Annotated in this window: 44 protein-coding genes, 1 pseudogene and 1 other annotated feature (1 of these 46 cut by a window edge); of the genes and pseudogenes, 16 read left to right on the plus strand and 29 right to left on the minus strand. The window is 47.9% G+C overall.

Annotated features, from left to right (window positions below):
* From AC3WTP_RS18145 to AC3WTP_RS18165, 5 genes are all read right to left on the minus strand, one after another.
* On the minus strand, positions 1-553 hold the beginning of the coding sequence (locus tag AC3WTP_RS18145) for a methyl-accepting chemotaxis protein (RefSeq protein WP_492396043.1). 635 nt of this gene lie to the left of the window's left edge; 553 of the gene's 1188 nt are visible here — the first part of the coding sequence; its start codon is at positions 551-553; its stop codon lies beyond the left edge, outside the window.
* Positions 554-714: 161 nt separating this feature from the next.
* The gene (locus AC3WTP_RS18150) at positions 715-1851 is read right to left on the minus strand and encodes a foldase protein PrsA (protein ID WP_492396044.1); all 1137 of its coding nucleotides are present in this window, start codon (positions 1849-1851) and stop codon (positions 715-717) included.
* A gap of 255 nt (positions 1852-2106) precedes the next feature.
* The gene (locus tag AC3WTP_RS18155; RefSeq protein ID WP_492396045.1) at positions 2107-2829 is read right to left on the minus strand and encodes a response regulator transcription factor; all 723 of its coding nucleotides are present in this window, start codon (positions 2827-2829) and stop codon (positions 2107-2109) included.
* A gap of 137 nt (positions 2830-2966) precedes the next feature.
* Entirely contained in the window at positions 2967-4784 is a 1818-nt protein-coding gene (gene pnpS, locus AC3WTP_RS18160; protein ID WP_492396046.1) for a two-component system histidine kinase PnpS, read from the minus strand.
* A 1169-nt stretch (positions 4785-5953) separates the two neighbouring features.
* Positions 5954-7504: a fumarate hydratase gene (locus AC3WTP_RS18165; RefSeq protein WP_492396047.1), complete on the minus strand. Its 1551-nt coding sequence runs from the start codon at positions 7502-7504 to the stop codon at positions 5954-5956.
* 227 nt (positions 7505-7731) lie between these two features.
* On the opposite strand from AC3WTP_RS18165, the gene yfbR reads away from it, so the two are divergent.
* On the plus strand, positions 7732-8322 hold the full coding sequence (yfbR, locus tag AC3WTP_RS18170; RefSeq protein WP_492396048.1) for a 5'-deoxynucleotidase: 591 nt from the start codon (positions 7732-7734) through the stop codon (positions 8320-8322).
* 85 nt (positions 8323-8407) lie between these two features.
* Here the strand turns inward: yfbR and AC3WTP_RS18175 are convergent, their stop codons facing one another.
* The 4 genes from AC3WTP_RS18175 to citZ all read right to left on the minus strand — a co-directional run bounded on the left by AC3WTP_RS18175 (position 8408) and on the right by citZ (position 12508).
* Positions 8408-8833: a hypothetical protein gene (locus AC3WTP_RS18175; RefSeq protein WP_492396049.1), complete on the minus strand. Its 426-nt coding sequence runs from the start codon at positions 8831-8833 to the stop codon at positions 8408-8410.
* 144 nt (positions 8834-8977) lie between these two features.
* Positions 8978-9928: a malate dehydrogenase gene (mdh, locus tag AC3WTP_RS18180; RefSeq protein ID WP_492396050.1), complete on the minus strand. Its 951-nt coding sequence runs from the start codon at positions 9926-9928 to the stop codon at positions 8978-8980.
* A gap of 15 nt (positions 9929-9943) precedes the next feature.
* Positions 9944-11242 carry an NADP-dependent isocitrate dehydrogenase gene (gene icd, locus AC3WTP_RS18185; RefSeq protein ID WP_492396051.1) on the minus strand — a complete coding sequence of 433 codons (1299 nt, stop codon included), beginning with the start codon at positions 11240-11242 and terminating at the stop codon, positions 9944-9946.
* Positions 11243-11395: 153 nt separating this feature from the next.
* Entirely contained in the window at positions 11396-12508 is a 1113-nt protein-coding gene (gene citZ / locus AC3WTP_RS18190) for a citrate synthase (RefSeq protein WP_492396052.1), read from the minus strand.
* 447 nt (positions 12509-12955) lie between these two features.
* Between citZ and ytvI the strand changes: the two genes are divergently transcribed.
* The gene (gene ytvI / locus AC3WTP_RS18195) at positions 12956-14071 is read left to right on the plus strand and encodes a sporulation integral membrane protein YtvI (RefSeq protein WP_492396053.1); all 1116 of its coding nucleotides are present in this window, start codon (positions 12956-12958) and stop codon (positions 14069-14071) included.
* A gap of 149 nt (positions 14072-14220) precedes the next feature.
* Here ytvI and AC3WTP_RS18200 read toward each other — a convergent pair whose 3' ends face one another.
* The 8 genes from AC3WTP_RS18200 to AC3WTP_RS18235 form a co-directional block, all read right to left on the minus strand.
* Positions 14221-14613 carry an FxsA family protein gene (locus AC3WTP_RS18200; RefSeq protein ID WP_492396054.1) on the minus strand — a complete coding sequence of 131 codons (393 nt, stop codon included), beginning with the start codon at positions 14611-14613 and terminating at the stop codon, positions 14221-14223.
* A 45-nt stretch (positions 14614-14658) separates the two neighbouring features.
* Entirely contained in the window at positions 14659-15177 is a 519-nt protein-coding gene (locus AC3WTP_RS18205; protein ID WP_492396055.1) for an acyl-CoA thioesterase, read from the minus strand.
* Between the two features lie 116 nt (positions 15178-15293).
* Entirely contained in the window at positions 15294-16721 is a 1428-nt protein-coding gene (gene pyk / locus AC3WTP_RS18210; RefSeq protein ID WP_492396056.1) for a pyruvate kinase, read from the minus strand.
* A 164-nt stretch (positions 16722-16885) separates the two neighbouring features.
* Positions 16886-17845: an acetyl-CoA carboxylase carboxyltransferase subunit alpha gene (locus tag AC3WTP_RS18215; protein ID WP_492396057.1), complete on the minus strand. Its 960-nt coding sequence runs from the start codon at positions 17843-17845 to the stop codon at positions 16886-16888.
* On the minus strand, positions 17835-18728 hold the full coding sequence (gene accD / locus AC3WTP_RS18220) for an acetyl-CoA carboxylase, carboxyltransferase subunit beta (protein WP_492396058.1): 894 nt from the start codon (positions 18726-18728) through the stop codon (positions 17835-17837). Before accD ends, AC3WTP_RS18215 begins: the two co-directional genes overlap by 11 nt.
* Before the next feature lie 142 nt (positions 18729-18870).
* A complete protein-coding gene (locus AC3WTP_RS18225) occupies positions 18871-19059 on the minus strand; it encodes a glutamate decarboxylase (protein WP_458566867.1) in 189 nt (62 codons plus the stop codon).
* Positions 19060-19210: 151 nt separating this feature from the next.
* Positions 19211-19714 carry a phosphatidylglycerophosphatase A family protein gene (locus tag AC3WTP_RS18230; protein ID WP_492396059.1) on the minus strand — a complete coding sequence of 168 codons (504 nt, stop codon included), beginning with the start codon at positions 19712-19714 and terminating at the stop codon, positions 19211-19213.
* 125 nt (positions 19715-19839) lie between these two features.
* Positions 19840-23451 carry a DNA polymerase III subunit alpha gene (locus tag AC3WTP_RS18235; protein ID WP_492396060.1) on the minus strand — a complete coding sequence of 1204 codons (3612 nt, stop codon included), beginning with the start codon at positions 23449-23451 and terminating at the stop codon, positions 19840-19842.
* A 144-nt stretch (positions 23452-23595) separates the two neighbouring features.
* On the opposite strand from AC3WTP_RS18235, the gene AC3WTP_RS18240 reads away from it, so the two are divergent.
* From AC3WTP_RS18240 to AC3WTP_RS18250, 3 genes are all read left to right on the plus strand, one after another.
* Positions 23596-23922 (plus strand): YtrH family sporulation protein, encoded by a 327-nt coding sequence (locus AC3WTP_RS18240; protein ID WP_492396061.1) that lies wholly within the window; start codon positions 23596-23598, stop codon positions 23920-23922.
* A 5-nt stretch (positions 23923-23927) separates the two neighbouring features.
* On the plus strand, positions 23928-24434 hold the full coding sequence (locus AC3WTP_RS18245) for a sporulation membrane protein YtrI (RefSeq protein WP_492396062.1): 507 nt from the start codon (positions 23928-23930) through the stop codon (positions 24432-24434).
* An 82-nt stretch (positions 24435-24516) separates the two neighbouring features.
* Complete coding sequence (locus AC3WTP_RS18250) at positions 24517-24810, plus strand: YtpI family protein (protein WP_492396063.1); 294 nt, start codon at positions 24517-24519, stop codon at positions 24808-24810.
* Between the two features lie 68 nt (positions 24811-24878).
* Here the strand turns inward: AC3WTP_RS18250 and AC3WTP_RS18255 are convergent, their stop codons facing one another.
* From AC3WTP_RS18255 to AC3WTP_RS18265, 3 genes are all read right to left on the minus strand, one after another.
* Positions 24879-26213 carry a DRTGG domain-containing protein gene (locus AC3WTP_RS18255; protein ID WP_492396064.1) on the minus strand — a complete coding sequence of 445 codons (1335 nt, stop codon included), beginning with the start codon at positions 26211-26213 and terminating at the stop codon, positions 24879-24881.
* Between the two features lie 307 nt (positions 26214-26520).
* Positions 26521-26823 (minus strand): hypothetical protein, encoded by a 303-nt coding sequence (locus AC3WTP_RS18260; protein ID WP_492396065.1) that lies wholly within the window; start codon positions 26821-26823, stop codon positions 26521-26523.
* 192 nt (positions 26824-27015) lie between these two features.
* Positions 27016-27354 (minus strand): YlbF family regulator, encoded by a 339-nt coding sequence (locus AC3WTP_RS18265; RefSeq protein ID WP_492396087.1) that lies wholly within the window; start codon positions 27352-27354, stop codon positions 27016-27018.
* 287 nt (positions 27355-27641) lie between these two features.
* On the opposite strand from AC3WTP_RS18265, the gene AC3WTP_RS18270 reads away from it, so the two are divergent.
* The 5 genes and pseudogenes from AC3WTP_RS18270 to AC3WTP_RS18290 form a co-directional block, all read left to right on the plus strand.
* Positions 27642-29006: a YheC/YheD family endospore coat-associated protein gene (locus tag AC3WTP_RS18270; protein WP_492396066.1), complete on the plus strand. Its 1365-nt coding sequence runs from the start codon at positions 27642-27644 to the stop codon at positions 29004-29006.
* A 16-nt stretch (positions 29007-29022) separates the two neighbouring features.
* Positions 29023-30180, plus strand: coding sequence for a YheC/YheD family endospore coat-associated protein (locus AC3WTP_RS18275; protein ID WP_492396067.1), 1158 nt, complete (start codon positions 29023-29025; stop codon positions 30178-30180).
* A complete protein-coding gene (locus tag AC3WTP_RS18280) occupies positions 30177-31553 on the plus strand; it encodes a YheC/YheD family endospore coat-associated protein (RefSeq protein ID WP_492396068.1) in 1377 nt (458 codons plus the stop codon). Before AC3WTP_RS18275 ends, AC3WTP_RS18280 begins: the two co-directional genes overlap by 4 nt.
* The gene (locus tag AC3WTP_RS18285; RefSeq protein WP_492396069.1) at positions 31550-32674 is read left to right on the plus strand and encodes a YheC/YheD family endospore coat-associated protein; all 1125 of its coding nucleotides are present in this window, start codon (positions 31550-31552) and stop codon (positions 32672-32674) included. The genes AC3WTP_RS18280 and AC3WTP_RS18285 overlap by 4 nt, the downstream gene beginning before the upstream one ends.
* Positions 32675-32694: 20 nt before the next feature.
* A pseudogene (locus AC3WTP_RS18290) lies at positions 32695-33819 on the plus strand (YheC/YheD family endospore coat-associated protein); the annotation flags it as partial.
* Between the two features lie 770 nt (positions 33820-34589).
* Here AC3WTP_RS18290 and argS read toward each other — a convergent pair.
* Complete coding sequence (gene argS / locus AC3WTP_RS18295) at positions 34590-36299, minus strand: arginine--tRNA ligase (protein WP_492396070.1); 1710 nt, start codon at positions 36297-36299, stop codon at positions 34590-34592.
* A gap of 60 nt (positions 36300-36359) precedes the next feature.
* Positions 36360-36635 (minus strand) — a binding site (T-box leader).
* 139 nt (positions 36636-36774) lie between these two features.
* On the opposite strand from argS, the gene AC3WTP_RS18300 reads away from it, so the two are divergent.
* A complete protein-coding gene (locus tag AC3WTP_RS18300) occupies positions 36775-37641 on the plus strand; it encodes a DegV family protein (RefSeq protein ID WP_492396071.1) in 867 nt (288 codons plus the stop codon).
* A gap of 486 nt (positions 37642-38127) precedes the next feature.
* Here AC3WTP_RS18300 and AC3WTP_RS18305 read toward each other — a convergent pair whose 3' ends face one another.
* On the minus strand, positions 38128-38799 hold the full coding sequence (locus AC3WTP_RS18305) for an HAD family hydrolase (RefSeq protein WP_492396072.1): 672 nt from the start codon (positions 38797-38799) through the stop codon (positions 38128-38130).
* Between the two features lie 240 nt (positions 38800-39039).
* On the opposite strand from AC3WTP_RS18305, the gene AC3WTP_RS18310 reads away from it, so the two are divergent.
* A complete protein-coding gene (locus AC3WTP_RS18310) occupies positions 39040-40026 on the plus strand; it encodes a YpdA family putative bacillithiol disulfide reductase (RefSeq protein ID WP_492396073.1) in 987 nt (328 codons plus the stop codon).
* Positions 40027-40121: 95 nt separating this feature from the next.
* Here the strand turns inward: AC3WTP_RS18310 and yfkAB are convergent, their stop codons facing one another.
* The 4 genes from yfkAB to AC3WTP_RS18330 form a co-directional block, all read right to left on the minus strand.
* Entirely contained in the window at positions 40122-41246 is a 1125-nt protein-coding gene (yfkAB, locus tag AC3WTP_RS18315; protein ID WP_492396088.1) for a radical SAM/CxCxxxxC motif protein YfkAB, read from the minus strand.
* 100 nt (positions 41247-41346) lie between these two features.
* Positions 41347-43593, minus strand: coding sequence for an MMPL family transporter (locus AC3WTP_RS18320; protein WP_492396074.1), 2247 nt, complete (start codon positions 43591-43593; stop codon positions 41347-41349).
* Positions 43586-44698: an HD-GYP domain-containing protein gene (locus AC3WTP_RS18325; protein ID WP_492396075.1), complete on the minus strand. Its 1113-nt coding sequence runs from the start codon at positions 44696-44698 to the stop codon at positions 43586-43588. The genes AC3WTP_RS18320 and AC3WTP_RS18325 overlap by 8 nt, the downstream gene beginning before the upstream one ends.
* A gap of 127 nt (positions 44699-44825) precedes the next feature.
* Positions 44826-45650, minus strand: coding sequence for an undecaprenyl-diphosphate phosphatase (locus AC3WTP_RS18330; RefSeq protein ID WP_492396076.1), 825 nt, complete (start codon positions 45648-45650; stop codon positions 44826-44828).
* 235 nt (positions 45651-45885) lie between these two features.
* Between AC3WTP_RS18330 and AC3WTP_RS18335 the strand changes: the two genes are divergently transcribed.
* A complete protein-coding gene (locus tag AC3WTP_RS18335) occupies positions 45886-46962 on the plus strand; it encodes an HD-GYP domain-containing protein (RefSeq protein WP_492396077.1) in 1077 nt (358 codons plus the stop codon).
* Positions 46963-47466: 504 nt separating this feature from the next.
* Here the strand turns inward: AC3WTP_RS18335 and AC3WTP_RS18340 are convergent.
* Positions 47467-47694 carry a LexA family protein gene (locus AC3WTP_RS18340; RefSeq protein ID WP_492396078.1) on the minus strand — a complete coding sequence of 76 codons (228 nt, stop codon included), beginning with the start codon at positions 47692-47694 and terminating at the stop codon, positions 47467-47469.
* A 117-nt stretch (positions 47695-47811) separates the two neighbouring features.
* Here AC3WTP_RS18340 and AC3WTP_RS18345 point away from each other — a divergent pair, with 117 nt between their 5' ends.
* Positions 47812-48213 (plus strand): YhjD family protein, encoded by a 402-nt coding sequence (locus AC3WTP_RS18345; RefSeq protein WP_492396079.1) that lies wholly within the window; start codon positions 47812-47814, stop codon positions 48211-48213.
* Between the two features lie 31 nt (positions 48214-48244).
* On the opposite strand, the gene AC3WTP_RS18350 is transcribed toward AC3WTP_RS18345, so the two are convergent.
* Positions 48245-48589, minus strand: coding sequence for a hypothetical protein (locus tag AC3WTP_RS18350; RefSeq protein WP_492396080.1), 345 nt, complete (start codon positions 48587-48589; stop codon positions 48245-48247).
* Between the two features lie 130 nt (positions 48590-48719).
* Between AC3WTP_RS18350 and AC3WTP_RS18355 the strand changes: the two genes are divergently transcribed.
* Complete coding sequence (locus AC3WTP_RS18355) at positions 48720-48929, plus strand: hypothetical protein (protein WP_492396081.1); 210 nt, start codon at positions 48720-48722, stop codon at positions 48927-48929.
* Positions 48930-48974: 45 nt separating this feature from the next.
* On the opposite strand, the gene AC3WTP_RS18360 is transcribed toward AC3WTP_RS18355, so the two are convergent.
* Complete coding sequence (locus AC3WTP_RS18360) at positions 48975-49442, minus strand: hypothetical protein (RefSeq protein ID WP_492396082.1); 468 nt, start codon at positions 49440-49442, stop codon at positions 48975-48977.
* Between the two features lie 168 nt (positions 49443-49610).
* On the opposite strand from AC3WTP_RS18360, the gene AC3WTP_RS18365 reads away from it, so the two are divergent.
* The gene (locus AC3WTP_RS18365; protein WP_492396083.1) at positions 49611-49811 is read left to right on the plus strand and encodes a hypothetical protein; all 201 of its coding nucleotides are present in this window, start codon (positions 49611-49613) and stop codon (positions 49809-49811) included.
* Positions 49812-49902: the final 91 nt, after the last annotated feature.

Raw genomic sequence — 49902 nt, forward strand, 5'->3', positions numbered from 1 at the left:
AAGTCGATTCAACGACGGCATATTCCTTCATCACATGCTTGTCCCGAACCATCTTAGAAAGGGCATTCAATGACTTAGCTCCGATTATGCCGTACAATCTTCCTTGTCTCGTGACGATAACACTGTCGTACATCCGTTCTTCCGAACGAAGCGCCGCGCGGTCGAGCAGCATTGAGGTATCAATCCCATACTCCACTTGCAGCATTTCCGTTTCCATTAGACGAGTGATTGGCTTCTCATGAAACAGAGCGGGTGAGAATCGTTTGCTCATTGTTTCATAATATCGCTCTCTCATCACGATTCCCTGCGGGTATTCTCGCTCATCTACAACTACGAGACAGCGCAGACTCGGATCCCGAACAAATATCATTTCTGCTTCCTTCACCGATTGCTTCAGCATCATTCGCTGTGCTTTCTGGATGTGATACTCGTACTCCAGCCCGGATTCCAGATCAGTTCCCCGTTCAGATCCCAGTGCGAGTTCCGATACGGGAGCCAGCACGAGTTCCGACTTATCGCCATCCGCAAATTTAGCTTCCAACAATACGGTCAACAGCACCACTCCATCTCTACATATTGCCTTTATTAACTTGCCTTCATTCCCAATTTATCATTCGAATGTTAAGAGATGATTCTGTTCATGTTAATGATTTGTAAATGCAATAAAGGCAGAGTCTCCGATTGCTCGAATACTCTGCCTCTTTATTTAAACGTTTATTTTACTGGTGCTTCCAGCTTGTTTTCGATCGTTGCAGCACCTTGGACTCCCTGCATCCAGGTCGAGAACTTCTCGCTTACCTGCTGATCCACCATACTCTTGCGAATATCCTCTTTCTTCTCTTCGTAAGTTGGTGTCTTCGCTTCTTTCTTATCCGTCACTTTAATGATATGGTAGCCGAACTCCGTTTTAACCACGTCGCTAATTTCGCCAACCTTCAAATTAAATGCTGCTTCTTCAAATTCAGGAACCATGTCCCCACGTCCAAAATATCCTAAATCTCCACCGCTATCCTTGGAAGGGTCTTTGCTCTTCTCTTTTGCTAAAGTTGCAAAATCAGCACCGCCCTTTAGCTCTTTCAGAATCGCATCTGCCTCTTCCTTCGTGTCTACCAGAATATGAGATGCCTTCACCTGCTCTGGCGTATAGAACTGTTCCTTATTCTCGTCGTAAACTTTCTTGATGTCTTCATCTTTAATCGTAATGCTTGGCTCTAGAATCTTGGTAATCTTCATTTTTTTACCGATCTGATCCTTAAAATCGTCAACACTCATTCCGGCTTTCGCCAAAGTCATCGCGAATTGATCTTTAGAAGGGAACTTCGCAATATAGGTTTCAAGCTCTTTCTCTACCTCTTCGTCTGTAACCTGAACCCCTGCTTTAGCTGCTTCTTGGTCAATCAATTTATCACTAATCATATTGTTAAGCACTTGTTTACCTACAAGTTTAGTCATTTGATCATTAAGCTCTTGCTGTGAAATAGGTTCACCATTAACCATCGCAACTTCTTCTTTGCTGCTGGAAGGATTCATGATCAGCACAACGATAAGTGCTACAACAGCTACTGCTGTAATCCCCCAAGGCAGCACCTTCATGAAGCCATTTGGAGCTTGTCCAGCAGGTTTTACCTGATCCTGATCCTGCTCTTGTTCCGTTGGAACTAAATCACCCGTCGATTCTGCATCTTCAGGAAGCTGTACTTCCTCCGAGGTTTCTTGAGCAGCCTCTTCTTCTGCTTGTTCTGGTTCGTTCACTGCATCTTTGTCTTGCAGTTCGACGTCTGTTGTTTCTTCATTCAGAACCTTTTCTTCTTCATTCTGATTTTTTTGTTTCATTTCGTCTTGATTCGACATTTCTAACAGTTCCTCCCCTGTCTTGTGTACAAGCTATATTTATTACATACCTCTTGAACTATAGCAGATGTCAGCAGACTTCACCTTAATGTAAGCTTAATTACACTCTATTTCTGATATGTAAAATATGACATTTGGGTAGATCCATTTATTTCTTATGCCCAAAAATCGACATAAACATACAAAGGCTCTCTTCAAAGCTGTAATTCAGCAATGAAGAGAGCCTCTTATCCCATATTGTAGCAGGTCACGCAATTAATTCACTTTTTTGCTTACAATTAGCTTATAGCCTACGCCGCGGATGGAGTCGATCTGTACCGACTGTTGGTTCATCTCCAGCTTCTTGCGCAGCGAGCTAACGTGAACGTCGACCGTACGCTGCCCACCGATATAGTCGAATCCCCAGACAGCATTCATCAGATCATCCCGCGTCACAACCGTACCTGGGCGCTGCACTAGATAGAGCAGTACCTCGAATTCCTTCGGACGAAGCGGAATCTGCTCATTCAGCAGCGTAACTTCATACTTCTCGGGATATATCCGTACGTCGCCAATCGCAATCACTTTCTCGTCCTGATCTTTAACATACGGCAGATCAAGCGCATCAGATGATGAGCGTCTCAGCACTGCTCCTACTCGAGCTAATAGCTCCGCTACGCCAAACGGTTTCGTAATATAGTCGTCCGCTCCGCACTTCAAGCCTTGGACAACCTCATCTTCTCCGTTGCGCGCTGTGAGTATAATGACAGGCGTTCGCACCCCAGCTTGACGCAGCTTCGTCAATATTTCAAATCCGTTCATACCAGGCAGCATAATGTCCAATATGATCAGATCAAATGGTTGATGAAGCGCAGTCTCCAGACCCTTCGTACCATGATCCACAACGGTTACGTGATAGCCTTCTATTGTCAAATTATAAGATAACAAGCGAGCCAGCGTCAGCTCGTCCTCGACAACCAATACTTTTAATTCCGACATTCTTGCCTCCAGATTGACCGACTTACTCCAATGGATAGGAAGATAGATATTATTGCATGGTTATCTTAACACATCGTAAACTTGTCGACCATGCCTTTTTATGAAATTGCTCCATTCTTGTCCGAGAACTGCTGAATCTAGGAGGAATGCTCATGTTCCTGTAGAACCGGAAGTTTAATAGAGAATTTCGTACCTGCGCCAACTTCACTCTCCACTCGAATGATGCCGTGATGGCTTTCGACCAGATGCTTCACGATCGACAGCCCCAAGCCCGTTCCGCCGGAACTGCGGGAACGCCCCTTGTCTACCCGGTAGAATCGCTCAAAGATGCGCGGCAAATCCTTCTTCGGTATGCCAATGCCTGTATCTACAATATCGATCATGACATAATCATACTCACCGCCGCCTGCGCTGGAACTATGAAGCGGCAGAGCAGAAAGCCTCACCTTTCCGCCTTCCGGTGTATAATTGATCGCGTTCGTCAATAGGTTCAAGATGATTTGCCGCAAGCGATCCTCGTCTGCCTCCACGTACAGATCCGCTTCCACTTGCAATCGAATATCAATATGCTTCAAGCTCGCTTGTTTGCTGATCATTTCCACCGTCTGCTCGATAAAGCTAGGCAGGTGCACCGGCGAAAAGTAGAGCGGCACTCGCTTCGACTCGATCTTCGACAGCTCCAATATGTCGCCGATCAACCGATTCAGCCGTTCACTTTCATCATGAATGATCTGCAAGAATGATTTGGCTACTTCCGGTTCATTCATCGCCCCATTCATCAGCGTTTCGGTAAAGCCCTTAACCGCGGCAATAGGTGTCTTCAATTCATGAGATACGTTAGCGACGAATTGGCTTCTCATTCGTTCGAGTCGGCGGATATCGGTTACATCTTGCAGCAGGAGCAGTATGCCAGGCTCATCTTCCTCTGAATAGGATACAGGCACGATATTTACATCCAGTATTCGTTCTTCAGGATAATACACCGTCAATTCTTCATGCTTGTAATCCAGATGCTCCAGCACTTCTCTCGTCATGGCAGACAGCTCCAGCGGCAGCTGCACATCCGTATACTGCTTGCCGAGCCAGTCAACACCCTTGATGCCTAGCATCTGTTCCGCCTTGCTGTTGAATAGAACAATCTCGCCTTGATGGCTGATCATCACAATGGCATTAATCATATGCTCCAACACGGAGCGGAGCCTGCTCTCCTTCTCACGAATTTGCGACATCTGAATCTGCAGGCTCTCCGCCATTCCATTAATGGCTGACCCTAATTGCCCGATCTCGTCTGTTCCCGTCGTCTGAGTTCGTGCGCGATAGTCCATATGCGCAATACGCAATGCCACTTTCGTCATATTCTCGATCGGAAGCGTCAGACTGCGCGCAATCCGATAGCTGATGAACACTGCTATCACAAACAAGCCCGCTAACGTTAAGCCTAGATACATCCACATGTGAACCACGCTGGCCTCAATCGACTCTAGGCTGATGGCTAGCCGGACATAGCCATTGAAATGTTCAATCCCTTCGATTGGAGCGGCAACGTATAGCATATTACGTTTCAACGTATCACTGTATCGAATAACAGAACCTATCTTACCTTCGGAAGCTTCCTTGATCTCCTCGCGATTCAAGTGATTGTCCATCTGATCGGCTGCCGTCTCCGAGTCGCCTACCACTTTACCATCATCACGAACAAATGTAATCCGCGCCCCGGCTGCTTCATGCAGCTCCTTAGCCCAATCCGAATAGTATTGAATTTCTTCTTGTTCATTGTCGAAGGACTGCCACGGAAATGTCTTCTCCATCATCATGACTTCCCGCTCCATGTACTGCTCCAGCTGATCAATATGCGTATTTTTATAGGAATAAGCCATATAGATGCCTGCTAATAGTATAGATAAACCTATCAGCACTACAAATACGGTCGTTAATCGAGTGCGCAACCGGGTCATTTCCTTCTCTCCCGTTCTTAAATAATCTGTATAAGATGTAACATTTACATAAAAGCCTTCTCTTATCGTAACGATGTCCCATCAATTTGACTAGTACGCAGTTTGTGAAGCTTTTGTAAAGAGTCATTCTGCTAGGATTGGATAATGCAAGAGGGGCTGTCCCAAGTATGGGAAAGCCCCTTGTTTTTCGGCTCGCCGATGCGGTTGTGGCGTCTGAGACGTCATTTTTAGCGCCTCATCCCTTACATGAGCTGATTTTGGAGCTGAGATGCAGGTCTTTGACGCCTCATCTGAGATAGACTTTTCGACGATGGCGAGCTCAAGGTTATCCATTCCTGGTTCTACAGCTATTCGATAAAATCGATAACTATCTACAAGGGCCGGGAGCGGACATACGAGCCGCTATTTGCAGCAAACACCACTAATTCGCCATACTAACGGACCGTAGAGCCGTTATTTGACCTGAATTAGCAGTTTAGTGCAAGTTTTGAAGCAAATAGCGTCATCTGAGTCCGCTAACCTCCCAAAAACACCTCGAAATCATGAAACAGCGGCTCCTGTGTCCGTTTAGTCGGGCTATGCGGTCTTTATGATCATGCTGCCACGCTATGGTGCCACCCAATGATGCAATCAGCTTATCGCCCACTGTTTCCTGCGCTAGAAAGTTCTCCATGCAGATAGCTGTCGAATAGCTGTATAGCTGTATAGCTGTAGAAACTACAGCCGATGGGGATTGATGCGTTGAGGAGGCAGGGAGCGGACACAGGAGCCGTTATTTGCAGCAAACACCACTAATTCGCCATACTAGCGGACCGTAGAGCCGTTATTTGACCTGAATTAGCAGTTTAGTGCTAGTTTTGAAGCAAATAGCGTCATCTGAGTCCGCTAACCTCCCAAAAACACCTCGAAATCATGAAATAGCGGCTCCTGTGTCCGTTTAGTCGGGCTATGCGGTCTTTATGATCATGCTGCCACGCTATGTTGCCACCCAATGATACAATCCGCTTATCGCCCACTGTTTTTTGGCACAAAGCGCACTAAAAAACCGCTGATCCAGTCTCATCGACTAGGTAAGCGGTTTCTTATTGGTGTAGAACAAAAAAGGGTCGACTCAAAAGACATGAGAAAAATGACTTTTAGGACAACCCCCGCAATTCAACCTAGAAGTCTTAAAATACCGGATCTTTAAACATAGCCAGCTTCTCAAGCGAGCTCTTGTCTACATCCGCATGCAAGCTGTTGCCATGAGCGTCCATCGTTACAATGGCAGCAAAGCCTTCGACTTGAAGGTGCCACATTGCTTCAGGAATACCGAACTCCATGAAGTCAACTCCGTTGACACTCTTCATGCATTCCGCATAATATTGAGCTGCGCCGCCGATCGCATTCATGTAGACACCGCCATGCTCTTGAAGCGCTTTTAGGGTCTTCGCTCCCATGCCGCCCTTGCCAACTACCGCGCGGATGCCGAACTTCTTCATGATCTCGCCTTGGTAAGGCTCCTCACGAATACTTGTAGTCGGTCCAGCTGCTTTCACATGCCATCCCGCTTCATCCTTCAGCATAACCGGTCCGCAATGATAGATAACCGATCCTTCCAGATCAACCGGGCTGTCATTGTCGATTAAGTATTTGTGGAGCGCATCACGACCTGTATGCATCTCTCCGTTAATAATAACGACATCGCCTACACGCAGTGCGCGCACTTGCTCCTCGGTGATCGGCGTCGTTAACACAACTTGACGGCTCTCGGAATTAGCAGCTGCTCCTGCTTGATCAGCAGCGGCTTCTTCAGCGACTGGGTTCATCGGTACCGCTGTACCCCGCTCATAAACCCATTCCTTCAGCTCGCCAGTCTGGCTGTCGAGAATCACGCCTTGTCGGCGGTATGCCCAGCAGTTATAGGCCACCGAGACGAAAAAGCTTGCAGGCAATCGGTTCATCACGCCTACTTTACAGCCAAGCAGCGTCACTTCGCCTCCGAAGCCCATCGTTCCGATACCTAGCAGATTAGCCTTCTCCATAATATATTGTTCAAGCTGGTGAAGCTCAGGTATCGAATTCTGATCATCCACTGTTCGGAAGAGCTGCTGCTTGGCGAGCTCATAGCCAGTAGTACGGTCGCCGCCGATGCCCACGCCGATAAATCCAGCGCTGCAGCCTTGACCTTGCGCTTGGTACACCGCATGCATGATGCATTTGCGAATGCCATCAAGATCGCGGCCCGCCTTGCCTAAGCCTTCAAGTTCAGTTGGCAGGCTGTACTGTATATTTTTGTTCTCACAGCCGCCGCCCTTCAAGATCAGCTTCACTTCAATATCGTCTCGCTCCCACTGTTCGAAGTGGATGACAGGTGTTCCTGGTCCGAGATTGTCACCGCTGTTCGAGCCCGTTAGCGAATCGACCGAATTCGTCCGCAGCTTACCGTCCTTCGTCGCTTGTTTAACCGCTTCTCGAATCTCTCGCTTCATCTCGATCTGATTCGCGCTGATTGGCGTATGCACGATGAATGTCGGCATACCTGTATCTTGACAGATCGGAGAAACCTTCGTTTCCGCCATGCCGATATTGTTAGCAATCGTAGTCAATGACAGTCCCGAGCGGGTTGCTGCATTCTCGCGCTGCTGTGCTCGCTGGATAGCGCGCCGCACATCACCTGGCAGGTTCGTAGACGTTTCCACAATCAGCTCATAGACACTCTTCCCAAAATGTTGCAGCATTCTTACCTTACTCCCCTTTCCCTACATTCCGTCCCTTTGAATATGAATCTCGAAATAAGTCAGCTATGGAATGGAACCGTTAGTCAACTCACTCTATTCAAGAAAGTTCCAATAGTACTATAATAACATAAGGATGCTCCTAGGCGGACTTCTTTTCCAATTATATCTATATTAAAATTGATTATCTCGCTTTAATCACACTTTAGTCCCGGAAGGATGGATTCATAATGAGCAGCAACCTATTCTATGCCTACATGTATCGGTTAAAATATATTGAACGTTGGAGTCTAATGCGCAATACTACGAAGGAGAATGTCGCCGAGCATTCCTTCCATGTCGCCATGACAACACATCTGCTATGCACGATTGCGAATGAAGTCTTCCATCGCAATATCGACACGGGAAGAGCTGTAACGATGGCTTTATTTCATGATGCTACTGAAATATTCACCGGTGATATACCTACTCCCGTTAAGCATCATAACCCTCGAATCCTTGCAAACTTTAGAGAGATCGAGCAGTTGGCTGCAGAGCGGATTGTTGATATGATTCCCAGTGATATTCGACACGTGTATGAGCCACTCATTCATCCACAGCAAGAGGATGAGCTCAAACGTTATGTGAAAGCGGCAGACTTGATCGATGCTTACTTAAAATGCACGTTTGAATTAGCTGCGGGTAACGGAGAATTCGCTATCGCGAAGCAGCAGGCTGAGCAGAAGCTGTCTCAGCTTGGAATGGAAGAGGTCGATTACTTTATGACCACACTTGCCCCGAGCTTCAATATGACTTTGGATGAAATGTCGAATCCGATATAAACACAAAACGGCGACCGCTTAGAGGAGTAATATCCCTTCACGAGTCGCCGTTTCCTTCATAATGCACTTAGAATTCGTTAATGAGTTAAATCTGGTTGTAAACCATCAGAACGATGATCACAATATAGGATACGAATGCAAGCGAGCTGAACAGCTTCACTTTATCAAGAGCGGCATCATCTGTACGATTGCCCTTAGCGGCAGTTAAGCCTTTCTGAATCGCGCTTCCCATCATACCGCTGAATGCTCCAACGAGCAGGAAGATGACAGTGATAAGCATCATCCACAACACACTATATTTATCGCCAACACTCATCAAGTATCCGCCAGTGAACAATTGAACGATAAGCATAATTTGCCCGATGCGGTTCGCTTGCGTCATCGTTGATAGAACGCCTTCCTGTACTGCTGGAGATGAAGTCTTCAGCTTTCCTGTCATAAACGGTGCTATTGCATAAAAGCCCATCATAACTGCTCCTAAGATATGTATGAGCAAAAACGCTTGCCACATATTCGATTCCCTCCATAGTCATGTAATTTTATTTGATAAGTCTATTATAGTAGATATTACCCCTAAAAAGAAAGAAAGACACCACAACTATTTGTGGCGTCTTTCCGAATATCGCAGTAACATTTGTCACACTTGTTAATTATTTTATACTCGTGCGCCTTGAACGATTGAAATCACATTGCGAACTGATTCCGCAGATTTATCGAGTGCAGCCTTCTCAGCAGCTGTCAGCTCGATGTTCATAATCTTCTCGATACCGCCTCCACCCAGCACAGCAAGAACACCCATAAACAGGTTGTTATAGCCATACTCTCCTTCAAGCAGAGCAATAACCGGCAAGATTCGTTTCTTGTCCTTCAGAATAGCTTCCGTCATCTGAACAAGTGAAGCTGCTGGCGCATAATACGCGCTGCCATTGCCGAGCAAGTTGACGATTTCCCCCCCGCCAACACGCGTACGCGCAACGATTGCTTCAATACGATCTTGTGGAATCAAATTCTCAATGGGTACTCCGCCAACATTCGTATATCGAACGAGCGGCACCATATCGTCGCCATGTCCCCCCAACACGACGCCGCGCACATCTTCAACAGATACATTCAACTCTTGCGCAATAAATGTGCAATAGCGAGCTGTATCCAATACACCTGATTGACCAATGACACGATGTTTCGGGAAGCCAAGCGTCTCGAAAGCAGCAAAGGTCATTGCATCTACTGGATTACTGAGGATGATCACATAGGAATCTGGGCAATAGGTTTTGATATTCTCACAAACCGATCGTACAATTCCCGCATTCGTATTAACCAAGTCATCACGGCTCATTCCCGGCTTTCGGGCGATCCCAGCTGTGATGATGACGATGTCGGAACCAGTAGCATCTTCATAGTTAGAAGTACCGACAATGTTGCTATCGAAACCTTGAACCGGGCTAGCTTCAAGCATATCAAGCGCTTTGCCTTTAGTTGGGTTCTCTAGTTGCGGAATGTCCAGCAATACAACATCTCCAAGTTCCTTCTGCGCCAACATCAATGCTGTTGTAGCGCCCGTAAATCCTGCGCCGACAACCGTAATCTTGTTTCTACGAATCCCCATTACGCCTCAGTCTCCTTAGACCATATGATGGATGATTTCGTTCGCGAATTCGGAGCATTTGACTTCTGTTGCGCCTTCCATCAGGCGAGCGAAATCATATGTTACCTTCTTGTTATTGATCGCGGTTTCCATGCCCTTATAGATGAGATCAGCGGCTTCCTGCCAGCCCAGGTGTTCAAGAAGCATAACACCAGACAAGATAACGGAGCCAGGGTTAACAACATCCAAGTCAGCGTACTTAGGAGCCGTGCCATGAGTTGCTTCGAAGATGGCATGTCCTGTTAAGTAGTTGATATTCGCGCCTGGAGCGATGCCAATACCGCCAACTTGAGCAGCCAGCGCATCGGACAAATAGTCGCCATTGAGGTTGAGGGTAGCAATCACGTCAAAGTCAGTAGGACGTGTCAGCACTTGTTGAAGCGCGATATCAGCAATGGCATCCTTAACCAGGATCTTGCCAGCTGCAAGCGCGTCTGCTTGCGCTTTGTTAGCTGCGTCAACGCCTTGCTCAGCCTTGATGCGATCGTATTGATCCCAAGTGAAGGTCTTGTCCGCGAACTCTTCTTCAGCAACTTCATATCCCCAGTTCTTAAAGGCGCCTTCTGTGAACTTCATGATGTTGCCCTTATGAACGAGTGTTACGCTCTTACGGTTATGCGCGATTGCATATTCAATCGCTGCGCGAACTAGACGCTTCGAGCCTTCCGATGATACTGGCTTGATGCCGATACCAGATGTTTCTGGGAAGCGAATCTTCTTAACGCCCATCTCTTGTTGAAGGAACGCAAGCACCTTCTTCACTTCTTCAGATCCGGAGGCGTATTCGATACCAGCGTAGATATCTTCTGTATTCTCACGGAAAATGACCATATCCACCAACTCAGGACGTTTAACCGGAGAAGGCACGCCATCGAAGTAACGAACAGGGCGCAGGCAAGTATACAGATCTAGCTCTTGGCGAAGAGCTACGTTCAGAGAGCGAATGCCGCCGCCGATTGGTGTAGTCAATGGACCTTTAATTGCTACGATATATTCTCGAATAGCTTCCAGCGTATCATTAGGCAGCCATTCACCATACGCGTTGAATGCTTTCTCGCCAGCAAATACTTCATACCAAGCAATCTTGCGCTCACCATTGTATGCTTTCTCTACTGCAGCATCGAGAACACGCTTGGATGCGCGCCATATATCGCGACCTGTACCGTCACCCTCGATGAACGGAATGATTGGATGATTGGGCACTTGCAATTTACCATTGTCAATCGTGATCTGATCGCCTTCAGTAGGTAGTGCGAATTTGTCTAATTGCAGCATAATTGACGTTCCTCCTCTTCATATATTGCCGCTTGAGCCCGTAAGAGCACAGTTCGGCATATCTACAAACATGTGACGGGAGCTACAAGCCCCTAACTCATTGTAGCAACCCGTCGTTTCAAGTGGCAAGCAAGTAATAATTTTCCTAACCGCTTATCGTTCTTCAATCGGCAGGTACACCTGATGCAATGGTCCTGTGTACTCCGCGCGAGGGCGAATGATACGGTTATTCTCGTATTGCTCCAGAATATGCGCTGTCCAACCGGACATACGGCTAATCGCAAAGATTGGCGTGAACAGGTCGCGCGGGATGCGCAGCATCGTATAGACAGAAGCGGAATAGAAGTCAACATTCGGCTTCAGGCCCTTCTGACCTGTTACCAGCTCCTCAATTCGAGTGCTCATGTAGTACAGATCCAGATTGTTGTTCATCTTGCCCAGTTCCTCGGACATCTTCTGCAGATGCTTGGCGCGTGGATCTCCATTCTTGTATACTCGATGACCAAAGCCCATGACCTTCTCTTTATTGTCCAGCTTAGCTTGGATATAATCATCCACATTGCTGCTGGAACCGATATCATCGAGCATAATCATGACGGCTTCGTTCGCGCCGCCATGCAATGGGCCCTTAAGAGCACCGAGAGCTGAAGTAATACCGGAATAGATGTCAGACAATGTCGCCACAGTTACACGTGCAGCGAAAGTAGAAGCATTCAATTCATGATCAGCATGCAGTACAAGCGCTTTGTCCATCGCTTCAAACGCGCTTGCAGAAGGTTCTTCACCGTTCAGCATATAGAGGAAGTTCCAGGCGAGCGATTGTCCTTTGCGCGGTGCGATCGGCTCTTTGCCTTGGCGGATTCGGCTATATGCGGCTACGATCGTTCCTATTTTCGCTTGGAGTTTAATAGCTTTATTCAGATTCGCTTCAGGTGTCATATCGTTAGCTGTTTCATCATACAGAGCGAGAGCGGATACTGTGGACCGCAATACAGCCATAGTATTAGAATCTGCTGGGAACAGCTTCAATTGCTCTATGATTGAAGAAGGCAGTGTTGCATATTCATCCAGCTTGGCTCGCAGGCCGGATAATTCCTCTTGAGTCGGGAGCTTACCATACCACAATAAATAAATGACTTCTTCAAAAGTAGCGTTATCTGCTAAATCATCGATGTTATATCCGCGATACGTCAACACGCCATCGATAATGGAGCTGATCGATGAAGCTGCGGCAACAATACCTTCTAATCCCTTAGTTGCTGTCATGCATTCCCTCTCCTTTGCACATATGTTCAACTTTTCGATGATCATAAATTCCGATATTACCTTTTTCGAGTCCAATCTATAAATAAAGCACTTAAATATTTCTATACTAAATCATAATGGATTTTGTCGGTACTGTGAACGCTTTCTGCACAAAATCTGGATAGAAATGCTTTATCACTCAGACAAGAAATTATTATTTTTAATCATCTCAACAGCTTTATTTCAAAATTAATATATTTAGAGATGAATAACAAGGAAATAAGTGGATTTAATATACAAAGGTTGTAAACGCTCGCAAATTCTTTTTTCATGATGATACTCACAATAATGCGCATGTCCGTTATAGCGAGCTGCATAGAATAAAAAATAACTCGTACATGCTTGCGATCTAGCTGAAATATCACATGAACATGAAGGTGGATTAATCTGAAGGAGGCGGATACACTCGTGGAACATCCCTTTCTGATGAGGTTGTGGCGGGGTTTTTGGGTCATTATAGCTTCCGTCTCTATCTTTGTTGCCAGCTGTTATATCCTCCCGCTCGTCTATCCGTTTCTATTCGCATGGTTTATTGCCACGCTTCTGAATCCAATAGTGAATGGCATGCAGCGAATGCTCAAGTTTCCAAGATGGTTGAGCGTGACTGTCGCCTTATCAGTGTTCACAGCCTCCATGCTGACGATTGCGGCTGCGGTAATCACTCGAATCATTAAAGAAATCATTACACTGAGCCTATCTATTCAACAATACTTAGACATATGGAGCGAATTGTTTATTCATTTGGTAGAGAAAGAAGAAGTGCAGTCATTTATCCAGACGATCAATGCTTTATATAAAGATAATCCGAATATACAAGATACAATCAACAACAATATTTCCAGGACGACGGAAACCGTGACCAGCACGATCGCAGAATGGATCACCCGGTTTCTCAATGGAATAGTCGGTATTCTGTCAAGCCTGCCTAATATCGCTACAATAGCCATCGTCGTCATTCTTGCCGCATTCTTCATCAGCAAGGACTGGAAACAATGGCTTGAGATCCTTACTCGGATCTTATCTGAGCGTTTTCGCAAACCGATTCGCACAATCTGGGGCGACCTGAAGAAGGCGCTGTTCGGATACTTGCGCGCGCAATTTATTATGATCTCCATTACGGCTGTTGTGGTCATCATTGGACTCATGATCTTGAAGGTGCAGTATGCGGTGACGATTGGTCTCTTGATTGGACTCGTTGATTTGCTGCCCTATCTTGGGGTAGGCTTCGCGATGGTGCCTTGGATGGTGTATCAATTGACAATTGGCGATGTATCTTTAGGTGTAGGATTAAGTATCTTATATTCCATCGTTCTTATAGCGCGGCAAATTATCGAACCGAAGGTGCTTGCTTCCAGTGTAGGTCTGGATCCGCTCGTTACACTGTTTGCCATGTTTGTAGGGCTTAAGCTGTTTGGGGTTCTAGGATTGATCATAGGGCCTGTCTCGGTAGTATTGCTGGCCGCAGTCCATCGTGCTCAAGTCTTCCATGATCTGCGCAATTATATTATGACGGGAAGGCGATAGCATGGCTGTTCGTATCTAACGGCACATCACGATGAAACACGTTTAGACGGGAGCGCTGACTATAAACATTGCGCATTAAAAAAGCAACCCGGAGTCACCTCCAGATTGCTGTCATTGTACTGTACTTTCGACCAATCGTACATCGCTCGTTAGAAGCGACGGAAAGTAATCCCTTGTCCGTTCTTCATCTTCTTCTCTATCCACTTCAAGAGATAGTGGCGATAGATCGGTCTTGTCAGCGGGAATACCAATGTAAATCCGATGATATCGGAGAAAAAGCCCGGCGTCAGCAGCATGATGCCGCCGATCATGATGCAGAGCCCGTCGATCATCGTGCGGCCAGGAACCTGCCCTGCCTGCATCTGAGAGTTTGCTGACTGCCACACCTGCTTGAATTCATGTCTTGCGATGATTGCGCCGATTACACCTGTTAATAAGATCAACAGCAGCGTATTCCATATCCCTACCCAGTCACTAACCATCATGAAGCCTGTAACTTCAATTGCTGGTACGAGAACGAGAACTAATAATACCCATATCATAAATGTCCACCTTTCCATCAACCCTGATCGGCATCGAATCTGTGCCTACTTCTCACTAACTCCAATTCGCTGCAACATTGACCATACTTCAGGCTGCTCACGATCGATTCGCACCGGCTTCCAATTGGTGCTGCTCACCCACGCGTGCGAAGTGCCGCCTTCCACTAGCATATCCCCAATCGGTTGGTTAACCCAGCCATGAGTATTAAGCTTCTCAACCTGAGATTCATCAATACGGCACACAACGGATTTAAAAGCCATCCGTATCGGGGCAAATGACCCTAATCGGGTATAAATCACGACTAGATCATCATACTTGGCAGGGCGCTTATATGCAACATTCAAGCTTGTAACCGGAAACAGCAAGCCTTGAGCTTCAAGCTCTCTGTATTCGATGCCAAGAGCTCTTATCCATTCAGTACGTCCAACTTCGAACCAGGTTACATAATTGCCGTGAAAGACAACATCCATGCGGTCTGTCTCTTGATAGCGCACACGGATAACATGCCCATACCAAGGCGTTTCTCCAGATGGCTCTGAGCTCCATATATTCGATTGTTCCATGTGCTTATCTTCTCCTTTGCGTTCCTCAATTAGGTATATGGATACAACAAGAGCAATGGCTGTCTATCCCATTGCTCTTGTTGGTCATGCTATTAGTTTAGGATCAAACGTTGCTATTAGTTGCAGCTAGATCCGATTCGAGTTACTTTAACGAGGTTAGTTGAACCTGCGCAGCCTACTGGTACACCTGCTGTGATAACAACTAGGTCGCCATTGGATACGAGGCCTGTATTAACTCCGCCTTCAAGCGCGATATCAAACATTTGATCAGTTGTTGTTGCGATTTCGCCTTTAACTGGGTAAGCTCCCCATACAAGCGAAATACGGCGCATAACCTTCTCGGAAGATGTAACCGCGATGATCGGTGCTTTCGGACGGTACTTGGATACCATACGAGCTGTATAGCCTGTTTGAGTCGAGCTGATAATTGCTTTCGCGTCTAGATCAAGCGCAGAGTTCGCAACAGCTTGGCTGATTGCATCTGTAATTGTTACTTGCTGCTTGGAGCTTTGACGATTCAAGATCTCGCGATAATCGAGAGCAGATTCAGCTTTCTCAGCGATGCGGGACATCGTCAGAACGGATTCAACTGGATATTTACCAGCAGCCGTTTCGCCGGACAACATGATTGCATCTGTACCGTCAAAGATCGCATTTGCAACGTCGCTCGCTTCAGCGCGAGTCGGACGAGGGTTGCGCTGCATTGAATCAAGCATTTGAGTTGCTGTAATGACTGGCTTGCCAGCCAAGTTACATTTTTCGATCATGCGCTTCTGTACGAGCGGTACATCTTCAGCAGGGATCTCAACGCCGAGGTCACCACGAGCAACCATCAAGCCGTCAGACACTTCAAGAATCTCGTCGAGGTTTTCAACGCCTTCATGATTCTCAATCTTCGAGATGATATGAATGTCAGCATTATGCTCTTCAAGAAGCTTGCGAATTTCCATGACGTCGCTTGCCTTACGAACGAAGGATGCAGCGATAAAATCAAGGCCTTGCTCGATAGCGAAACGAATATCGTTAGCGTCTTTCTCTGTAATACCTGGCAGAGAAATGCTCACGCCTGGAACGTTAACACCTTTACGGCTCTTGATTGTGCCGCCGTTAACAATCTTACACTTGATCTCAGTTCTATCAGTACCTACCACAGTCAAGCCGATCAAACCGTCATCGATCAAAATAGTGGATCCTACTTCGACATCGCTCGGCAGATCTTTATATGTAACCGAGATACGGTGCTTGTCTCCTAAAATTTCTTCAGTAGTAAGTGTCAAGAATTCATCTTGAACCAATTCAATCGGCTCTTCAGCCAAAACACCAGTACGGATCTCTGGACCCTTAGTATCAAGCAAAATGGCAACAGTCTTGTTCAGTTCCTTGCTAGCTTGACGAATGTTAACGATACGCTTGCCGTGTTCTTCATAATCACCATGAGAAAAGTTCAAGCGAGCTACATTCATCCCAGCCAGAATAAGCTGTTTCAACTTGTCCAAGGATTCACTTGCAGGACCAATGGTACATACAATTTTCGTTTTGCGCATTCAGGGTTTCCTCCAATTGTTAGGCTCTCTAATGTCTCTAAATTTCAAAAAACGCATGGCATTCAACTATCTAATTTACTATATTAATCTTCATTTGTATATGAGGATCATCATAATTATAAGTTTTACCAGCAAAACTTGCTTTATGTTTGACAACTTTTAGATCAAATTAACGTTTTGAACTTCCCTATCTTGCGGAATTTCTCATAACGATCCTCACGAAGCTCATCAGCTGTCATCGGCATTAGCTCCGCCAGATGCTTAATAAGCGCCTTCTTGACCTCTTCAGAAGCGGCCGGTACATCCTTATGAGCTCCGCCTTGCGGTTCAGGAATAACTTCCTCTACGATCTCCATCTCACGAAGATCATCCGCGGTAATCTTCATGGCTTCAGCCGCTTGATCCGCCTTCGACGCGTCCTTCCACAAGATCGAAGCTGCGCCATTCGGAGATATGACTGAATAGATCGCGTTCTCCAGCATAAGCACGCGATTGCCTACGCCAAGCGCAAGTGCTCCGCCGCTGCCGCCTTCGCCGATCACGACACAGATAACAGGAACGCCGAGCATCGCCATATCGCGCAGATTACGCGCGATCGCCTCTGATTGACCTCGCTCTTCCGCTGTATTGCCGGGATATGCACCCTTCGTATCGATAAATGTAATGATCGGACGACCAAACTTGTCAGCCTGCTGCATCAATCTCAGCGCTTTGCGGAAGCCATCTGGATGAGGACTGCCGAAGAATCGCGCGATGTTGTCCTTCGTATCCTTACCTCGCTGATGGCCAATAACCGTAACAGGGACACCGCTTAAGCGAGCTATGCCGCCCACAATGGCAAGATCGTCGCCGAATAAACGGTCGCCGTGCAGCTCGACGAAGTCAGTGAATACATGAGATATGAAATCAAGCGTCGTTGGACGCTGTTGATGACGGGCCAGATGCATCTTCTGCGGAGGAGTAATGTTCGTATAGATCTCCTCTGCCAGCCGCTTATAGCGTTCCTCCAAACGGTTGATCTCTTCAGAAAAATCGATGTTTTTCTCTTCACCAAACCGTTTAAGCTCCGCAATCTTCGCCTTCAGCTCTTTCAAAGGCTGCTCAAAGGGCAACTCAACCGCCATCCACAATCTCTCCTTTCACCGTATGCAGATCGATCAGCTTCGTCAGCGTTTGACGCATGTCCTTACGCGGCACGACAAGATCGATTTGTCCGTGCTTCAGGTTGAATTCTGCTGTCTGGAAATCATCCGGCAGCTTCTGCCGAATCGTCTGTTCAATAACGATTCGACCAGCAAAGCCAATTACAGCTCCAGGCTCAGCAATAATAATATCGCCGAGCATCGCAAAGCTCGCAGATACACCGCCCATCGTCGGATCGGTAAATACAGATATATACAAACCGCCGTTATCATGAAACTTGGCTAGCGCTGCGCTAGTCTTCGCCATCTGCATAAGACTTAGTATACTTTCTTGCATACGAGCTCCGCCTGAGGTAGAGAATATAATGAGCGGATACTGCTTCTGCATAGCAGTCTCGATCGCCCGAGTAATCTTCTCACCCACAGCGGACCCCATGCTTCCGCTGAAGAAATCAAAGCTCATCACCGCAATAACGACTGGGAATCCACCGATTGTGCCTTCTCCCGTGATCACAGCTTCTTTGAGGCCTGACTTAGCGGCCTGCTGTTCTAATTTCTTAGCGTAGCCCGGAAATTCCAAGGGGTCTTCCGATACGATATCTGTGTCATATTCGAAGATACGCCCATCGTCCAGTGTCATTTGCACGCGCTCAAAAGCACTCAGGCGCATATGATGGCCGCAATTAGAGCATACCTTTAAGTTCTTTTCCAGTTCTTTATGATATTGGATCGTGCCGCACTTCGCGCACTTATTCATCAAGCCCTCTGGAATCTCTCGCTTAGGAAGATTCGGAGTATTTGCATCATCACGCACGGATGGAACCGTTGCATACTTTTTCTTTTTTTGAAATAAGTCTTTTAACACCCGTTACACCTCTTTGAGCGTGATTTTACTGCAGCCGCTGGAGTAATCAATATACTCATCGTCTCTCTGCGGGCAGCATGTCCGTTTTCAGACAACAAAAAGCGGCTGGCTGAACAATCTCAACGTTCAACAATCAGCCGTACTACGCATGCAAGATCGAGTTAAGCACTTCTTGAACTTCCTCTACTTCACCTGAAGGCACCAGCACTTCAAACTGTTGCTTAGACATATGAATTGGACGGACTCTTACCATAAAGCCTTCTTCCGTCAATCTGGTGTGAATCCTCTCTGCAATTTTGGCAGTCGGAGCGATGTAGATAACTGTCCACATTCGCGTTTGACCTCCCTAATGTCCCAATAGAACGTGTGTATAATGTCACTATGATAACATAATTTCCATTTTGATCGCAACCAAACACCATGCAGATATGCTTAGGAAACGTTACCCTCTATTGGATGAATAACACTGAGATACCTCAACCTTAAATTGTAGAATCCGCAGTATAAGTGTTTGCCTTCTTATCCTGATGAGCAATTCGCGAGGACGCTGCTGCCGCTATTCCCGCTACTAGATCATCGAGAAAGACATGAACTTGCTGCTTGTTATTGTTCAGTTCACGCAGGATGCCCATCTTGGATTTATCCAAATAGCCGAAGCTTGTCAAACCGATCATTCCATACATGCTTGTAATGCCCAGGGCTAATGTTTCGTCAACGCCGTACAAGGACTCATCCGCTTCCAGCATCGACTGCAGCGGCTCGGGCAACTTCTTCTGCTCTGCCATAAGATCAAGCGCTATTCCTGTGAACAAGGTGTATTGGACCTCTCGTTTCTGCAGAACCGCCTTGACACTATCGAGACACTGATCCAATTCTAATGTGGAGTTATACGGCAACTGCAGCTCCAATACGATTTCCGCAATGGCGGAGAGAGGCACACCGCGCTGTTCCAGCCATCTTATCGCAACATCATAGGTCAAAGGCATTCCCTCCCCTCTTCCTGCAAGCGAGACCTTGTCTCGCGAAAACAGGTGTAAATAAGTGTATGCAGGAAGCTTGGGAAAGGTGAATGCAATTCGTCGATCGAGGTGAAATAATTGCTGGACCCGCGCTACTTCACGCGGACAGCGCCTTCGCCGCAGATCGCTTCAATCCGCCGGAATAATTCTGGTGAAGGCTTGACGGCATAAGCATCGGAGAGCGCGCGAAGCTGCTGCTCGCGCTCGTAGAAGAGCACGGTCGCGAGCGACCCGGGATGCGCCTGAATGAGCGCCTTCAGCTCATTCAGAAGCTCGGCTCGCTCGCGGTCCGCCGCGATCTTGATGTAGACGCGCTGCGAAGCGGTGGGCTTGCGCTCGCCCGTGCGAGCGGACGCCGGCGCCTCGGCTTGAGGCGCTGGGCGGTTCGGCGCGGCGCCTGGGGAAGGCGAAGCCTCCCGGGCGGCGGAACGCGCCTCGCGGCGGGCTGGGCTGCCGCCGCCATTGGCAGCAGCAGCGCCGCGGCGCCTTCCGCGCGCTCGCGCGGACAGATGCGCCACCGCGCGCAGCTCCAGCGGCGCTACCTCATGGGCCAGCAGCTTGAAGCCTTCGTCCTGCTGCTGGACCTTAGCGTGCACCGCCACCAGCGCGCCCTTCGCCACCAGCGGCTTCGCGCGCCGCCATACTTCCGGAAACAGCACGACTTCCGTCCGCTCGATCCGATCCTCAAGCTCGATGAACGCCATCGGCTTGCCTTTCTTTGTCATGATGACACGTTCCGACACAACCATGCCCGCGACCACGCAATCACTCTCATCCGGTGCCTCATGCAGGTCGACGATGCGGTCCGCATCGCTCTTCTCCAGCAGCTCCGCATAATCATCAAGCGGATGTCCGGACAAGTACATGCCAAGCAGCTCGCGCTCCATCTCCAGCTGCTGCGCCATCGTAAAGGGCTGCACATTCGGCGGCTCGATCGTCCAGTTGTTCACCTCTACGAAGTTGAACAGCTGAATCTGCAGATCTTCCCGCTCCTTGCGCCATTTCGCCGCTGTATCTAGCGTCTCATCCAGCATGGCCAGCAGCTGCGCCCGATGGCCTGGCAGCGTGTCGAATGCCCCCGCTTGGATCAGCGATTCAATCACGCGGCGGTTGCACACCCGCAGATCTACACGCTTGCAGAAATCGAGCATATCCTTATACGGCTCATTCTGGCGTTCCTTAATGATGCTGTCGATGGCGAGCGTTCCTACATTCTTGATCGCGGCTAACCCGAAGCGAATCGCGCCTTCGCCAGGCGTAAAGGTCAGCTCGCTCTTATTAATATCAGGAGGCAGTACAGGTATCGTCCCCCGCCTGCAATCCTCGATGTATTCCGCTGTCTTGCGATGATTGCCCATGTTCGCCGTTAGCATCGAAGCCATGAACTCTGTCGGATAATGAGTCTTCAAATATGCGGTCTGGAACGCAAGCACAGCATAAGCCGCCGCATGCGCGCGCGGGAAACCGTAATCCGCAAAGCGCACGATCATGTCGTACACGCGATTCGCATCTTCCTCCGAATAGCCCTGATTGCAGCTTCCTTCAACAAAGTGCTTTCGCTCCTGATCCAGCACTTCCCGCTTCTTCTTCGATACCGCGCGGCGCAGCAGATCCGCTTCACCTAGCCGGAAGCCCGCCATGCGCGAAGCAATCTGCATGATCTGCTCCTGATATACGATAATGCCGTACGTGTCCTTCAGGATCGGCTCCAGATCAGGATGCGGGTACTCTACAGGCTTCCTGCCATGCTTGCTGTCGATATAGTTCGGTATAAACTCCATCGGACCCGGTCGATACAGCGCAAGTACCGAGATAATCTCCTCGAACTCAGTCGGCTTCATCTCGCGCAGCACTCGTCGAACGCCCGCAGACTCCAGCTGAAATAATCCTGTCGTATCTCCGCGCCCAAGCAGCTCATACGTGCTTGGGTCACGATCATCTATCCGATCCAGATCTACCGCGGCGCCTTCACGCAGCTTGATCCACGCCTGCGTTCGCTCAATAATCGACAGCGTGCGCAAGCCGAGAAAGTCCATCTTGAGCATCCCGATGGATTCCAGATGCTCCATAGAATACTGCGTCAGCGGTGTATGCTCGGTCCCCGCCTGCAGCGGCACATAATGCGTCAGCGGCTCTGGACTGATCACAACGCCCGCGGCATGCGTAGAGGCGTGACGAGGCATCCCTTCCACCTTGATCGCCATATCGAGCAGCTCGCGAATCCGCATATCCTTCGCCTGCCATTCTACAAGATCCGGACTCGCCTTAAGCGCACCCTCCAGCGTCATCCCCAGCTGGTGCGGGATCAGCTTCGCTGTCTTATCGGTATCATTGTATGGCACATTCAATACTCGCCCCACATCGCGTACAGCCGCGCGTGCCGCCATCGTTCCAAAGGTAATGATCTGTGCCACATGATCTTGGCCATACTTATCAACGACGTAGCTGATCACCTCGTCACGACGCTCGTCGTTGAAGTCGATATCGATATCCGGCATCGTTATCCGCTCCGGATTCAGGAACCGTTCGAAGATCAGCTTATACTTCAGCGGATCCACATTCGTGATCTTCAGCGTATACGCGACCAGACTTCCCGCTGAAGAGCCCCGCCCCGGTCCTGTCATAATGCCAAGCTCATGCGCTCGGCGTATAAAGTCCCATACGATTAAGAAATAATCGGCAAAGCCCATCTGATTAATCGTCGCAAGCTCAAAGTTCATGCGCTCCACTGCATGACGCCGATATTCTTCATCCGCCCATTCGCTCAATGACCCATACCGATCCGCGAGCCCCTGCTCACAGAGCTGACGCAAATACTCCCCCGCATCCAGTCCCTCGGGAATCGGCTTGAATGCCGGCAGAACCGAGTGGCCGAACTCCAGCTCCACCTGGCACATATCCGCGATCCGCACCGTATTCGCCAACGCTTCCGGAACATGCGCAAACAACGCCTTCATCTCATCCGCGCTCTTAAAGTACAGTTGATCCGTTCCGAAGCGCAGCCTGCCTTCCTCTTCAACCGTCTTCCCTGTGCCGATGCATATCAGCACATCTTGAACCGCGGAATCGGATTGCTCCATATAATGCACATCATTCGTACACACCAACGGTATATTCAGTTCCTTGGACAGCTCAATCAGGCCGAGGTTCACCTTCTTCTGTTCTGGAAGCCCGTGATCCTGAAGCTCCAGATAGAAGCCATCCTTGAATATATCCGCATAGCGCAGCGCGGCTTCTCGCGCAGCTTCGGTTCTGTCATTCAGCACATGCTGCGATACTTCGCTGCCGAGACATGCGCTCGTTGCGATAATCCCCTCTGAATAAGTCCGCAGTGTATCCATATCTACACGTGGTTTATAATGAAAGCCTTCCAGATGGCCTATACTCGATAATTTCATCAAATTGCGATAGCCCTGCATATTCTTCGCCAGCAGGATCAAGTGGTAGATCGGTTGATCCTTGCGTGAGCCTTTATCATGAAGCGAGCCCGTCGTTACATAAGCCTCCATCCCGAGGATTGGCTTAATTCCATGCTTCATACAAGCTTTATAAAATGCAATCGTACCATACATGACGCCATGATCGGTCAAAGCGAGTGCCTTCATTCCGTACTGAGCGGCCTTCGCAGTCAGCATTTCTATTCGTGCAGCCCCGTCCAATAAGCTGAATTCACTATGCACGTGCAAATGAACAAACTGATTCATGTGTCCCCTCCGTTCAACCCGAACATACTTTCGTTTTTTTATTGTATCATATTTTGAACGATAAATCCTATATATGTACAAGGGGAAGATTGTCCAATCCCTACTTCTGCGCTCTCCTGCGCTGTTAAGAGAGAGGTGACGTGAATGGGAACATTTCTGTCCAAGGCTATATTGGATTTCTGCATTGCACTGGGAGTTGTGCTGGGAGGCTCGCTGCTTGCCGGAATTGCAAGCGTCATCGCCCTGCAGCCGCCTGCGGAAACGATGCGTCAAGTAGCTGATCATATTAAGATATGGGCGATCGTCGTTGCGGTCGGAGGTACGATCGACCCGCTGCGTGTGATCGAATCGAACTTTCTCAATGGTGATCTTAACCCTGTATTCAAGCAGCTTATGTATATACTCGTTTCCTTTATGGGGGCGCATCTCGGTACTGAGCTTATTCAATGGATCGCTAGATCAAGGGGGTGAAGCCTGTGAATCCTCGAGTCTGGATCCGTGATATAGCCATCATGCTAACGGGAATGATCGTAGGGGCCGCCGTATATCAGGCCGTGATGCTGCATCAGATCGATGAGCTGACGATGCGCAATCTTGAGCTTCAGGACCGTCTAAACCATTTTCAGGCTGAAAATGAGGACCTCCTCCGCTATAAGAATCGCTCTACCATCATTAAGAGCATCTCCATCCATATCTATGATCCTGGCAGCGATGACAAGCTCCCGCAATCCGATGAACATGAGCTTCGCAAGCGACTTCTTCAAGATCTGGCGGGATTGAAAGGTCGCAACGTGTTTCAGATCGATGAATACGAGAAGCTGGTAGAAGGCCTGTTGACACGTAAAATATATCTCGATATTAATGAACACAGCTATACGGTCTCGCTTAGAACGATGCTTGTAACGGAAGGTGTGCTGCATGTGTGGGTCGATGTCAAGACTCATATTCCTTCACCGGCGATAGCCTCTGATCCAGAAGGTTAGCTTCAACCAGCCCTATTGTCCAATTACATAAATATGGTAAACTATAGGCAGTCATATGATAGGAAGGGGCTCTCATACAATCATGGATATTCTGCAGCAGGCTTTAATCGTCTTAATATGCATCGCATCGATCAGCTCTCTATTCTTCAGTATCCGTTCCAGACGTTCATCCGATATGAGACTGCGCGGCTTGTACGGTGCCCGCACCAACATCAGCATGGGCGTTATGCTCATCTTGATGGCGCTCATACAGATGGTTATGTTCACAGGCTCATCGATTCGAGTCATAGTTGGAGCAGTTCTGCTCTGTATCGGACTATTCAATTTATTCGTAGGCCTTCGCAACCATGGCTATTTCTCACGTCTGCAGCAATAGAACATCGTATCTACTGAAGCTCATAGCATACAACGAAAGGAGGGGTCTCCCCCTCCTTTTTCATGCGATTAATCGTAATCCATAGATTGAGCCGTCATCATGGCTTTGGCTACTAACTGATCATGCCGCTTTAATTCCATCTCGAGCTTGCAGAATTTGCGGCTCATCTCGATGAAACGCGGGTGAATCGTTACGATTTCCTCGATCTGGATAGGTCTTACAAAGTATGTCGTAACGTTCTCCATGATATGATCGTGGACGCGAACGTCCTTAACAGACTTGAGTGCCGCGTTGGTCATGATTGAGGTAATGATGCCATCGGATACAGCGCCGAGCGCATTTACCATCTGTGGTGTAATAACACCTTGGAAATACAGCTTTCCCTCTTCATCCCGCATCTCCTGGAACCCGTTCCAGATCAAGTCCTCGAACGTTTCGCCAAGCTGAGGCTCCTTGCGCGCGTCCCGCATCGCCATCAGCACTTCACCGCGTGTAATAACTCCCATGAGCTTGCGATTGCGATCGACGACCGGCAGAACCTCGATGCCTTCCCACACCATCGTGTGCGCGGCGGACGCCAAGGTGGTAGTCGGCGACACGGTGATCGGATGGCGCGTATACAGCTTCTCTATCGTCTGCTCTGACATCGTGCCCATGATATCTTTATACGTAATCATGCCCATAACGCGGTTCCACTCGTCCACGATTGGGAAACGGTCTTGTCCGGTCTGCTCTCGCAGCTGCTCGAATTGGAGCACCGTACTGTTTGCTTTCATGACAACGGTTTGTGTCTTATGCTGCACAATATCTTCTACGAGCATGATCTTCTTCTTGATCAGTCGATCGAATAGTGCGCGGTTGATCATCGAAGCGACGGTAAAGGTGTCATATTTCGAACTGATGATGGGCAGATCCAGGGAATCTGCAAGCATCTTCACTTCTCTGCTCGTACTGAATCCGCCCGTGATCAACACACCTGCTCCGTGCTGCAGCGCCATTCGATGCGCATCTTCACGATTACCGACAATAAGCAGGCTGCCCGCATCAATATACCGGACCATGGCGTCCAGCTTCATAGCTCCTATAACATATTTATTCAGTGTCTTGGCCAATCCGCGGGCTCCGCCCAGAACATGACCTTCCACGATATCGACAACCTCGGAGAATGTCAGGTGGTCTGACAGGTTGCGCGGCTTCTTCTCAACACGGACTGTACCGATTCTTTCCTTCGTAATGACGAGTCCGCTGCTTTCAGCTTCTTTGACTGCCCGGTAAGCGGTCCCTTCACTTACTCCTAACTGCTTGGCAAGCTTGCGGACCGAGATCTTTGTACCAGGCTTTAACTGTTCGATGTGATGCAGCAATTGTTCATGCTTCGTTAAGGTTGCATCATTAAAATCCATCTGTTGCACCCCTCTTGTACAAACTGTATTTATCTGTTATTAGTTTATCATAATTGGTTCTACACACGCAAAAAACATTCATGACTTGCGATCTGCCCGATTATGCTTCGCTTCTCAGCAATCTATCAACCTTCTGTATACACTGTTTCACGGTATAACAGATATTAGATATAGCGGATCACATGCGCATGCCGATCAACAAACGAAAAACAGCAGTCTAGAGTTTCCTCTGACTACTGTTCTTTATCATCCGACATATGATAGCGACTTCCTGTCCGTATAAGATTCGCACCTAGACAGCGGTTCTCTATTGCGAATCTCCGCCCATTACTCGCTTCTCCATCATCCGATAGCGTTCAGCCTTGACGCGGCGCAGCCTCTGCTCGGTCTCTTCGTTTACACCTATCAATCGGTATAGGTGCGCGCCGATGATCAACACCGCGAATGCTGCCCATACGAGGCCGAACACGGAAGCAAGCGACAAGCCTTCACGTAGCGGTATAGTCGGCAGCGCGATGAATAGCATCGTCAGCACGACGACGATCGAGGCCACCGATACGAGGCGGCTGACGCCGCGGCGGCGTTTGTTCATGCCTGAATTAGCGCTCATACTCCTCACACATCCTCTCCTATAGCATCGCCTGCGAGCTTCATTGTCTTGTCCGTATATCAACATGAACAGCATGCCGCAGGTCAACTTTACTTTCATTGTATGAAGGAGATGGGACGAGTATGACAGCCAGGCATAGCAAAGGCCGGCTTCGATAATCTCGAAGCCGGCCTACCGTTCGACTGGCGCAGTTTATTGATACAAGTGGCTGAGCGAATCGGATACAATCTTATTTACATCCTGAATAACTTGACCCAGACGACGTTCTGCGTCAAACAGCTTCGCGATTGAAGGATTTAGCGTGATGACTTGATACATCTGCTCCATCTTCTCCATCTCATCTTGAGCAGGCATCTCACCAGACATCATCTTCTGCTGGAGCTCTGCTTGGCTAACTCGAAAATCTTCGAACATGCGCTTAGTGTCCGCGTCTGCCGCGATTTCTTTCATCGCCGCTTCAACAGTATTAGCTTCTTCCGATTGCTGCAATGCTTTTGCCAATTCATGTGCCTTATCGTGTACGTTAGTCATTTCCATCTTCCTTCCTCTAATAACGGCGGTTTGAATCCGCCGCCACTCTTGTATCCTAATATCTTAACGGATATCCAGCGCATTGTCGAATACAATGCTTGCTGCTCGCCCACAAGAAATGAAGAATGTTCGGGCTCTCCAGTTAATCGCCTGCTATTTTTGCTAAATGGGTCAATCACCAAGGATAATATGTCCTCATATGATGAACTATCGTATGCGGTTAAATGGTATCCATGAACCCGCTTCTTAAACAGGCAGGTTCATAAGTGGTTGGAAGGAGTACCAACATGTTGAAAACGAAAATGACACTCCAGACGATTCAGACCGGTCTAATTCGCGATGATGTGATCATGTTGGGCGAGGCATTTATAAAGCAGTGGAAGCTGCCGGCTAATCAAAAAGTCCACATGCGCTTCGGATCGCATAAGCAGCAGGTAACTGTCGTTCCTTTGCCTCGAGCTGACGGCATACGTATCAGTCAGTCGCTCACCCGCAAGCTAGGCCTCATTCCCGGCAATCCCTTAAGGGCGGTCTATAAGTCGGGAACCTTGACACTAGGTCCTTTGATCGGAGTTCTTATCAGTCGGGATGAACCGGACCAACCTGATAAACCGTTCGGCTCCATCACGATGTTCTGCAAAGAACTGGTTGATGCAAGCCGAGTGCAGGGTGCGATGGTATGCTTCTTTACGCCTGAACATATCCAGGACTCTATGTCTCAACTCAAGGCATGGGTTTACAGCTCGAGCGGCTGGCATCAGACGACACTGCCAATCCCAGATGTCATCAACAACCGGCTTCTGTCTCGAAAGAGTGAGAATCAAGCTAATGTACAGCATTTTATGAAGGAATTGAAGACCAAGTATAATGCTCACATCTTCAACGAAAAATTCCTGGATAAGACCGAAGTGTTCGACGCCTTAAGCAATGACCCCAGTCTAGCACGCTACTTGCCCGAATCTCACCTACTGCGCAACTTTATCACCTTAAAGACGATGTGCGTCCGATACCCCACGGTATTCCTCAAGCCAGTCAGGGGGAGTCTTGGCAAAGGAATCATTCGGATCTCGCGACTTAGCGACACTTCCTATCAAGCAATGTACACCACCGTAAATGGCACCAGGCGGCAATCCTTCACGAGCTTAACCAAACTGTACTCCAGCCTTTCTACAAAGATGAAAACGAATCGCTACCAGCTTCAGCAAGGGCTTACTCTAATGGAGAACGCGGGGCGTCCCGTAGACTTTCGAGCATTAGTTCAGAAAAATGCATCCGGCAAATGGACGATCACCTCCATCGTAGCGCGCACGGCCAGCATACAGCATTTCGTATCCAACCTGGCTCGCGGCGGTACGCTCAGCACTGTGAAGGACGCGATCGCGAAATCGAACCTGACCACTTCCGCCCGTCAAGACATCTTTCACCGTCTGCAGCAAGCCTCATTGGATATCGCTAGAGGAATTGAGACGAATATCCCTTTCCACTTCGGAGAATTAGGCATAGATCTCGCTGTGGACAGCAGCGGGCATGTATGGCTGCTCGAGGTTAATTCTAAGCCTTCCAAGAATGACAACACACCGCTTAAAGAACAAAAGATACGTCCATCTGTACGCAAGATGATCGACTACTGCCGATTTTTATCCGGAATCTAGAAGGAGGTGGAGTTCCATGAGCCTGATGAAAGATCAATCGGAAACCTTGGGAGTGCTGCAGAACGCCTCCATGAACGCGCCTCCTTTCACAGAAGCAGCTTATTGCCGCAAGCTTTGCCTTGCCGGGCAGATGCATCGAGTGGCAGTCATCGTATTTTCACCTGAATGGATAAACAGCCGCACCAACACGGTTAAAGGGTATACGCTCGATAGCGGGAGATGGATATGCGGTGAGCATAAGCTGCCTCGGCTCGTTTATGATCGAATGACATACACCAACGAAACACAGTTCCGCAGATGCAGGCAGGCCATCTCTCATATGAAGCGCCAGGGTGTAACCTGGCTCGGTATCGGTCTGCGCGGCAAGTGGGATCTGTATCGGTCCTTATCCCGAGATGAAACGCTGAAGCCCATACTACCGCCTACCTCGCTGTATGAAGGACCGCGGCAGCTTGCGGACTTTATTAATCAGCACCATGGCGGCGTGTTCTTAAAGCCGCACGGCGGAAGCCAAGGCCGTTCCGTGCTGTATGTCCAGCGAGTCTCATCATCGGCTCATGTCTCTTCATCTTCAGAAGGCGGCATATGTATCACGATAAAAGGCCGCAACGCCAACAATGAGCCGTTTACTCGCGAATTTACGCACCCTGGCGAAGCGCTGAAATGGATACATCAATTTATCCATCAGCGGAAGTATGTGATGCAGCCTTATTTAACGCTATACAGCCTTAAGAACGAGCCGTTCGATATTCGTGTGCTCATGCAAAAAAATAAGCATGGCCGCTGGTCGCAAACGGGCATGGCCGCTCGTGTCGGTTCGACGAGCAGCGTGACGTCCAACCTGCACGGCGGCGGCCATGCGTTCCGGGCAGACGCATTTCTGGAGGAGCAGTATGGCCATTCAGAAGTGCAGCGCCTTCTCGAACAGATTGAACGTTACAGCGAGTACATTCCGACAGCCATTGAAGAACGTCACGGCCGATTGATCGAGCTGGGTCTCGATTACGGCATCGACCGCGATAGACGGCTATGGCTGCTTGAAGCCAATTCCAAGCCGGGAAGATCTGTCTTCACCCAGACCGGCGATCGCGAAGCTTCGACCCTTGCCGTGGAAATGCCCATCCTCTACGCACGGTACGTATGGGTTCGACATCTTAGGAGGGTCTGTCTATGAGTTTGACGGTATGTAACGTCCATTTGACGCCAAATTCCGAAAAGATGGTTTATGTATCCCAAACGCTGCTCAAACAGCTGAACCTCGCGGGAAAGCGCTCTGCCAGGCTTCGACTTGGGACTGCAAGCATACCCGTGCGAGTTAAACCGATCAAGAAAGCGGGTAAGCATCTATTCATTGCCTCTGGCGTTAGGCATTCCTTTCGAATACCGAAGTCAGGCAGTGTCTATGTATTGAACGATAACGAAGGCGATCTGCAGATTGGGCCCTTGATCGGCATTCTCTCGGACGCTGGGCTTCGCTCTTCAACGAACCCCTTTGGAAGCCGCACGGCTTTTATTAAACAGATATTGCGTGAAGGCAATAAGAAAGCATATGTGTATGCCTTCTCCCCGCGAGATATTAATTGGCAGGATGAAACGGTGTTTGCCTACTTCTTGAGCGATTCCGGTGTATGGGTTCGCCGCACTGTTCCACTGCCAGATGTCATATACAACAGACTCCCCAGCCGCAAAGCAGAGACATCCAATTCCATCAACAGCTTGCGGGAACGCTTCATACGCCGAAAGATTCCGTTCTTTAACTGGAGCTTCTTCAATAAGTCAGACGTATACGCCTTGTTAGAAGATGAATTGCGAGCCAACCGCTTCGTGCCGGAATCGATTATGAATCCGACTCCTGAGACCATTAAGGAAATGCTGGAGCGGCACCAATTCGTATATTACAAGCCAACGGCCGGAAGTCTCGGCATCGGTATCTATCGCCTGACCTATCTGCCGAAGAAAGGCTACTTTGCCCGATACACGACCAATGGCAAGAACGTTCTGCTGCGCTTCAAGCAGTACTCCAGCCTCATTCGTATGCTTCAGGAAAGGCACGGCCGCAGTCTGCGCAGCTATGTCGTTCAGCAGGGCGTCCGTCTGATCGAGATGGACGGCTGCCCTATCGATTTCCGCTTCCATATGCATAAGAACGGCGATGATCGCTGGGTCGTCGTCGGAATCGGCGCCAAGAAGGCTGGAAGAGGAAGCGTAACGACACATGTCAAGAACGGCGGACAGCTGATGACACCTAAGCAAGCATTGGAGCGTGCTTTCGGCGATCGCGCAGAAGCGGTTCTGCATAACGCGAAGGAGATAGCGATCGAATTGGCCGAAGCAATAGAACGGAATCATCCTCATCTGCTTGGAGAACTCGGGTTCGATATCGGTATCGATCGGGATGAGAAGATTTGGATGTTTGAAGCGAATGCCAAGCCTGGACGATCCATCTTCAAGCACCCCTCTCTTAAGGGTGAAGGGCATTCTTCTATTGAGCATATCTTGGATCACTGCCTATATCTAAGTAAATTCCGCAGGAGGGATATGTCTTGAATAGATCGATACTGAATAGATCGAATCAGCAGCCCTTGCCCATAGTTGCGATTCTAACAATTGATGACAACAAGGAATACTTCCGAGGAAACCGTGACAATTTCGCTGATATTATGAAGACGGGCAATGAATTGGGATACACTGTCTATATCGTGACGATTAAGGACTTGAAGCTGAAATCCAAGCGCGTCATCGGCTACAGCTATGACGCCGACAGCAACATATGGCAGCAGGAGTGGTTCCCGCTGCCTCAAGTTATCTACAATCGGATCCCGATGCGCGAGGATGAGATGCAGCCTGCCGTACGCAACAAGTTGAATGAAATCCTGATTCACCCTCATATTCGCATGTACAATCCATTCTTTTTTAACAAGCGGCATTTATTTGAGTGGTTAAAGAAATCCCGTGCCACTCGCCAGTTCATCCCCAGCACACAGCGGCTCTCCACCTCATCTCACCTCAGCAAGATGCTCAATCGCCACTCCTACGTGTACTTGAAGCCCGAATCAGGGAAAGCAGGCATGGGGATTATGACCGTCAAGCTCAATCCCGCGAAGGCGTTGAAATATCGCTTGAAGATTCAAGATAAGAAAGGAAGCATCTCCTACAAATGCGCTTCAATCAGTAAGCTCTGGACTCGTGTTCGCAAGGAAGTCGGCGCTAACCCCTACATCGTGCAGCAAGGAATATCGCTTGCCTCGTTTAATCGCCGACCGTTCGACCTCCGGCTGCTTATCCAGAAGAACAGCAAGGGGCTGTGGGACGTCACTGGAGTAGGCGCTCGCATTGCAGGCGAGACGAGTATTACAACTCACGTCCCGCGCGGTGGCAGCATCGACGATCCGGAGAAGCTGCTTGTCTCGATCTTCGGTATTGAGCAAGCGAAGAAGATCATCGTTCGCGCGAAGAATGCAGCCTTGATCGTTGCGCGTCAGGTCGAACGAGGCTCCGGCCATCTGCATGGCGAGATGTCCATGGACCTTGGCGTTGATGCCAATGGAGGCATCTGGTTCTTCGAAGCGAATGCGAAGCCGATGAAATTCGATGAGCCCCATATTCGCAAGCGATCCTTGGAGCGCATATTCCAATATAGCACCTATCTAGCAAGGCCGAGCGGATAAGAAAAAGAAGGTGATCGCCATTGACTCAACCGATGCTTGGCATATTGACGTTATACTTGAATGAACAGAAGCAATTAGAGGAACGGTTCATCTACCAACGGATGATAGCCGCCGGCAAGAGAATTGGCTTGAACGTATTTGTGTTTACGCCGCAGGATGTGAATGAGCAGGCCCGTCGCATATCGGGCCAGTTCTACAACTTCGAAAGCGCGCGATGGATAAGGAAGTCGACTCCCTTCCCCGATATGATCTTCGATCGCTGCCGCCTGCAGAACAGTTATCGCTTCGAGCAGTTAAAACGGTTTCGGTCGAAATATCGCCATCTCGCTTTCCTGAACCGACCTCTGCGCAATAAGTGGATCATCTATCAAGTGTTGCAGGAGCTGCCTGACATTCAACAGCATCTACCTAAGACGAGGCTGTACAGCTCGATATCGGACGTTGAACGAATGATGAAGACTGAGCCGCTTATCTATCTCAAGCCGATCAACGGCACAGGCGGTCGTGGAATACTTCGCATAGAGCGGCTGAAGTCAACGAAGCAGCAGGTGTATGTGCAAGGCCGAGACGGCCATCGCCGCATCATTAACCCTCAACAGATGACGTGGACGCAGCTGGCGTTAAAGCTGGCATCGTGGAACGCCAAGGGTCGCTACCTGTTCCAGCAAGGCATCTCGCTCAATCTGTCGAACGGGCGGGTGCACGATTATCGCATGCTCGTGCAGAAGAACGGGGAGGGCCAGTGGGAAGTAACGGGCTGCGCTGGACGAATCGGCGCTGCCAATAGCATCACTTCCAACCTTCATGGAGGCGGCGAAGCGATTAAGATGGGTTCGCTGCTTCGCAGTTGGGTCGGAAGCGAAGAGAAGATGCTGACCGTGAAGGATACAGCTGGCCAGATCGGCATCAGGATCGCTTCCTTCTTAGAGGCGAAATACGGCGCGCTGCTGGAGCTAGCGCTCGATCTCGCCATCGATCGCAGCGGCAAGATATGGCTGCTCGAAGTGAATCCGAAGCCGTCTCGTGAAGTATTTAACCGTATCGGCGATCGTGATACGTATCGTTTGGCCATATCGCGTCCAATGGAGTATGCGATGTGGTACTACAACAACCATTTGGCTAAAGATAGCGTTAAGCCGGATTCTAAACGAAAAGGGCGCAAGCAGGATATAGCAGCAGCAATAGCTGAGGAAGCTCTGTCCGACATTCTGCAGGAGATCAAGATGACCGATATCCCGCTCCTTACAACGGAGAGCACCAAGCAGCAGCGTATACCACTTGTGACGAAGCAAGACAAACGCACCGTTTCCGGCTCCAACACCCGCTACAACACCAGCAAGCCTTACTTTCCTTCTGCTGCGGGCAAGGCAGCCTCCTCTCGCAAGAATCAGCACTTAACCCATCTGGAGCAAGCTTATTCTGATGAACTCATTGACGAATCAGGGTCAGCAGGTCATCCCCCAGTTCCCGATGACAGTAATGATCGAACAGAGCTGCCCATCAATGATACTGAAGCCTTAATCAAGCTGATTCAATCTATCCCTTCCACGGATTCAGAGTAATGAATTGCTGCGTAACTTACGGTGAAGCGGATAATGGCGTGCGGATTCCATTGGGCTGCTGAGCATGAAATGGTCGGATATGAAATGGACACACAGGCCGTTATTGGCCATAAATTGCACGTTTATGTTTGCCAAGCGGACCGTGGATCCGCTATTCGAGCAAAATCCGCCTGAAATGGGGCGTCAGCTTACGAATAGCGTCTCCTGTGTCCGCGAGGCACAGCGTAAACCGCTCAATTGCTGATATAACGGCTCTACGGTCCGCTACGCTATTCGTATCGCTCCGTCCAACCGTTTATCGTCGGAAGCACATTAGCATCATTTTCACACGAATTGCATACGACTATTGCCGCTTATACTTCCTTAGGTGCCGCCACTCCTAAGAGATGGAGCCCCTGCTTCAACAGATCAGCGGCAGCTTTCACTAAGCCCAGCTTGACATCACGTTCTCTTGACTCCAGGTTCATAATTCTCTCCTGGTGATAGAAGCGGTTAAACGTCTTAGCCACCTCCAGCAGCATTCGCGCCACAATCGACGGCTCGTTTACGCGCAGCGCCTCTGTTAACGTGCTCTCATAGGTGCACAGCAGCTTCAAGCATGCCCATGCCTCTGAACCGTTCAGATACTTACCATCTACTTCTTGGAAACCTGCATCGATCGAGTTATCGCTCCATCCCGCCTTCTCCAGCAAACGGCTTGCTCTTGCATACGTATATTGCACATAAGCTCCCGTCTCACCCTCAAAACGCAGCGCTTCATCCAGATTGAAATCAACAGTCAGCATTCGATTATTCTTCAGATCGCCGAACACGATAGCTCCTACACCAACCGCCTCCGCTACTGCTCTCGGATCGCTTGCATCCGGTCGGTTCGCTTGCACGATGTCGAGCGATTTGTTCACGGCTTCGTCCAGCACTTCGTTTAAGAATACGACCTGCCCGCGGCGAGTAGACATCTTCTTGCCATTCATCGTCATCAGTCCAAATGGAATGTGCTCGCATGATGAAGCCCACTCATAGCCCATCTTGCGCAGCACTGCAAATACTTGCTTGAAGTGCAACTGCTGTTCGGCACCTACGACGTACAGCAGCTTATCTGCTTTCAGCACTTCCTTGCGGTATATTGCGGTCGCCAGATCGCGAGTCGGATAGATCGTCGTTCCGTCCGACTTCAAGATAAGACAAGGAGGCAAGCCTTCATCATCAAGGCGCACAACCATTGCTCCGTCACTTTCCTCCAGCAAGCCGCACTCCTCCAGGCGTTGCACTACAGCCTGCATCTTATCGTTATAGAAGCTTTCGCCAAGCACGTGATCGAACTTAACCTGGAGACGATCATATACACGATTGAACTCAACCATGCTCTCATCCACAAAATAGCGCCACAAGCGCAGCGTCTCCTCATCCCCTTGCTCTAGCTTGCGGAACCATTCGCGAGCTTCTGTTTCCAGCTCCGGGGTCTGTTCCGCTTCTTCATGAAAGCGTACATACAGCTGCAAGCTTTCCGTTATCGGCGATTGATGCAGCGCTTCGTCATCTCCCCAATGCTTATAAGCCGCTATCAGCTTGCCGAACTGTGTGCCCCAGTCGCCAAGGTGATTGATGCTGATCGGATCATATCCTACCGCGCGGTACAGGTTCATCAGCGCGTTGCCGATCATCGTCGAGCGCAGATGCCCGATTCCGAACGGCTTCGCAATGTTCGGAGCCGACATATCGATCACTACTCGCTGACCTTGACCGATGGCCAGCTTGCCGAATGTCGGCGATAGCGCTCGATTCAGCAAGGCTGCGCTATGCCTGGCGGGATCAAACTTCAAGTTCACATACCCGCCAGCGGCTTCGATATGGATCCCTTGCAAGCTGCCTGCCGCTTGAAGCCGTTCCGCAAGCTCTTTCGCTAGAATTGGCGGAGCTTGTCGTTTCACCTTCGCCAATGCGAAGCAAGGAAACGCCAAGTCGCCCATTTCCGCCTTCGGCGGCTGCTCGAGCAGAGCCTCAATCTCTGCTGTTGATAATTGAACTTGCGTCTGAAGTAACTTCGCCGCTGTATGCTGCAGCATATTAATTCCTCCTCTTATTTGCTATCCATGATCATAAAGACACAAAAAGCCCCCGTCTCATAAAGAGACGGAGGCTGGTATCCGCGGTGCCACTCTTGTTGAATGTTCTCATTCATATGCTTCTGCTGGAGAACATTCCGCTTCATCTGGTAACGGCTAGTCCGGACTCCTCTATATAACCATTTGCATAACCATTCGCATTACCAATAGCTGTGCCAGGTCCTTCAAGGAATCAACTTCCGGGTCCGGTTCCTTCACGCATCCGCACCGGCTTCCACCACCCCGGCTCGCTGTTGACGGCTAATCGCAAAGTACTCTCCCGTTCATCGTATGTTGCGTATATAAATTTCCATTATTATATCTTGCACACTGCGCAATTGCAACTTTCTCTCATAAAATTCTAATCTAATCATACTTCAAGTTTCATCGTTCATGGTATGATAGAGATAAATTCGATGCAAGGAGAGAATAAGTCATGAAAGTACGCATTATTACAGACAGCGCCATAGATCTTCCCATGTCTGAGATACAAGAATTAGGACTGACTGTTCTGCCTCTGATGGTGAGCATTAATGGAGAAGAGTACGAAGATGGCGTCACACTCCAGGCGAAAACGATGTTTGATGGCATGCGTAATGGAAATATATACAAGACTTCTCAAGTTCCAATTGAGAAATACCAACATACGTTTCAATCATCCGCTGAACAAGGTGAAGAAGTCATTTATATAGCCTTTTCTTCCGAATTGTCAGGTACATATGGATCTTCACTAATGGTATTGGATATCGTTCGTGAAGACTATCCTTCATTCGCCTGCGATATCATCAATTCAAAATGCGCTTCAATCGGCTACGGGCTTGTCGTACGCCAAGCTGCCTTATGGGCGAAGGCTGGCATGAAGCGCGAAGAGCTTGTTCACAAGATTTCTGAATTAGCGCTCAACATGGAACATGTCTTTACCGTAGACGATCTTGAATATTTATACCGCGGCGGCCGCGTCAGCAAAACTTCCGCTGTGATCGGCGGTCTCTTGAATATCAAGCCTGTACTGGACGTTGAGGACGGCAAGCTCATTCCGATCGAAAAGGTACGCGGACGCAAGAAATCGATTCAGCGGCTTGCTGAATTGTTCGGCGAACGCGGAAACGCTGCGGATACGGAACAGCTTATCGGTATCTCGCATGGCGACGATCTCGAAGCAGTCGAGGCCTTGAAGTCGCTCTTAATTGAAAAGTACGGTATGAAACACTTTATCGTGAGCTCGATTGGCTGTGCAATCGGCGCGCATTCCGGCCCGGGCACACTGGCGTTGTTTTTCATCAAAAAAGGATATCAAGACTAGTTGGCTAGAGATCGATCATCTTATGAAATACGCAAAAGAACCTTCAATACCACGTAAAGTGGCGCCGAAGGTTCTTTTATTTATCGTATATGCTTCACTAGGAGATACTATTTTCGCCTCTGGCTGGGTAGTTCGAAGGCTGAGACGTTATTTTCCGACGTCTCGGCCTTTTTTTGAGGCGTTTTTGCGTCTGAGACGTTGATTTTCGACGTCTCGGAGCTATTTCACGCCTCGAGCTGGGCAGTTCGAAGGCTGAGACGTCATTTTCCGACGTCTCAGCCTTTTTTCGAGGCGTTTTTGCGTCTGAGACGTTGATTTTCGACGTCTCGGGACTATTTCACGCCTCGGCAGGGCATTCCAGAGGCTGAGACGTCATTTTCCGACGTCTCAGCCTTTTTTCGAGGCCTATTTGCGTCTGAGACGTTGATTTTCGACGTCTCGGGACTATTTCACGCCTCGGAAGGCATTCCAGAGGCTGCCTTATGATTAGGCGCTTGCCTCATCATAAAGCTTCAGAATGTCAGTAAACTCGCGAATGCGAACATCCGCATCCTTCAGTTCATCAGAATCACCGAATTCAGCATACGCGCAGCCAATCACCTTCAAACCATTTTTCTTGCCGGCTTCTACATCAGATGACCGATCGCCAACCATCCACGCCGACTCAATGTGATGCTCGTCCAGCACCAGTCGAACCAGATCAACCTTCGAGGCTGTCTGACGCCCGCCTGCACTGTAGAGCTCGTCGAACAATGGCAGAATGCCATGAGCTTCTGAGACACCTTGAATATATGGCTCCAAGCCGTTGCTCGCAACGAACAGCCTGACTCCACGTTTACGCAGCTCAGTCAGCACCTCAACAACACCCGGATATAGCTCGGACCCAGGCTCCCGCAAGCCAGCCAGCTCTTCTTCAACTAACAATTCATCAGCGCGAGCGCGTGCAGCATCTGTTGCATCTGGAATAACTCTCTTCCATATCTCGTCAAGCAGCATCCCCAGTGAGCCAAGCATCAGTTCCACAGGAGGAGTTGGAGCGTCATAGTACCCCTCTTCCCGCAGTCTGTTAAACACACGGTCATGCGCTGGAATAAGCAAAGTTTCCGTCTTGAATAAGGTACCATCCATGTCAAAAATAATCGCTTGCGGTCTTTCCATATTCTTATCCCATCCTTTTATGCTAATAAGAAAATGCGTGAACAATGGATACGATGAAGATTTAAATATTGTTCCTGTCTTCACATATATACACTATATCATAACACTGACAGGCATCGTCTAAATTAGACAATACTTTTACAATTTAACGTACTGTCTTCATTGGTATTTACATATTGAAACTGTTACGATAGATTCATACATGTTTGCATATTATCATCATGGAGGCGGAAACAAGCTATGAAACAGATACAAGCCATTGTGATCGGCGCCGGTCCATGCGGATTGTCGGCAGCCATCGAACTGAACAAGCAAGGTATAGAAACACTTATTATTGAAAAAAAATGCCTTGTACACTCCATATATCGATACCCCACACATTTGCAATTTTTCAGTACGGCAGAAATGCTTGAGATAGGCGATTTGCCATTTACATCTCCGAACGATAAGCCTTATCGGGATGAGGCGCTCGTCTATTATCGCAAAGCAGCCGAACGGTATGCTCTGAACATCCGCTCCTACGAGGAAGTTACGGAAGTACATAAGCGTGAAGACGGAATGTTTCATGTGCGCTCCATAACTCAAGCGGGTGAATCCTGTGAATATGAAGCCAGATACGTCATTCTGGCAACCGGATATTTTGATCATCCGAATATGATCGGCATCCCAGGTGAAGATTTGCCGCATGTGACTCATTATTTTCAGGAAGCGCACCCTTATGCGGATACAGACCTCGTCATCATAGGCGGTAACAATTCAGCGGTCGATGCCGCTCTGGAATGCATGCGAGTTGGCGCCCGTGTCACGATCGTGTATCGCGGCGATTCCTTATCCGCCAGCATTAAGCCGTGGGTTAGACCGATCTTTGAGAGCATGCTCAACAAGGGCATGATCCGAATGGAATTCGAATCCCGTGCGATCGCGATTCATCCGCACGAGGTCATCGTCGAGCAGGCAGACAAAGAAACGGAGTCGATACCTTGTCAATTCGTGCTGGCGTTGACGGGATTCCGTCCGGATCGCAAGATGCTCGAGCAGATCGGTGTCGAGCTGCAGGATGACCGCGAGAAGCCTGTATTCGACCCCGCTACGATGCAGACGAATATCGAAGGGCTGTATGTCGCAGGCGTCATATCGTCAGGCCGTAACGCTAATGAGATCTTTATCGAATCAGGCCGCGGCCATGGTCGCATTATCGCGGATCATATTACCAGCCTTAGCGTATAGTTAAATATGATGCCCGGCATGACAAAAAGGCTGTCCCGCAGTAGAATCTTCTACCGCGAGGACAGCCCCTTTTATGTGCGACCTGAATAATCGAATTATTCAAATGATAACTGCGACTTACGAGTCTTAAAGTCAACCTCTTTATAATACATATCGGCTACAAGCAGATTCGGTCCGCAGCACTTGGCTGCCGGACAATGACAATTGACCGATTGGCTTAGCGGATGATCCTGAAGCCACTGTTCGAACACATCATCCAGTTTAGAATCATAGATGCTGCCGAATGACGGGATATCCGCGAAGTCTGTTACGTATACCTCGCCGTTAAACATATTAACGTTTAAGCGATTGCGTCCGTCCGGGTCATTTCGAACCGTAACATTCGGCTCATGATTCAGACGCTGAATCAGCTCCAGATCCTCGTTGCTGTCGTTACACGCATAGAACGGAAGCGTCCCAAACAGCATCCACATCTCCTTGTTCCGAACATCCAACAGGTTATGAATGGATTGTCGCAGTTCATCCTTGCTAATGACAGGCAGATGTTTCGCGAATGAGCTCGGGTACATCGGGTGCACTTCATGACGCTGACAGCCTATCTCATTGATCAGCTGGTGAATAGCGCCAAGCTTATGATGTGTACGGAAATTAATCATCGACTCGGCAGATACGAACAGACCGCCGGCGGTGAGCTTGCGAGTATTCTCCATCATTTGCTCATACAGCTTCTGTGCCGCGCTTGGTGCAATGTCATGCTTCGTATGTACGAACCCGACTTCATGAAAGTCCTGCGCATTCGTATAGTTGAATGAAATGTGCATCACGTCCAGATATGGCGCTATTGCCTCATAGCGTTTATAATCCAAGGTTACGTTCGAATTCAATTGTGAACGAATCCCCCGGGAACGTGCATACTTCAGCAGCGGAATAATATAATCATTCACAGTCGCCATATGAAATGTCGGCTCGCCGCCTGTAATGCTGATCGTCTCCAGATGCTCCACCTCATCCAACCGCTTCAGCATCAGGTCTAGCGGCAGCAGATCCGGCTCTCGCATAATAAGCGTATGACCTACCGCGCAGTGCTCGCACCGCATGTTGCACACTTGGGCGACAGTCATTTCTACGCTCGTTAATCGATGTCTGCCATATTGCTGCAGCGAGCGAATCGGATCCCATGGATCATATGCAGGGGTTATCGCCTGCCCATGATTCATCATGATCTGATTGTCCGCCAATTCTTGTTGCTTCTTAATACTCATCTCAATCACCTAACTTCATTCCTATTTATTTCAATCTCTTCGTTCTTCAATCGTTCGACTAAGCAGCGTCACGCTCTGAATGGCCTTTAAACCACTTTGGAGCCCACCAATTCGCTTTGCCGAGCAGCTTCATAAGCGCTGGGACGAGAAACACACGAATAAGAGTCGCGTCCAGGAATATGGAAGTCGCCAGACCAAGGCCTACCGCCTTCATCATCTCATTATCCGTAAATATGAACGCCCCAACGACAACAATAAGGATAAATGCGGCGCTCGTTATGATGCCGCCTGTCTTGATCAAGCCTTCCGCAGTACTATGTTCGTTGTCTCCAGTACGTTCGTACTCCTCCGCTATGCGCGATAATAAGAATACCTCATAATCCATTGATATGCCAAATACCACACAAAAAATGATAACAGGCAGCATCGCCACAACCATACCCGTTGAGGTCACTTGGAATAGATCCGCAAACACGCCGTACTGGAATACGAGCACGACAATGCCTAAGCTTGCTCCCAAGCTTAACACATTCATCAACACCGCCTTCAACGGGAGCAGCACCGAACGAAAGGCTATGAATAGTACGATATAAGTCACTGCTAGTATAAATATGATTACATACGGCAGCGCATCTGTGATGCGATCGATAATATCTAAGCGATAGGCTGTCGCCCCCGTAACGTAGCTCTCGGTTGCATCCATATCCATCGCACGCAGCTCTCTTACGAGATCATATGCTTCATCGCTGTCCGGCTGCACGGTTGGAACCACCTGCATCAGGACATATTCACCCTTAACTAAGTGCATCTGTTCCAGCTGTGCTTGCAGGTTAGGGTCCTGCAGCGCTAACGTCTTGGCTTCAGCACTCGGCAGCGCCTGCAGTGTTGCCAGGTAGTTGTTCACACTCTTAACCGAATCCAAGCTCGCGATATCTGCCGCAATCTGCTCTACCTTGTTGACCGTATTTCCGTCAGAATAAGGTTTGTCCATCCGCAGGAGTACCTGCATCGCTTCCGTTTCACGCGTATCGAACACTTCATTGATCAAGTCTGAGCCGTAGCGAGATTCGTACTTCGGCGGGAGCATTTCTGCATCTGGAATTCCAATCTTGATGTCGGCAACCGGCCAAGCGCAAGCGATAAATCCAATCGTCAGCAAAGAAGCAATGATGACCGGCCGCTTCATCACCGCATGAGCGAGCTTGCCCCAAGCTTTGCTGTTCTGTCCCACTGCCGCGCTGCCCTTATCCCGACGCCACTTCGTCGGAATGACAGGATAACGATTCACCTTATCCCCCAGCACACCAAGCATTGCTAACAGCATCGTATTGCTAACGATAACAGACACCGTTACAACCATCACGCCGCCAAGCGCTAATGATCGGAACAGGTTCAAGTCAATGAATGCCATTGCAATCAAGCCTATCAGCACTGCCACCCCGGAGAAAAATATCGATTGGCCCGCCTTCTGCGCTGTCATCGCAACTGCGCCTTGAACAGTCCCTTGCTTGCGCAACTCCTCTCGGAATCGGCTGACCATGAATAACGCATAGTCGATCCCTACTGCGAGACCAAGCATCGAGATGAGGTTGGGCAAAAAGTTGCTGAGCGAGCTTGTCATCAATGCGACAAAATACACAAAACCAAGTGTAATCGTTACGCTTAGCAGACCGACCAATAACGGCAGGAGACCTGCTATCCAAGTGCCGAATACGATAAGCAGCACGATGAGAGCAATGGGCAGTCCGATAATCTCGGACTTGATGATATCGCGTTTACTTGCTTCCTGCATATCATAATAGATAGGTGTCGCGCCGCTGACGTATGTGCTCATGCCCTCTAGATCAGGAATAAGCGCACGTATAGACGGAAATTGTTCAAGCGCATCGTCTGTCTTAAGTTCCATCTGGACTGCGATTACAAGCACGTCTGGCCTAACGTCCAATCGTCCGGTCTCTTTAACCGCTATATCCATGACATAGGGCTGTTCCCCCAGCTTAGCGAGTGAATCCAGAACTTTCTTCGTCGATTGTTCATTGGTTATCGTAGAACCGTCATCACTCTCATACACGATGTCCATTGAGGTTGATGGAATGTTCATGTTCTCACTTAGCAGCTGCATGCCGACGTCCGATTCGCTTCCTTTGGGAGTGAAGCCATCATCTTTCAGCATAGATGGAACTTGAACAGCGAATGCAGCCATGATCACAAATAAGACGATCCATAGTGAAATTATGAATCGTCTATGCTTAAATACTCCATTTCCCCATCTCCAGAAAAAACCTTGCCTATCCGTTTCACGCATTAGCGGCTCCTCCAGTAATAACGTCATCCTTAGAACCAATAATGATGACGTTTAGGCTTGTCGATAGATCAATGTCTCGCAATTCTTTATATGGCTGTCCATCTGGGTCATACAGCAGTCTAATTATTGGTCGTTGCGGATATTGAGGATTGATCTGAGACACAACTCCTACTTCTCGAGTACTGAGCTCAACGGTCATTCCTAGTGGATACACGGCGATTCGATCTCGGAACAACTGCAGCATATGCTGTTCATATAAAGTATCAGATCCAGTGTACAATATCTCTAGCGCTTCATGAGGCATCATGGCAGTCCGATATACCCGATGGGTTGTCATCGCATCATAAGAGTCGGCAATGGCGATCCATTTGGCGAATTCATGGATTTCCCCCGCTTGAATACCGCGCGGATACCCTGATCCGTTTAATCGTTCATGATGCTGAAACGCACAATGCGCGGTAAGCAGCGGAATATTCGGTATATCCTTGAGAATACGATAGCCGATCTCTGCATGGGTCTTCATGTGCTCGTATTCTTCTTTGGTTAGCTTGCTTGGCTTATTCAATGTCTCAGCTTTGATCTGAGTCTTGCCTATATCGTGCAGAAGTGCCCCCATGGCTAAATTCTTTAGATCTTCTCGATTATAGCCATAATGAAGTCCGAACAAGGTAGAATAGACGCATACGTTCAGCGAATGTCTGTACACGTAATAGTCTGTCGTCTGAATATCTCCCAGCATGACCATAGCTTCACTATTGGATGAAATATCGTCTATGATATTATCCATTAGAGCTAAGAACGGTTTGCCTAGATTAGGCACAGTACGCTTACGACTCGTCGAATCCGCCATCAGCTGCTTAAACTCACGACGAATCATCTTATTCGCTTCGCGTCTTGTTTCATCGCTCAACATATCCGGGGCGACGATTCCTTCCGTACGCTCATCTTCAACATATACGCAGCTAATCCCCATAGATATAAGCCGATCGATATAAAGCTTAGACAGCTCTACCCCTTCTCCGAGCAGTACCATGCCTTCATCGTTATATATTTTTTTTGCTAATTTCATGCCTGCATGACATGAAGTCAATGGTATCCATCGCAAATCTCGTCAACCCCTGATGGTCGAAATATAACCAAGTATCATATTCAAACAACAATTATAATACCATTTTTCCGTATTTCTTGCGACAAATTCAGCTGCATCCAACGACATAATCTGCGAAACTTCTTCATTTCACGATAAACCACCAAAATAACCCTGCCAATATAAAGCGATAGATTGCAAAGTATCTCAACTTAACTTGCTGGATATGATTCAAGAATAGGACCACCACACCATAAGCGACGATAAACGACACGATAAATCCAAGAGTAAAGAAACCAAGTACATTCCATGTGAAATGTTTATAGCTATCCAAGAGCTCATAACCGCTTGCCAATATCATAATGGGAATCGCAATGAAAAATGAAAAATCAGCAGCAGCACGATAGCTGACTCCGCTTAGCATGCCTCCCGAAATGGTTGATCCTGATCGCGAGAAGCCTGGCCATAATACAGACAATATTTGAAACAGACCGATCAAAAACGCCTGCTTATAGCTTATATCATCAAGTGTGACGGCACTCGGCTGCTTGCGTTCTCCATACCATTCCGCGACCCACATGAATATGCCGCCTGCTGCTAATGCCATTAACACGATCTCAGCGCTGAACAGTTGCTTGATCCAATCCTTAGCGACAAATGCTACGATCAGCGCAGGTCCAATTCCAAACGCCACATGCAATAGGTTCAGACTGCGCTTCTCTTTGTGCCCTTGCTTCACGGATCGAATTCCAATGCCGAGCATATTCTGAATCCGCTCTCGATAGACAACGGTGATGGCTAAGATCGCCCCTAATTGAATGACAATTTCAAACGTTTTTAGCAGATCGCTCTGATCATTTACCCCCATTAATTTGGTGGTGAGTATCATGTGACCTGTAGATGAAACAGGAATAAACTCTGTAATTCCTTCAACCACACCTAGCAGCACTGCTAATAGTATCGTTAACATAGTACACTTCCCTTCGACGTACAACCTTATAATGAATTGTATGAGCTGGATCGAAGTACAAGCACCTTAAATCGTATTAAAAAATATGACATAATGTTTAGTATTTAGACATTAATTGTTGTAAGCTATTGGTATTGTTGCTATGATTAGCATACATGTAGTCAACTCTCAGTTAGGAATGGTGATCCAAATCATGCGGGTTCATATTTTACAAGTGAGAGATGGAGATATTGTTTTGAAGGATATTTTCAATAACTTTGGGGTTAAGATTATATCTGCAGGCACTTGCATGAAAGAACGGGATATAGATGTACTGCTTCGACATCACATTGATATGGTAGAGATCATGGAACGTTTAAATCCTCAACTTAGTATAGATGTGATAACTAACTCGACCTCTTCCCCGGGGATTTCAGAGACAGTTCCTATGGACTCTGTACTCTTAGCGCCAGAACAATATGTGAATCCATCGATTAAGCAGTTCTATCCTCAGTATCTTGAGGCAGTCAAGTTCACTAGCCATATGTTTGATCATGCGCTTCGCACGGGAAATATTAGTCAAGAAGATGTGGAGAGCACGATTACACCTATACTTGAACAGTTTAATGAGGAACGCGATGTCGTTTCCTTGCTGCTGCATCTCATTTCAGATGATGATTATATATGCCAGCATTCTCTTCAAGTCAGTATGCTGTCCTATTATTTAGCAGTTTGGCTCGATTATTCCGAGCAGGATGCACTTCGAATCGGCAGGGCTGGATACCTCCATGATATCGGCAAGAGTCAAATCGATCGCTCTATCCTTGATAAACCTACCAGCTTAAGCCATGACGAATTCGAACAAATTAAAGCGCATACAACAGTTGGTCACCAGATCATAAGCTCCAGCTATAGCGACGAGTGGCTCTCGATACCAGCGCTTCAGCATCATGAGAGAATAGATGGTACAGGATATCCACAAGGGCTTACTGGAGATCAGATCCATGATATATCCAAGATCGTTGCTATCGCAGATGTGTACAGCGCGATGATATCTACGCGAGTATATCGTGAGAAGAAAGACTTATTCAGTGTACTGAATGAGATGTACGCTATGAGCTTCAACAAGCTTGATCCTAGAATGACGCATATCTTTATCCGTCAGATGCTGCCGAACTTCTTGCATAAGCGAGTCAAGCTAAGCGATGGCCGCATGGGTACAATCGTCATGAACCACAGCACTGAATTCTTCAAGCCTCTCGTGCAGGTCAATCAAGAGTTTATCGATCTGTCATTGGTCAGACAAGTCGAAATTGAGCATGTGTATATGTAGCCATAATATAAATTAATCATGATCCCTCTGGAAACACCGAGCAATCGGTCATTCAGGGGGATTTGCATTTTGTGCACGCCATTCAACTGCTAGAATCCAGCGTAAACAAAAAATACGTGTCCGAGTGACTGGATCACATAAGCGTGACCACCGCATCAGACACGTATTTATATATTACTGAGAAAGCTGGTATCCCTCGACTTGCAAGGGTTAACCGATGCTTCCCTCCATCTCGAACTTGATAAATTTCTGTTTTCAAAGCTAATCAAAATCGATTAAAACCATTGATATTACGGCGTTTTAAAACATCGATATTTCAAATTACTTTATCGCTTATCAACTACAGTCGGCATAAAATCGGCACGAAAGGACATCAGTTAGATTAGCAATAGTTAGAGTAGTTCAGTTTTTCCCTATATAATAGGAAACGATTTGTTTTCGTTCCGATTAATTAGGATCGGTTCTGATATAAATAAGGTCATGTATCATTATAAAAGAGCCTCGTTATTCCGAGGCTCTTAATCTTATTGTTCTTGGTTTAGACGGTTCCCAGTCAATGAACCCTTTGAGCTTTAGTCCTTCCAGAAACCTATGTACAGTACTTGATGACTTACTATTTAACATCTCAGCCAGTTCCCTGACAGATGGCGAGTACTTATTTTCTTCCATATATTCTTCAATCGCGCATAAAGTATCTTTCTCTCTTCGTGATAGCTTCTCCACAAATATCACCTCATAAGATATGTAAGTTATGTACCATTATATACGAACATATATTCTTATTCAAGGTTGAATTACGAACTTGTGTTCGGTTATAATTATAGAAAAACGAACGTTAGAGGTGACACCATGGGACCGCTCGTAACTGAAGAAGAACTGCAATTAGTCAAGTCAGCTGTAATGATACCGATGATTTTGAGCGCTTTTGAGCGTGATAAACAAAAGATTGAATCAATGTTAAAGACTCCAGATCCTTACACTGAATCGATTACAGCTGCCATGAATAAAGCAACCAAGGTATTAACGGAAGTGCGGCGTGCGATGTTTAAGACGGGACTGAAGGTGCTTGAAACAGAGCGAGGCGAGGACGGCGTAACGGCTCGGTATCTCTTTAGGGGTTATCGTGGGGAAATGACGTTGCTTAATGACTTCTTACGGGCTCAATGTATGATAAGAATGAGCGCGTACATGGGGCTTGATACGAGTAAATATGTCGATGAGTCCTACGGTAACAAACCAATAACGATGTAAGAGCTGCGGGACGGATCCGGCAGCTCTTACATCAAAACAGAATTCTTACTAGTGACTTATAAATTTTATCATTTACTTCAGCTAAACTTCTCTTCCCATCTTTCCAGTTAAGCACAACCCTATATGTACCTTTCTTCTTAGCAGATAACCCGGCTAGCAGTCCAACTGGACCTAGTAAAACACCACCGACCGCACCTCGGCCTACCGCGCTTGCAGCACTTGTCTTTGACTCTTCATCTACTACCTCATAAGATTCAATTACATCTTTATCTAACGTGATTCTATTAAAAATACCAACAACAAGTATCAACTTCAAACCATTCGCCATAATAACTTTATCTTTATAGTCACCAGCAATAATCATATTATTCGCCATTAGCCTACCACCTCATTAAAGTTATATCTTCATACAACACTATAATCTAATATATGTCAATGAAGTAGATAATAAGGAAATTTGATCGGATTGTAGAATAATTGTGGTAATTATGTATGGAGGTGTAATAATGGGTCGAATGCTGAATACAGATACGGAATTGTTTGCGGCGGCAATGTCACAGGTTAAGGTTGAAGCGTGGCTTGAAGATGCTGCAGGAGTGTATTGCTTACAGGGAGAAGGTATTGTAGAAGCCATAACGCCGGAGACTGTAAAGCTACGTGAACAGGACGGATCGGCTATGCATTACTTCAGATATCCAACGATGTTTAAAGTATAAAGAGCCGTAGGTGCTTCCCTAGCGACTCTTTAGCATTCTTTAATCTCACTTTGGTATTACATACGCTTGATAAGGTTTATTCATCCCGCCATCAACAGAAGGGTTACGTCCACTGACTCTCCATAATATTGTGGTACCCGAACCAATATTAGCTTGTGTGTACTGTCCCATCCCTGGGCCAGTGTCAGGCAAAGTTACGCCTGGGTGAATAGAACCATCAGGATTTTTGATTAAAAAGTTCACTTCTAGATTCAAGGTATTGCTTGACCCGATTGGAGCAGCCCCAAAAATTATGTTTTGTTGTCCGCCTGAGGTATTGGTATAGGAATACCAGTCGCTATCCACCCCCGTACCATAATCCAGATCCAAGTTCATATTAAAGACTCCACCAAGCTGTAATGGCTGGGCTGCTGGATAAGAATCCGCCCATCCAGACAAGCCAAAAGCTGATTGAGAAAACCCAAATACAGAAATAGCTAATGTAATCGCAAGCAGTGACTTTTTGAATCTCATAATAATTACACCTCCATTATTTTTGTCTTACAATGTCGATAATAGTATATATTTACAATTTGTGGAACGAAAACTAGATTGGTATTATCAACAAAATAATTGCGTTGTAAGCGCCATCATATGTTGATATAATCATAATATTGGCGATTTTTGTAAGGAGGTCAGAAAATGAGTCGAACTCTGAATACGAATTTCGAACTGTTTGCTGCGGCTATGTACCAAACCGAGGTTAAGGCCTGCTATAAAGATGCAGGAGAATTGAAAGGAATAGGAGTTGTCCAAGAGATTACACCGGAGACGGTGAAGCTAAGGGAAGCTGACGGATCGTTCATGCATAACTTTAAGTTTAATACGATGTTTAAAGCATAAGAGCCGCAGGAGATAATGATATGCTCCCATCATAGTAGACAGTAGATAAAACAAAAACTTCTACTGCTACAATGATGGGAGTTTTTCTGAT

The organism is Paenibacillus sp. EB106-04-04-XG159 (assembly GCF_058791835.1).

Bases quoted from the DNA above. Each gene is read 5' to 3' on its own strand.
- AC3WTP_RS18165 (WP_492396047.1), bottom strand. From the start codon at position 7,504: ATGCTGCAACATTTTGGGAAGAGTGTCTATGAGCTGATTGTGGAAACG.
- mdh (WP_492396050.1), bottom strand. From the start codon at position 9,928: ATGGGGATTCGTAGAAACAAGATTACGGTTGTCGGCGCAGGATTTACG.
- AC3WTP_RS18350 (WP_492396080.1), bottom strand. From the start codon at position 48,589: ATGGCGAATAATATGATTATTGCTGGTGACTATAAAGATAAAGTTATT.
- AC3WTP_RS18355 (WP_492396081.1), top strand. From the start codon at position 48,720: ATGGGTCGAATGCTGAATACAGATACGGAATTGTTTGCGGCGGCAATG.
- AC3WTP_RS18235 (WP_492396060.1), bottom strand. From the start codon at position 23,451: ATGAATCAGTTTGTTCATTTGCACGTGCATAGTGAATTCAGCTTATTG.
- AC3WTP_RS18345 (WP_492396079.1), top strand. From the start codon at position 47,812: ATGGGACCGCTCGTAACTGAAGAAGAACTGCAATTAGTCAAGTCAGCT.
- AC3WTP_RS18330 (WP_492396076.1), bottom strand. From the start codon at position 45,650: ATGTTAACGATACTATTAGCAGTGCTGCTAGGTGTGGTTGAAGGAATT.
- AC3WTP_RS18240 (WP_492396061.1), top strand. From the start codon at position 23,596: ATGGGAACATTTCTGTCCAAGGCTATATTGGATTTCTGCATTGCACTG.
- pyk (WP_492396056.1), bottom strand. From the start codon at position 16,721: ATGCGCAAAACGAAAATTGTATGTACCATTGGTCCTGCAAGTGAATCC.
- AC3WTP_RS18175 (WP_492396049.1), bottom strand. From the start codon at position 8,833: ATGTGGCAAGCGTTTTTGCTCATACATATCTTAGGAGCAGTTATGATG.
- AC3WTP_RS18320 (WP_492396074.1), bottom strand. From the start codon at position 43,593: ATGCGTGAAACGGATAGGCAAGGTTTTTTCTGGAGATGGGGAAATGGA.
- icd (WP_492396051.1), bottom strand. From the start codon at position 11,242: ATGCTGCAATTAGACAAATTCGCACTACCTACTGAAGGCGATCAGATC.
- AC3WTP_RS18230 (WP_492396059.1), bottom strand. From the start codon at position 19,714: ATGCCTTTGACCTATGATGTTGCGATAAGATGGCTGGAACAGCGCGGT.
- AC3WTP_RS18205 (WP_492396055.1), bottom strand. From the start codon at position 15,177: ATGGAACAATCGAATATATGGAGCTCAGAGCCATCTGGAGAAACGCCT.
- AC3WTP_RS18280 (WP_492396068.1), top strand. From the start codon at position 30,177: ATGAGTTTGACGGTATGTAACGTCCATTTGACGCCAAATTCCGAAAAG.
- pnpS (WP_492396046.1), bottom strand. From the start codon at position 4,784: ATGACCCGGTTGCGCACTCGATTAACGACCGTATTTGTAGTGCTGATA.
- AC3WTP_RS18150 (WP_492396044.1), bottom strand. From the start codon at position 1,851: ATGTCGAATCAAGACGAAATGAAACAAAAAAATCAGAATGAAGAAGAA.
- yfbR (WP_492396048.1), top strand. From the start codon at position 7,732: ATGAGCAGCAACCTATTCTATGCCTACATGTATCGGTTAAAATATATT.
- AC3WTP_RS18265 (WP_492396087.1), bottom strand. From the start codon at position 27,354: ATGACTAACGTACACGATAAGGCACATGAATTGGCAAAAGCATTGCAG.
- yfkAB (WP_492396088.1), bottom strand. From the start codon at position 41,246: ATGATGAATCATGGGCAGGCGATAACCCCTGCATATGATCCATGGGAT.
- AC3WTP_RS18255 (WP_492396064.1), bottom strand. From the start codon at position 26,213: ATGGATTTTAATGATGCAACCTTAACGAAGCATGAACAATTGCTGCAT.
- AC3WTP_RS18250 (WP_492396063.1), top strand. From the start codon at position 24,517: ATGGATATTCTGCAGCAGGCTTTAATCGTCTTAATATGCATCGCATCG.
- AC3WTP_RS18365 (WP_492396083.1), top strand. From the start codon at position 49,611: ATGAGTCGAACTCTGAATACGAATTTCGAACTGTTTGCTGCGGCTATG.
- AC3WTP_RS18300 (WP_492396071.1), top strand. From the start codon at position 36,775: ATGAAAGTACGCATTATTACAGACAGCGCCATAGATCTTCCCATGTCT.
- AC3WTP_RS18225 (WP_458566867.1), bottom strand. From the start codon at position 19,059: ATGTGGACAGTTATCTACATCGCTCCGACTGCCAAAATTGCAGAGAGG.
- AC3WTP_RS18155 (WP_492396045.1), bottom strand. From the start codon at position 2,829: ATGTCGGAATTAAAAGTATTGGTTGTCGAGGACGAGCTGACGCTGGCT.
- AC3WTP_RS18305 (WP_492396072.1), bottom strand. From the start codon at position 38,799: ATGGAAAGACCGCAAGCGATTATTTTTGACATGGATGGTACCTTATTC.
- AC3WTP_RS18310 (WP_492396073.1), top strand. From the start codon at position 39,040: ATGAAACAGATACAAGCCATTGTGATCGGCGCCGGTCCATGCGGATTG.
- AC3WTP_RS18270 (WP_492396066.1), top strand. From the start codon at position 27,642: ATGTTGAAAACGAAAATGACACTCCAGACGATTCAGACCGGTCTAATT.
- citZ (WP_492396052.1), bottom strand. From the start codon at position 12,508: ATGACAGCAACTAAGGGATTAGAAGGTATTGTTGCCGCAGCTTCATCG.
- AC3WTP_RS18260 (WP_492396065.1), bottom strand. From the start codon at position 26,823: ATGAGCGCTAATTCAGGCATGAACAAACGCCGCCGCGGCGTCAGCCGC.
- AC3WTP_RS18360 (WP_492396082.1), bottom strand. From the start codon at position 49,442: ATGAGATTCAAAAAGTCACTGCTTGCGATTACATTAGCTATTTCTGTA.
- AC3WTP_RS18200 (WP_492396054.1), bottom strand. From the start codon at position 14,613: ATGATATGGGTATTATTAGTTCTCGTTCTCGTACCAGCAATTGAAGTT.
- AC3WTP_RS18215 (WP_492396057.1), bottom strand. From the start codon at position 17,845: ATGGCGGTTGAGTTGCCCTTTGAGCAGCCTTTGAAAGAGCTGAAGGCG.
- argS (WP_492396070.1), bottom strand. From the start codon at position 36,299: ATGCTGCAGCATACAGCGGCGAAGTTACTTCAGACGCAAGTTCAATTA.
- AC3WTP_RS18275 (WP_492396067.1), top strand. From the start codon at position 29,023: ATGAGCCTGATGAAAGATCAATCGGAAACCTTGGGAGTGCTGCAGAAC.